Annotated in this window: 50 protein-coding genes, 1 pseudogene and 2 riboswitches (2 of these 53 cut by a window edge); of the genes and pseudogenes, 15 read left to right on the top strand and 36 right to left on the bottom strand. The window is 62.7% G+C overall.

Annotated features, from left to right (window positions below):
* The 3 genes from ACZ2GY_RS16985 to ACZ2GY_RS16995 form a co-directional block, all read right to left on the bottom strand.
* A protein-coding gene (locus ACZ2GY_RS16985; protein WP_471672595.1) for an MATE family efflux transporter crosses the window boundary here: on the bottom strand, nucleotides 1–1280 show its 5' portion. It extends 58 nt beyond the left edge of the window; only the first 1280 of its 1338 coding nucleotides appear in the window; it begins with the start codon at nucleotides 1278–1280; the stop codon falls past the left edge of the window.
* A 365-nt stretch (nucleotides 1281–1645) separates the two neighbouring features.
* Entirely contained in the window at nucleotides 1646–2275 is a 630-nt protein-coding gene (locus ACZ2GY_RS16990; RefSeq protein ID WP_277358991.1) for a TetR/AcrR family transcriptional regulator, read from the bottom strand.
* Between the two features lie 86 nt (nucleotides 2276–2361).
* The gene (locus ACZ2GY_RS16995) at nucleotides 2362–3240 is read right to left on the bottom strand and encodes a DUF4031 domain-containing protein (RefSeq protein ID WP_471672596.1); all 879 of its coding nucleotides are present in this window, start codon (nucleotides 3238–3240) and stop codon (nucleotides 2362–2364) included.
* A gap of 138 nt (nucleotides 3241–3378) precedes the next feature.
* On the opposite strand from ACZ2GY_RS16995, the gene ACZ2GY_RS17000 reads away from it, so the two are divergent.
* From ACZ2GY_RS17000 to ACZ2GY_RS17010, 3 genes are read left to right on the top strand one after another with little or no spacing between them, the layout of a single operon-like run.
* Nucleotides 3379–4488: a WD40/YVTN/BNR-like repeat-containing protein gene (locus tag ACZ2GY_RS17000; RefSeq protein ID WP_471672597.1), complete on the top strand. Its 1110-nt coding sequence runs from the start codon at nucleotides 3379–3381 to the stop codon at nucleotides 4486–4488.
* Entirely contained in the window at nucleotides 4485–4772 is a 288-nt protein-coding gene (locus ACZ2GY_RS17005; protein WP_277358994.1) for a MoaD/ThiS family protein, read from the top strand. The genes ACZ2GY_RS17000 and ACZ2GY_RS17005 overlap by 4 nt, the downstream gene beginning before the upstream one ends.
* 39 nt (nucleotides 4773–4811) lie before the next feature.
* Complete coding sequence (locus tag ACZ2GY_RS17010; RefSeq protein ID WP_346027761.1) at nucleotides 4812–5381, top strand: MOSC domain-containing protein; 570 nt, start codon at nucleotides 4812–4814, stop codon at nucleotides 5379–5381.
* A gap of 12 nt (nucleotides 5382–5393) precedes the next feature.
* Here ACZ2GY_RS17010 and dnaB read toward each other — a convergent pair whose 3' ends face one another.
* On the bottom strand, nucleotides 5394–9053 hold the full coding sequence (dnaB, locus tag ACZ2GY_RS17015; protein ID WP_471672598.1) for a replicative DNA helicase: 3660 nt from the start codon (nucleotides 9051–9053) through the stop codon (nucleotides 5394–5396).
* A gap of 576 nt (nucleotides 9054–9629) precedes the next feature.
* Here dnaB and ACZ2GY_RS17020 point away from each other — a divergent pair.
* Nucleotides 9630–10055, top strand: a complete 426-nt coding sequence (locus tag ACZ2GY_RS17020; protein WP_277358537.1) for a DUF1801 domain-containing protein — start codon at nucleotides 9630–9632, stop codon at nucleotides 10053–10055.
* 66 nt (nucleotides 10056–10121) lie between these two features.
* Here the strand turns inward: ACZ2GY_RS17020 and rplI are convergent, their stop codons facing one another.
* The 14 genes from rplI to ACZ2GY_RS17090 all read right to left on the bottom strand — a co-directional run bounded on the left by rplI (nucleotide 10122) and on the right by ACZ2GY_RS17090 (nucleotide 22294).
* Nucleotides 10122–10571, bottom strand: coding sequence for a 50S ribosomal protein L9 (gene rplI / locus ACZ2GY_RS17025; RefSeq protein WP_056545506.1), 450 nt, complete (start codon nucleotides 10569–10571; stop codon nucleotides 10122–10124).
* A 15-nt stretch (nucleotides 10572–10586) separates the two neighbouring features.
* Nucleotides 10587–10826, bottom strand: coding sequence for a 30S ribosomal protein S18 (gene rpsR / locus ACZ2GY_RS17030; protein ID WP_005273147.1), 240 nt, complete (start codon nucleotides 10824–10826; stop codon nucleotides 10587–10589).
* 99 nt (nucleotides 10827–10925) lie between these two features.
* Nucleotides 10926–11483 carry a single-stranded DNA-binding protein gene (locus ACZ2GY_RS17035; protein WP_277358536.1) on the bottom strand — a complete coding sequence of 186 codons (558 nt, stop codon included), beginning with the start codon at nucleotides 11481–11483 and terminating at the stop codon, nucleotides 10926–10928.
* A gap of 54 nt (nucleotides 11484–11537) precedes the next feature.
* A complete protein-coding gene (gene rpsF, locus ACZ2GY_RS17040) occupies nucleotides 11538–11843 on the bottom strand; it encodes a 30S ribosomal protein S6 (RefSeq protein WP_026543913.1) in 306 nt (101 codons plus the stop codon).
* Nucleotides 11844–12032: 189 nt separating this feature from the next.
* The gene (locus ACZ2GY_RS17045; protein WP_346027763.1) at nucleotides 12033–13313 is read right to left on the bottom strand and encodes a M18 family aminopeptidase; all 1281 of its coding nucleotides are present in this window, start codon (nucleotides 13311–13313) and stop codon (nucleotides 12033–12035) included.
* A 48-nt stretch (nucleotides 13314–13361) separates the two neighbouring features.
* On the bottom strand, nucleotides 13362–13994 hold the full coding sequence (locus tag ACZ2GY_RS17050; protein WP_056546653.1) for a response regulator: 633 nt from the start codon (nucleotides 13992–13994) through the stop codon (nucleotides 13362–13364).
* Nucleotides 13995–14041: 47 nt separating this feature from the next.
* Nucleotides 14042–15298, bottom strand: coding sequence for a sensor histidine kinase (locus ACZ2GY_RS17055; protein ID WP_277358534.1), 1257 nt, complete (start codon nucleotides 15296–15298; stop codon nucleotides 14042–14044).
* 34 nt (nucleotides 15299–15332) lie between these two features.
* Nucleotides 15333–16214, bottom strand: a complete 882-nt coding sequence (locus tag ACZ2GY_RS17060; RefSeq protein WP_471672599.1) for an ABC transporter permease — start codon at nucleotides 16212–16214, stop codon at nucleotides 15333–15335.
* 2 nt (nucleotides 16215–16216) lie between these two features.
* A complete protein-coding gene (locus ACZ2GY_RS17065) occupies nucleotides 16217–17164 on the bottom strand; it encodes an ABC transporter ATP-binding protein (protein ID WP_056545515.1) in 948 nt (315 codons plus the stop codon).
* Between the two features lie 217 nt (nucleotides 17165–17381).
* Nucleotides 17382–18242 carry a hypothetical protein gene (locus ACZ2GY_RS17070; RefSeq protein WP_471672600.1) on the bottom strand — a complete coding sequence of 287 codons (861 nt, stop codon included), beginning with the start codon at nucleotides 18240–18242 and terminating at the stop codon, nucleotides 17382–17384.
* Between the two features lie 211 nt (nucleotides 18243–18453).
* Nucleotides 18454–19440, bottom strand: coding sequence for a YncE family protein (locus ACZ2GY_RS17075; RefSeq protein WP_471672601.1), 987 nt, complete (start codon nucleotides 19438–19440; stop codon nucleotides 18454–18456).
* Nucleotides 19441–19693: 253 nt separating this feature from the next.
* Nucleotides 19694–20527, bottom strand: a complete 834-nt coding sequence (locus tag ACZ2GY_RS17080; RefSeq protein WP_346027768.1) for an ABC transporter permease — start codon at nucleotides 20525–20527, stop codon at nucleotides 19694–19696.
* Nucleotides 20524–21510 (bottom strand): ATP-binding cassette domain-containing protein, encoded by a 987-nt coding sequence (locus ACZ2GY_RS17085; protein ID WP_471672602.1) that lies wholly within the window; start codon nucleotides 21508–21510, stop codon nucleotides 20524–20526. The genes ACZ2GY_RS17080 and ACZ2GY_RS17085 overlap by 4 nt, the downstream gene beginning before the upstream one ends.
* Nucleotides 21511–21700: 190 nt before the next feature.
* Nucleotides 21701–22294 carry an LURP-one-related family protein gene (locus tag ACZ2GY_RS17090; RefSeq protein ID WP_346027769.1) on the bottom strand — a complete coding sequence of 198 codons (594 nt, stop codon included), beginning with the start codon at nucleotides 22292–22294 and terminating at the stop codon, nucleotides 21701–21703.
* A gap of 267 nt (nucleotides 22295–22561) precedes the next feature.
* Here ACZ2GY_RS17090 and ACZ2GY_RS17095 point away from each other — a divergent pair, with 267 nt between their 5' ends.
* Nucleotides 22562–22978, top strand: a complete 417-nt coding sequence (locus ACZ2GY_RS17095; RefSeq protein WP_277358526.1) for a hypothetical protein — start codon at nucleotides 22562–22564, stop codon at nucleotides 22976–22978.
* Between the two features lie 31 nt (nucleotides 22979–23009).
* Here ACZ2GY_RS17095 and ACZ2GY_RS17100 read toward each other — a convergent pair whose 3' ends face one another.
* From ACZ2GY_RS17100 to ACZ2GY_RS17110, 3 genes are all read right to left on the bottom strand, one after another.
* Nucleotides 23010–24188, bottom strand: a complete 1179-nt coding sequence (locus ACZ2GY_RS17100; protein WP_277358539.1) for an MFS transporter — start codon at nucleotides 24186–24188, stop codon at nucleotides 23010–23012.
* A 165-nt stretch (nucleotides 24189–24353) separates the two neighbouring features.
* Entirely contained in the window at nucleotides 24354–26822 is a 2469-nt protein-coding gene (locus tag ACZ2GY_RS17105; protein WP_471672603.1) for a hypothetical protein, read from the bottom strand.
* Nucleotides 26823–26936: 114 nt separating this feature from the next.
* Nucleotides 26937–28619 carry an ABC-F family ATP-binding cassette domain-containing protein gene (locus tag ACZ2GY_RS17110; RefSeq protein WP_277358524.1) on the bottom strand — a complete coding sequence of 561 codons (1683 nt, stop codon included), beginning with the start codon at nucleotides 28617–28619 and terminating at the stop codon, nucleotides 26937–26939.
* Nucleotides 28620–28700: 81 nt separating this feature from the next.
* Between ACZ2GY_RS17110 and ACZ2GY_RS17115 the strand changes: the two genes are divergently transcribed.
* Together ACZ2GY_RS17115 and ACZ2GY_RS17120 are read left to right on the top strand one after the other, a co-directional pair.
* The gene (locus ACZ2GY_RS17115; RefSeq protein WP_471672604.1) at nucleotides 28701–29258 is read left to right on the top strand and encodes a P-loop NTPase family protein; all 558 of its coding nucleotides are present in this window, start codon (nucleotides 28701–28703) and stop codon (nucleotides 29256–29258) included.
* Nucleotides 29259–29277: 19 nt separating this feature from the next.
* Nucleotides 29278–29560, top strand: a pseudogene (locus ACZ2GY_RS17120) (RtcB family protein); the annotation flags it as partial.
* Nucleotides 29561–29581: 21 nt separating this feature from the next.
* On the opposite strand, the gene ACZ2GY_RS17125 reads toward ACZ2GY_RS17120, so the two are convergent.
* The 6 genes from ACZ2GY_RS17125 to ACZ2GY_RS17150 form a co-directional block, all read right to left on the bottom strand.
* Nucleotides 29582–30955, bottom strand: a complete 1374-nt coding sequence (locus tag ACZ2GY_RS17125; RefSeq protein WP_471672605.1) for an L-serine ammonia-lyase — start codon at nucleotides 30953–30955, stop codon at nucleotides 29582–29584.
* Nucleotides 30952–32064 (bottom strand): glycine cleavage system aminomethyltransferase GcvT, encoded by a 1113-nt coding sequence (gcvT, locus tag ACZ2GY_RS17130; RefSeq protein ID WP_277358521.1) that lies wholly within the window; start codon nucleotides 32062–32064, stop codon nucleotides 30952–30954. Before gcvT ends, ACZ2GY_RS17125 begins: the two co-directional genes overlap by 4 nt.
* Nucleotides 32065–32073: 9 nt before the next feature.
* Nucleotides 32074–34902 (bottom strand): aminomethyl-transferring glycine dehydrogenase, encoded by a 2829-nt coding sequence (gcvP, locus tag ACZ2GY_RS17135; protein WP_471672606.1) that lies wholly within the window; start codon nucleotides 34900–34902, stop codon nucleotides 32074–32076.
* A 54-nt stretch (nucleotides 34903–34956) separates the two neighbouring features.
* Nucleotides 34957–35060: riboswitch (glycine riboswitch) on the bottom strand.
* Between the two features lies 1 nt (nucleotide 35061).
* A riboswitch (glycine riboswitch) is annotated at nucleotides 35062–35163 on the bottom strand.
* 84 nt (nucleotides 35164–35247) lie between these two features.
* Nucleotides 35248–36693, bottom strand: coding sequence for a phytoene desaturase family protein (locus ACZ2GY_RS17140; RefSeq protein ID WP_277358519.1), 1446 nt, complete (start codon nucleotides 36691–36693; stop codon nucleotides 35248–35250).
* Nucleotides 36694–36695: 2 nt separating this feature from the next.
* Entirely contained in the window at nucleotides 36696–37793 is a 1098-nt protein-coding gene (locus tag ACZ2GY_RS17145) for a lipid II:glycine glycyltransferase FemX (RefSeq protein ID WP_471672607.1), read from the bottom strand.
* Complete coding sequence (locus tag ACZ2GY_RS17150; protein WP_471672608.1) at nucleotides 37790–39259, bottom strand: hypothetical protein; 1470 nt, start codon at nucleotides 39257–39259, stop codon at nucleotides 37790–37792. The genes ACZ2GY_RS17145 and ACZ2GY_RS17150 overlap by 4 nt, the downstream gene beginning before the upstream one ends.
* Before the next feature lie 213 nt (nucleotides 39260–39472).
* Between ACZ2GY_RS17150 and ACZ2GY_RS17155 the strand changes: the two genes are divergently transcribed.
* Both ACZ2GY_RS17155 and ACZ2GY_RS17160 read left to right on the top strand, forming a co-directional pair.
* Nucleotides 39473–40558, top strand: a complete 1086-nt coding sequence (locus tag ACZ2GY_RS17155; protein WP_056545557.1) for an inositol-3-phosphate synthase — start codon at nucleotides 39473–39475, stop codon at nucleotides 40556–40558.
* Nucleotides 40559–40665: 107 nt separating this feature from the next.
* Nucleotides 40666–41643, top strand: a complete 978-nt coding sequence (locus tag ACZ2GY_RS17160) for a YeiH family protein (protein WP_277358516.1) — start codon at nucleotides 40666–40668, stop codon at nucleotides 41641–41643.
* 20 nt (nucleotides 41644–41663) lie between these two features.
* Here ACZ2GY_RS17160 and ACZ2GY_RS17165 read toward each other — a convergent pair whose 3' ends face one another.
* A complete protein-coding gene (locus tag ACZ2GY_RS17165; protein WP_277358515.1) occupies nucleotides 41664–42284 on the bottom strand; it encodes a MerR family transcriptional regulator in 621 nt (206 codons plus the stop codon).
* A 77-nt stretch (nucleotides 42285–42361) separates the two neighbouring features.
* On the opposite strand from ACZ2GY_RS17165, the gene ACZ2GY_RS17170 reads away from it, so the two are divergent.
* A complete protein-coding gene (locus ACZ2GY_RS17170) occupies nucleotides 42362–42856 on the top strand; it encodes a DUF2306 domain-containing protein (protein WP_277358514.1) in 495 nt (164 codons plus the stop codon).
* A gap of 119 nt (nucleotides 42857–42975) precedes the next feature.
* On the opposite strand, the gene ACZ2GY_RS17175 is transcribed toward ACZ2GY_RS17170, so the two are convergent.
* The 6 genes from ACZ2GY_RS17175 to ACZ2GY_RS17200 all read right to left on the bottom strand — a co-directional run bounded on the left by ACZ2GY_RS17175 (nucleotide 42976) and on the right by ACZ2GY_RS17200 (nucleotide 49685).
* The gene (locus ACZ2GY_RS17175; RefSeq protein WP_471672609.1) at nucleotides 42976–44169 is read right to left on the bottom strand and encodes a glycine C-acetyltransferase; all 1194 of its coding nucleotides are present in this window, start codon (nucleotides 44167–44169) and stop codon (nucleotides 42976–42978) included.
* Between the two features lie 13 nt (nucleotides 44170–44182).
* Entirely contained in the window at nucleotides 44183–45226 is a 1044-nt protein-coding gene (tdh, locus tag ACZ2GY_RS17180) for an L-threonine 3-dehydrogenase (RefSeq protein WP_277358512.1), read from the bottom strand.
* A 34-nt stretch (nucleotides 45227–45260) separates the two neighbouring features.
* Nucleotides 45261–46952, bottom strand: a complete 1692-nt coding sequence (locus ACZ2GY_RS17185; protein ID WP_471672610.1) for a formate--tetrahydrofolate ligase — start codon at nucleotides 46950–46952, stop codon at nucleotides 45261–45263.
* A 107-nt stretch (nucleotides 46953–47059) separates the two neighbouring features.
* Nucleotides 47060–47827, bottom strand: a complete 768-nt coding sequence (locus ACZ2GY_RS17190) for a phosphatase (protein ID WP_471672611.1) — start codon at nucleotides 47825–47827, stop codon at nucleotides 47060–47062.
* Nucleotides 47828–47877: 50 nt separating this feature from the next.
* Nucleotides 47878–49125 carry a D-inositol-3-phosphate glycosyltransferase gene (gene mshA, locus ACZ2GY_RS17195; protein WP_471672612.1) on the bottom strand — a complete coding sequence of 416 codons (1248 nt, stop codon included), beginning with the start codon at nucleotides 49123–49125 and terminating at the stop codon, nucleotides 47878–47880.
* Nucleotides 49126–49373: 248 nt separating this feature from the next.
* On the bottom strand, nucleotides 49374–49685 hold the full coding sequence (locus ACZ2GY_RS17200) for a hypothetical protein (RefSeq protein WP_277358508.1): 312 nt from the start codon (nucleotides 49683–49685) through the stop codon (nucleotides 49374–49376).
* A 470-nt stretch (nucleotides 49686–50155) separates the two neighbouring features.
* On the opposite strand from ACZ2GY_RS17200, the gene ACZ2GY_RS17205 reads away from it, so the two are divergent.
* A complete protein-coding gene (locus ACZ2GY_RS17205) occupies nucleotides 50156–51316 on the top strand; it encodes a DUF418 domain-containing protein (RefSeq protein WP_471672613.1) in 1161 nt (386 codons plus the stop codon).
* Here the strand turns inward: ACZ2GY_RS17205 and ACZ2GY_RS17210 are convergent.
* Nucleotides 51313–51960 carry a histidine phosphatase family protein gene (locus ACZ2GY_RS17210; protein WP_056545578.1) on the bottom strand — a complete coding sequence of 216 codons (648 nt, stop codon included), beginning with the start codon at nucleotides 51958–51960 and terminating at the stop codon, nucleotides 51313–51315. The genes ACZ2GY_RS17205 and ACZ2GY_RS17210 overlap by 4 nt on opposite strands.
* On the bottom strand, nucleotides 51957–53399 hold the full coding sequence (locus tag ACZ2GY_RS17215) for a CCA tRNA nucleotidyltransferase (RefSeq protein ID WP_277358506.1): 1443 nt from the start codon (nucleotides 53397–53399) through the stop codon (nucleotides 51957–51959). Before ACZ2GY_RS17215 ends, ACZ2GY_RS17210 begins: the two co-directional genes overlap by 4 nt.
* A gap of 172 nt (nucleotides 53400–53571) precedes the next feature.
* On the opposite strand from ACZ2GY_RS17215, the gene ACZ2GY_RS17220 reads away from it, so the two are divergent.
* The 4 genes from ACZ2GY_RS17220 to trxB all read left to right on the top strand — a co-directional run.
* On the top strand, nucleotides 53572–54102 hold the full coding sequence (locus ACZ2GY_RS17220; RefSeq protein ID WP_082565888.1) for an NUDIX hydrolase: 531 nt from the start codon (nucleotides 53572–53574) through the stop codon (nucleotides 54100–54102).
* A gap of 91 nt (nucleotides 54103–54193) precedes the next feature.
* Nucleotides 54194–55921, top strand: coding sequence for a murein biosynthesis integral membrane protein MurJ (murJ, locus tag ACZ2GY_RS17225; RefSeq protein WP_277358504.1), 1728 nt, complete (start codon nucleotides 54194–54196; stop codon nucleotides 55919–55921).
* 82 nt (nucleotides 55922–56003) lie between these two features.
* Entirely contained in the window at nucleotides 56004–57509 is a 1506-nt protein-coding gene (locus ACZ2GY_RS17230; RefSeq protein WP_471672614.1) for an ABC transporter substrate-binding protein, read from the top strand.
* A gap of 117 nt (nucleotides 57510–57626) precedes the next feature.
* A protein-coding gene (gene trxB, locus ACZ2GY_RS17235; RefSeq protein WP_277358062.1) for a thioredoxin-disulfide reductase crosses the window boundary here: on the top strand, nucleotides 57627–57671 show its 5' end (the start). Its footprint extends 990 nt past the window's final position; only the first 45 of its 1035 coding nucleotides appear in the window; its start codon is at nucleotides 57627–57629; its stop codon lies beyond the right edge, outside the window.

Consider the following 57671-nt stretch of genomic DNA (forward strand, 5'->3'; position numbering starts at 1 on the left):
GCGCGCGCCAGCATGTACCCGACACCGAACGCTGCCCATAGCCAGGCGATCCCCTCCAGTCCCGTCAGGCCGGCTGCGAACACCAGAACCAGCAGTGGAACGTACAGAACCAGATTTACGACGCCGGCGAGCGCCAGATACCTCGCGTCACCCGCACCGATCAGCACTCCGTCCAGCACAAAGACGTAGCCGCAGACCGGCTGCGCTGCGGCGAGTACCCAGAGGCCTATGGTGAAGGCCGCCCGGACGCCCTCGTCAGAGGTGAAAATCCAGTCAATGAACGGTGCAGCGGCTGCCAGCATCAGTCCGGTGAGCACGCCGAAGACAACTCCCCAACGGATCATGGTGCGGGTGAGGGCATGTGCGAGAGGCCGGTTGCCAGCACCGAGCTCCTTCCCGATGAGCGCCTGTGCCGCAATCGCAAGAGCATCCAGCGCGAAGGCGAGGAGAGTGAAGATGGTCATGATCAGCTGGTGGGCTGCAAGGGACACGGGCCCTTGCGACGTTGCCACCACCACCGTTGCGAGGATCGCCACCCGCAGACTGGCGGTCCGGAGCATCAGCCATGAACCGACGCGTGCCGTTGCCCTCAGGCCCCGCCAGGTAGGACGAAGCGAAACCGAGTGCCTGCCTGAAAAGCGATAGATGATGACGAGATAGACCGCTGCCATGCCCCATTGCGCAATGCTCGTCCCCAGCGCGGAACCTGCAACGGAAAGCCCCGCACCGTATACCAGTAGGTAGTTCAGGACGATATTGGCGCCGAACCCGGCTCCGGCCACTACCAGCGGCGTGCGTGTATCCTGGAGCCCCCTCAACACTCCTGTTGCCGCGAGTACAACAAGCATGGCTGTCAGCCCGGGCATGGAGAACCGCAGGTAATCCACCGCGAACTGGTGAACTTCGCCTTCAGCGCCCATTGCGGCAGCGAGCCCTGGCGCGAGGATCCATCCGAGAACCGATAGGGTCACACCCAGCAACAGTGCCAGCCCGACGCCGTCGCGCCCTGCTGCGAGTGCATCCTGCATGCGGCCGGCGCCGAGGAACCGCGCAACCGCAGGCGTTGTCGAGTAGGCGAGGAAAACCATAAGTCCGACGGCGGTCTGAAGGATTGTTGATGCGAGTCCCACGCCGGCCAGTTGGTTTACGCCCAGATGACCGACGATCGCGGAGTCCGCCAGCAGGAAGAGCGGCTCCGCAATGAGAGCACCCAGCGCAGGTACGGCAAGGCGGAGAATGGAGCGGCCAAGCTGGCGGCGGTCGGGGACAGTGGTGGACACGAATCCCAGCCTAGGCCCTGGGCAGGACAAAACGGATGGGCCATCCTGGCTCCGAATAGCTACGCTGGGTACTGGTTGAATAGCTGTTCAGCCAGATGAGGAGATGTCCGTGAAAGCTGGAGTCAAGCACTTCATCGTTGGTGCTGCACTCCTTCTGTTCAGCACCTTCTTCATACCGCAGGGGATGTCAGGTTTTGCGCGGTCCGCCGCTCGCAGCGAGCCTGTCGATGCCGGTTCCATAGTGCTGCTGATTATCGGCGTTGTCATCGTGGTGGCGGCGATCGCGTTGATCGCCGCCACCACATGCTGCGTTACAGGGAGCGCGCACGCGAGGCCGGGCGGAGGCCAACGGACCTCTCCTAAGGTCATAGCCCTTTCTCAACCATCTCCAGCAGTCGCCGCGCAGCGAAGGTCCGCTGCTCCTCATCCAGTCCCTGCAGCGGTCCGTCAATGACGAGCATGGCGAGCCCATGCACCGACGACCACGCCAGGAACTCAGCTCCCAAACGCCGCTCCGCCGGAAGAACACCCGCCTCGACCAGACCATCCAACGCCGCAGACAACAACTGGAACGGTGTCAGGCCGCTGTCGCCGGCCGAATCAGGGGCAGCGGCATCGCGCAGGTCCGCATGCTCCGCGAACGCAGTACGAAAAAGGCCCGGCTGGGTCTGTGCATAACGAAGATACCCGGCTCCTACGGCGCGGAGCCGAGCCTTGGCCACGTCGCCGACGTCGCCGGTTGATTCAATCCGGGACAGTTCCTGCTCGATGGAACGCGCCAGTTCCGCCTGAGCTGCCATCGACACGGCATGGAGGAGTGCCCGCTTGTCGGCGAAGTGCCGGTAGGCGGCGTTGGGTGTCACGCCCGTGCGGCGCGTGACCTCACGGAGCACGACGGCGGAGGGCCCGCCCTCGCGGGCAAGTTCAGTACCAGCAGCCACCAGGGCGCGCTGCAGGTCACCGTGACGGTATGTGCTGCGCTTCCGATGAGTCACACCATCTCCTCCCCTCGTGAGGCGCCTAAACAAATGTGAACAGTGTCAACAATTGTGCCACGGCGCCGGTAATCGAGCCGGGACGTTCAGCGCAGGGTTGCTGCCTCGGCGGAAAGGTTCATCCGAGCCTTCACCGCCCACAGACGCCGCCCCTCGGCAGTGCGATAAAGGGGATCAAGATTCAACAAGCGGTCGACGACGGCGGCCCTCCCCCGCGCGAATTCCGGGTCCGGTATGTGGGCGTACTCCTCCCGGACGGCGGCGAGGTACCGCCGGTACCCGCCCGGAGCACGGCCCAGCACCGCAAGGTCCGCATCACACAGCAACTCGGCCGGGCGGTCACCCTGCAGCGGTGCGTGCGTAGTGGTCAGCAGCACCAGGCGCCTCACCTCCGCATGAGTCTCTACGACACCTTCGAGCAGGGACCCCGCGAGCGCAGCCGACGCCGCCTCATCCTCCCCAGCTCGGCCGTTATACACAGCGTCGTGAAACCAGGCGGCGAGCCGGGCATTCAGGCGGGTTTCGGCGTCGTCGTTCTCGGTGAAAAGGAGGTCCAGCGCCTCCAGGACATCGAGCAGGTGTTCGGGCGTATGGTAGCGGCGGTGCGGCTCCGACCACCGGCCCAGCAACTCCGCGCTGAGCCGGGACGTGCCGGGCAGGGTCTGCTCCCATCGCGTGAGGAGGGACCGGCGGATGCGGTCCGGCCGGCGTCGTGCAGGTACCCGTAGCCCACTGGCGATCAGGACCCGCACCAGCGTTCCGCCGTCAACCTCGTGGGCACCGAGCTCGGCGAGCCGGCGGTAGCGCCGGGCCGGGACGTCGTAGTGATCTATGTCGAACGCGCGCTCGGGAATGCCGGCACTGGCTGCGAATGCGTGCAGCTCAGCGAGCGAGGTATCCGAGATGAGGTGCGAGAAAAGCGTGCCGTGCGCGGGCCAGAGCGGAGGATCGATATACACGGCCATGGGATAGAAGCATACCCAGCAAAACCCCTGTACAGCCGCTGGGTGCTGTGCCATTGTTTACGGTGTCTACATGCGGTGCCGTCGTGCGTTTGGTGTGTCCACGGCGACCGCGTTTTCACCTTCGCGAATCGAGTACCCATGGAAACCGCCCTCCTTGCCGTCGGAACCAAAAAGGGCCTTTGGCTTGCAACCAGCACCGACCGGCAGAACTGGACGCTCTCACAGCCCCACCACCTCATGTCCGAGATCCCGAGCATCGGAATTGATACCCGCGAGGGGAGGACGCGCATCCTGGTGGGAATGATGGACTGGCACTGGGGACCCACCGTGGTCTATTCGGATGACCTCGGCGCGATCTGGTCCGAACCCGAGCAGGGCGCCATCAAGTTTGCCGAATCAGATGACACCGCGCTTGGCCGGATCTGGCAGCTGCAGCCGGACACAACGGGCCGGCCGGGGGTTGTCTGGGCCGGCTGTGAACCGATCTCCGTGTGGAAATCGACTGACGGCGGGCAGCACTTCGAGCTCAACCGCGGGCTGTGGGACCATCCGCACCGCTCGGAGTGGGGCGCCGGTTTCGGCGGCGCCGCGGCGCACACGGTTATGCCCAGCCCGGTCGACGACACCGTTCACGTGGCCATGAGTACCGGCGGCGTCTATCGCTCCACAGACGGCGGCCAGTCCTGGGAACCGCGGAACAAGGGCATCTCGGCGTACTTCATGCCGGACCCCAACCCGGAATTCGGTCAGTGTGTTCACAAGATCGCTCGGGATTCTGAGAATCCCCAACGGCTCTACGCCCAGAACCACCACGGTGTCTACCGGACCGACGACGGCGCAGAAACCTGGGAATCGATCGCTGACGGACTGCCGGCTGACTTCGGATTCGTGATGCTGTCCCATCCCCGCCGCGGCGGTACCGCCTGGGTTATTCCCCTGAAGGCCGACGGAGAGCGCATCCCCCCGGATGCACGGCTTGCCGTTCACCGCACGGACGACGCCGGTGCCACCTGGACCCGGCTGGACAGAGGCTTGCCCGCCAGCGAATACAACGCCGTACTGCGCGATGCCGCAGGCGTGGATACTGCGGAGCCGGTCGGCGTCTACTTCGGAACGCGGGGCGGTTCTGTCTACGCCAGCGCGGACGAAGGGAATACTTTCACTGAGGTGGCGGCTCACCTGCCGGATGTGCTGTGCGTGCGTGCCGCCGTCGTCGTTGGCGCCGCTGCTGGCGTCGGGTCACCATGAGCCCTGTCACCGTCCTGATTCCGACGCTGCTGCGGCCGCTGGTTGATGACCGGTCCGCCGTCGAGATTCCGCTGGAGGCGCCCGCTCCGGTTTCTGCGGTACTGGACACACTGGCCGACGGGAGACCTGTCCTTGCCCGTCGGATCCGTGATGAGACCGGGGCGCTGCGCCGCTACGTCAATATCTACGTGGACGGTGAAGACGTGCGCCGGGCGGACGGTCTTTCTACACCGGTTGCACCCGGCTCAGAGGTGATGATCATTCAGTCCGTGGCCGGCGGGTAAGCGGCTGCGCTCAGCCACAGTAGGCGTTAGTTTGGATGAATGAGCGTCTACCGGTACGAGGTCGAGATTTTGCATCTGCTCGTGTCCGGCCAGCACGCCTACTTCGGCCGCGCGCGTGATGGCGCAGCGGACGTGCCAACGGTGGACGCCGAGCATGTCGACGTGGTGGCCGGCAAGGGCATCGTCGGGGACCGCTTCTTCGGCAAGGCGGCGCACATGGACGCTGCGGTGACGGTGTTCGCCGTCGAGGCGTTGGAGGCGATCGCGGCAGAACTGGGTGAGGGTGCTTTCGATCCGCTGCTGACGCGGCGCAACGTGGTCTTGAGGGGTGCACATCTGGCGCCCCTGGTTGGGCAGGAGTTCACCCTCGAGTCGGGCCCGGACCGGGTGACGCTGCGCGGCGGCAGGCCCGCGCATCCGTGTGCGTGGATGGACCGGATGCTAGCTCCTGGAGCACATGCGGCCATGCGTGGCCGCGGGGGCGTGCGCTGTCAGCCTGTCGCCAGTGGGGTGCTGCGCCGAGGGCCGGCCGTCCTGGTGAGCCCGGTGGAGCTTGACCCGGCGCAGGCCGGCGTGCCTCATCGGCTGAAGCCCAGCCGTCTCCCGTGATCACCCTTCCCCCTAGAACCCGCCGGTGTCCGCTGCCATGTTGTTGAACCGCGAGTAGTGGCCCTGAAACCCGACAACCAAAGTCTTGGTGGGACCGTTACGGTGCTTGGCGACAATGACGTCGGCTTCTCCGGCTCGCGGCGATTCCTTGTCATAGACGTCGTCGCGGTGGAGCAGGATGACCATATCGGCATCCTGCTCGATCGAGTTATGAACGGCAATGCCGTTGGCAACGAAGTTGTGGTTTCCAAGGACAGTCGCGTCGAATACCTCTTCCTCACCGTCCGGTTCGATACTGACAACGCTGTCCCAGAGGAGATCATTGACTGCCATGACGTCGAGCTCCGCTGAGCCCAACACGGCCGCCACCCTTGCCAATCGCTGCCGCGACGGAGCGGCCTTGAAGAGGGTTGATCCACAATATTGGGTCCCAATGGCTGCCTGGAACTCACGGTGGGTCATATCCTTTTCCGCGAGGATGGACTTCACATCATCCCAAACCTGCAGAGGAACGGTGTCAACATTGGTGTTGGCTGTTTTGTCCCGGATGATCTCAAGCAGATGCTCGCATGAAGCCGCCCGGGCACCATGGACGCCGATCTCCTGAAGGAACCGGCGCTGATCGTCACCGCCCGAGACGTCGAGCGTGTAACCCGGACGGTAGTTGCCCTTGGCGGTCGCCGTTTTTACCCTGGCGCTGATACCGAAGCGAAGAAGGAGCCGCATTACGTCATCGATGAGCCGCCGTGAGGTCGACGCATAGTAGATGCGGCCGCCCGTAGCCGCCCGGTTCACGGTCACAGAACCGTCGGTGGCCCACAGGTGCTTCAGGAACAGGGAAATTTGGGCCTTGGGTAAAGCGAAGACCTCTTCCGGAACGAAGTCCCTCACCTTATTGGCGAGAAGGATGACCTGAGAATCATCCCAATGGGTCCGCTCTGACGGCCCGTTGACATGGCGAGGAACACCCAGTCGGTCCCCGACCTTGAGATGACCGAGCGCACGCCAGCCGTCGTAGGTGAAAAACGGGTGGTTGGAAGTGGCTCGAATAGTTTTCCCGGAGGCCAGCGTTAGACGGAAAACCTCCTTTGTGCCGGTCGAGAAAACATGAGTGAGGTGGCGCTCCACGTACCGGAGGCTGTCATCCAAAGACCAAACAGGCACATCCCGGGCACCGGTCCGGAACAGCTCGCCCATTGTGGTCTCCGCACCGGTATCCGATCGAAGCACCCTTGTGTCAGCAGTGAGGCAGCCCGATTCGCGAAGGTCCGAGACCATCGGCCGCTTGTCGGTTCGCTGTTCAGAGCCACGGTTGAGCTGGGAAAGCGCGACGACGGGGACGTTCAGTTCCTTGGCCAGGAGCTTCAGCGCGCGCGAGAATTCCGAAACTTCCTGCTGCCGGGATTCCACGCGCTTTCCGGATGACATCAGCTGCAGGTAGTCGAGGACAACGAGCTTCAGATCATGCCTCTGCTTGAGACGGCGGCATTTCGCACGAATCTCCATCAGCGACATGTTCGGGCTGTCATCGATGAAAAGCGGGGCGTCGTTCATGCGTCCCATCGTGGTGGCGATCTTGCCCCACTGCTCATCCTTTACGGTGCCCTTACGCAGGTCCTGCAGTCCGATGGTGGCTTCCGCAGACAACAAACGCATGGCGATCTCATTGCGGCCCATCTCGAGCGAGAAGAAGACGGTAGTCATGTTGTGCTTGATGGCGGCAGAACGGGCCCAGTCTAAAGCGAACGTGGAGTTGTGAGTGGGGACGAAGGACCTGCCTGCCAGATACAGATGCTCGTCATTCGTTACCTGTATGCATCGAACAGGTACCGACTCGACGCGTTCCACCGAGGTGATGAACCGCTGAGTCCGCTTCGGCGTGGACCTACAGTCCCGCTCTTTGTGGAGAATCTGCTTGCGAGTGAGCCCAAATACAGTGTCATCAGTGGAAAAAGTGATGACGAAGCACGTCGACGAAGAAGCGCTACGACCTTTGACAGGTCTTTCCCACCAGCCGGTGCGGTAGCCCAAGCTGAGCGCGAGCTCACGGAAATCTTTTGCCAAGCGAGCGTGCGTGACCGCAAACTGCACGCAGCCATTCGCGGTAACGGTACCGTCCGTATCCAGCAGACCGGCCAAGAGAGCGCGCCGCTGCGCCTCGCTCCCTCGAAGGTACTGGGCAGGGATGTGCTTGTTCCCAAGCACTCCAAGGGTGCGCAGCTGGGCTTGTAAAGATCCGTTGCCGTTACGACACGCCATACAACGCAAGCCGCCGGCGCACCGCTCACCGCAATCCATGCAAACGCTAGGAGGAACCGGGGCCGATACAGCACTTGCCCGAGCACCGCACGAGCGCGAGCAGGTCCGGACATGGCGAACCTTGTTTTCAAACGGGCGACTGCAAACGACACAAACACCATGGAAGATGTACTGCTCAGGAAGGCGTACAGAATAGGTGATGTCGGTAATCTGCTTCGTCACGTACCCCTCGCCGCCAATACGGAGGAGCACCTCCTCGTCAGCCGTGGTTATTCGAGCGGTCGCCGATGCGCCGTCACCCAGCCACGCCCCCAAAGTGTAAGGGCCGATCGGGAGCTCAGCATGAGGCAGGGCCAACGGACGGGTATTGCGCACTGAATGGTTGAGTCGCTGATCGCTGGTATTGCACCGGAGCGTATTCGCGATTTCCCGTGTAGTGCGAACAGAGGGGAACACCCGTTGATTGCGTACACCGCTGTGGCCTACGGACGCCGCCTGCGCGGACTTTCGGGAAGCTCGGGTATCGGTCAGCCATTGGTGTTCTTCGTCAGCAACGATGGTCGAACCGTCGTCGAACGTTATCTTGAAACACGGTCGGCCATGCATGACCTCCGTGGCAGCTACGACCGCGGTTGGGCTACCGTCTGCTGCTATCACCTGGTCCCCCACCGACACCTCACCCATGGTTGTCCAGCCGCTGGGCGTGGGCAGCGGGGTGTCCAGTGCAAGCGCTTTACCCATGGCAGGACGAGCCGCAATCACAATCATCTGCCCGCCATGCAGACCCTGGGTAAGTTCGTCGAATTCGTAGAAGCCCGTCGGTACCCCGGTCATCCCCTCGCCACGGTGGCCAGCCGACTCAATCTCGTCGACCGTGCCCTCGATGATGTCCTTCAGGGGCACATAATCTTCAGCGGTGCGGCGTTCGGCTACTGCATAGACCTCGGCCTGGGCGGCGTTGACGAGGTCATCCACCTCTCCGTCATTGGAGTAGCCGAGCTGGACAATCTTGGTACCGGCATCAACCAGGCGACGCAGGACAGCACGCTCGCGAACGATTTCAGCGTAAAAGCCCGCGTTGGCGGCCGTGGGAACAGACTGAATGAGTGTGTGAAGGTAAGCAGGACCGCCGATGCGGGAGATCTCTCCGCGCTTGGTGAGCTCGTCCGATACGGTCACGGCATCAGCGGGCTCTCCACGACCGTAGAGATCGATGATCGCTTCATAGATGCTCTCGTGTGCCGGGCGGTAGAAATCCACGCCGCGTAGCACCTCGACGCAATCGGCAATTGCGTCTTTGGACAGCATCATCCCGCCGAGGACGGACTGCTCAGCAACCAGATCCTGTGGAGGCGTTCGGGAGAACTGCGGTGAACGAGTGTCTTCTGATGAATCCGCATGAGTCAAAGACACGTGTGCGGCCTTCCTTCCCGAAACTTTCCCGATCCCTGCCCAGGGCGTCTGCCGAGGAGTGGTGGATCCGAGCTGAATAACTATAGATACCAGCCGTCACCGACAGTCCTTGCGGTATGGGATACCCCGCAACGCTAGTGCCCAGCTTCCGCTCTGCCAAGTGAGTTATCCACAGGGGGTGTGTATAAACAGGCAATTGTTCGGCGTGTTGTGTGCACAGGCTGGGGATATCTCTGTGGAGTAGAAAGAATATTAATCCACAATGTGGGGCTGACTTGGGTAAATGCTTCATTCCACCTGTGGAGAAGAAGTTTATTCCGCCAACATTCAGCCCGCACTTTCGTGTTGACAGACGAGCAAAAGAGCCCTACGGCGGCGCATTTATGCACTGACTATCCACAACCCGTACGCCACTAGACATCACGTGCGTCACAGCGAATAGAAAGCATGACGGCCCTTTATGCCCCTACACTGATGGACCGGCCATAGACGTACGGACACGGGAATACTCCACCTGCGAGATATATGCACCGGGTACGGTCCGGTGTACGTCTTAACCCTGAGATACTTCCACCCATGGCAGACAACAAGACTGTACCCACCGCCGCGTCCCCACAGGACTTCATCGATTCAGTACCCCATGAACGCCGCAGGCAGGACGCTCAAACGCTCCTGGCCCTCATGAGCCGTATCACCGGGCTGGAAGCGGTGATGTGGGGTCCGTCAATGGTGGGGTTCGGAAGCTACCACTATAAGTACGCTTCCGGCCGCGAGGGGGACGCCCTGGCCGTCGGGTTCTCACCGCGCAGCGCCAACCTCGCGCTCTACGGGCTCACTTACGCACCACAAGCCGCCGAGCTTCTTCCGGAGCTGGGCAAGCATAGAACTGGTGCAGGATGCCTGTACATCAATAAGCTCGACGACGTCGACCAGGACGTTCTCGCTCAGCTCATCGCCCTGGGTCACGAGTTCATGGTCAGTGAGAACTTCACAAGCAGCTGATCCGGCGGCAGGCAGAAGGCCCCCGCTCCCGAAGGAACGAGGGCCTTGCGCGTACTATGCGTAACTCTAGCTGGCGACGACGTCGAGATCGATCACTGCGGCTACGTCCTCGTGGAGACGAACGTTTGCCTGGTAGCTGCCGACCGACTTGATGTGTGCCGGCAATTCGACCTTGCGCTTATCGATGGCGCCAAGGCCAGCGGCCTCAACAGCCTTGGCGACATCCTCGGCCTTGACGGTTCCGAAGAGACGACCGGACTCGCCGGCCTTGACGGTCAGCTTGACCGGCTTTGCCTGCAGAGCAGCAGCCTGACGCTGAGCGTCCTCGAGTGAAGCGTGTTCGCGGGCAGAACGTGCAGCCTTGATGGACTCCACCTGCTTCTCGCCGCCCTTGGTCCACGTGAGGGCGAAGCCGCGGGGCAGAAGGTAGTTACGTGCGTAACCGTTCTTGACCTCGACAACATCGCCTGCGGTTCCCAGACCGGTGACTTCCTGGGTCAGAATAAGCTTTGCCATGGTGTGTTCCTTTCCTTAGCCGCGGCCTGCGCCGGAGTAAGGCAGGAGTGCAACTTCGCGGGCGTTCTTGATTGCCTGGGCGATTTTGCGCTGTTCCTGCACGGTCACGCCGGTAACGCGGCGCGCACGGATCTTTCCGCGGTCGGAAATGAACTTACGCAGCAGTGCTACGTCCTTGTAGTCGATGACGGTGACGTCAGCGGCCTTCAAGGGGTTGGACTTTGGTTTGGGCTTACGAAGTTCAGCCTTAGCCATCGTGGTGCTCCTTATGTCTGGTGGAGCCCGCAGAACGGTTCTGCGGGATGGGAATTTCAAAAGTGGAACGCCGCCGGTGCGGCACCGTTCCTGGAAGGTCTAGAAAGGCGGCTCGGATGATTCCGGGCCGTTGCCCCAACCGGACGAGTTACCGCCGGCCGGTGCACCCCACGGGTCCTGGGACGGCTGCTGGGCCTGCTGGCCGCCGCCGCCGTTCCAACCCTGGTTGGAGTTGCCGCCGCCGAAGCCGCCGCCGCTGTCTCCACCGAAACCGCCGCCACCACCGCCGGAGCGCTGGGTACGGCTTACCTTGGCCGATGCGTAGCGCAGGGATGGACCGATTTCGTCCACCTCCAACTCCATGACGGTGCGCTTCTCGCCTTCCTTGGTGTCATACGTACGTGACTTGAGGCGGCCCTGAGCAACAACACGGGTTCCCTTGGTGAGGGTCTCCGCTACGTTCTCAGCCGCTTCACGCCAGACCGACGCCCGGAGGAACAGCGTTTCGCCGTCCTTCCACTCGCTGGACTGACGGTCGAAGGTCCGCGGCGTCGACGCAATGGTGAAATTAGCCACTGCAGAGCCTGACGGGGTGAAACGAAGTTCCGGGTCGCTGGTGAGATTACCGACGACCGTGATAGTGGTCTCGCCTGCCATGGTGCCTCCTACGGTCACGGGCCCACCGGAGTGGGCCTGGTTTGATAGCCGAAATTACTCGGCGGAAACCTTCTGCTCCTCGGGGCGGATGATCTTGGTGCGCATGATGGTCTCATTCAGACCAAGCTGGCGATCAAGTTCAGCTGCAACAGCCGGGGTAGCGGTGAAGTTGACGACGGCGTAGATACCTTCGGACTTCTTCTTTATTTCATAGGCAAGGCGGCGACGTCCCCAGATGTCTACCTTGTCCACAGTTCCTTCGCCGTTACGGACGACATTCAGAAACTTCTCGAGTGTTGGCTCAACGGTACGTTCCTCGACATCGGGGTCGATGATTACCATCAGTTCATATGCACGCATTTGTGAACCCACCTCCTCTGGGCTAAACGGTCGCGGTCTTTCCGCAACAGGAGGTTCTTTAGCGTTGATCCGCGCGCGGAAACCACTCATTTTCAGCGGTTCCACGTTGGCACGGACTTATCAATACTACCGGACATGAGGCAGCTCTCCGAACCGCCTATGGACAAGTGGCTGGGCCGGCAAACCGTGTCAGGAAACCGTGAAGAACCGCTGCATCACCCGGGTGAGCTGGTATGGATCCTCGACGCCGCAGAGCTCACGGGCCGAGTGCATGGACAGCAGTGGAACGCCGACATCCACCGTCCGGATGCCAAGTCTGGTTGCGGTCAGCGGTCCAATGGTGGATCCGCACGGCATCACGTTGTTCGACACGAACTCCTGGTACGGCGCGCCCGCATCCCTGCACAACCGCGCCCAATAGGCGGCGCCGGGAGCGTCGGTGGTGTAGCGCTGGTTCGCGTTGATCTTCAGCAGTGGCCCGCCATTCAGGACCGGGTGATTTGCCGGATCGTGGCGCTCGGCGTAGTTGGGATGGACTGCATGGCCGGCATCCGATGACACACAGAACGACGACGCGATAGCCCGCCGCCGCTGCTCCTCACCGGCACCCAATCCCGACGAGATCCGATGCAGGATGTCCTCCAGGAACGGCCCGCTCGCGCCGGAGCGTGATCCGCTGCCGACTTCCTCGTGATCAAAGGCGGCCAGCACCGCGATGGGTGCGCCACCGGCGTCGTTCCTTGTTGCCTGAATGAGGGCGGTGATCCCGGCGTGCACGGAAGAGAGGTTATCCAGCCTGCCCGAGGCGAAGAACTCGCCGTCCGCGCCGAAGACCCGGGGCTGCTGAGTGTCCGCAACCACCACGTCGAAGCCGCCGATCTCCGCTGCTTCGAGATCAGCGTCGACCGCAAGAAGCTGCAGGAGGTCCGCCCGTCCCGGATCACCAAGGCCCCAGACCGGGTTCATGTGTTGCTGCTTGTCGAGCTTCAGGCCGTCGTTGACAGCCCTGTCCAGGTGGATGGCCAGCTGAGGGAAGCGCAGGAGCGGGCCTGTGTGCACAAGGTGCTCCGCGCCGTCGTGCGTCACCAGCCGGCCGGCGAGCGCCAGCTCACGGTCGAGCCAGGAATTCAGCAGCGGTCCGCCGTAGATTTCGACGCCGGCCTGTAGCCAACCGTGCCGTCCGATGGTGGGCTTGGGCTTCAGCTTGAAGGACGGGGAGTCCGTATGCGCTCCGAGGATGTGGAAGCCGGTGGTCTCCGTCGCAGTGGACGGGGTGATCCAGGCGATCAGCGCGCCGTCGCGGATGACGTAAAAGCGGCCGGGTCCCCCGTCCCAGGGATCGTCCTCATGCAGCTGGTTGAAGCCGGCCGCCTGAAGTCGGATGCCGCCTTCGTGGGCAGCGTGGAAGCTGGAGGGTGAGGCGGCAACGTAAGCGCCGAGGTCTGCGATATGAGCGTGAGCGGCAGTCATGCCTGCAAGCCTACTGTCCGCCGCGTGCTGCGCCGGAAGCCGGCAAGCTCAGAAATCGAGCCCCTGGCTTGGGGTAACCAGACCGGTTTCGTAGGCATACACCACGGCCTGGACGCGGTCCCGCAGATGAAGTTTGGTGAGAATCCGGCGCACATGGGTTTTCACGGTGGCTTCGGAGAGGAAGAACCGGTGTGCCAGCTCCGCGTTGGAAAGCCCCTCCGCGATGGCGCCAAGAACTTCGAGCTCACGCGGCGTCAGGTCCTGCAAAAGCGGGTCGCGGGGAGGCTTCGGCGCGTCGGGGCGGGAGCGTACGTACTCCTCGAGCAGCCGCTGGGTGACCCTCGGCGCAACCACGGCATCCCCGCTCGCGACCACCCGGACGGCCTGCACCAACTCGTTGGGCGCGACGTCCTTGAGGAGAAAGGCTGAAGCCCCTGCCCGCAGCCCTGCGAACGCGTACTCATCAAGGTCGAAGGTGGTGAGGATGATGATCCGGGCACACGCGCCTGACTGGGTGATGCGCCGGGTGGCCTCGATCCCGTCCATCACCGGCATGCGGACGTCCATCAACACGACGTCCGGCTCCAGCCGTGCTGCCAGGCGTGCAGCCTCAGCGCCGTCGGAGGCCTCACCGACGATGTGCATGTCTTCCTCGCCCTCGAGGATCAGGCGGAAGCCCATCCGCAGCAGCGGTTGGTCATCCACCAGCAGCACCCTTGTCGGCTCGCTCACGCAATCTTCTCCTGTCGGTTCTCAATGGGAACCTGTAGTTCTGCGGCAACAACCCATCCTCCGGACGGCGTTGGCCCACAGTTCACTGTGCCGCCGTAAATGGCGGCCCGCTCACGCATGCCCGTGATTCCCTGCCCGGTTCCCACTGACGGCAGCGGTTCCATGGCGCCGCGGCCGTCGTCGGACACCCGCACCCTGACGGTGCTGCCCAGTCTGGCGATCAGGACGTCGACCGTGGTGGCCCCCTTCGCGTACCGCAACACGTTGGTCAATGACTCCTGGACAATGCGGTGGACGGTCATCTGGAAGGCGGCATCCTCGGGCAGGCCCGGCCCACTCAGCTGCACCCGGATAGGCAGCCCTGCCGCGCGAAATCCCTCAAGGAGACCGGCGAGTGAACCGCCGGCCGGCAGCGGCGCGAGCGGGGCCGCGTCCGGTCCTTCACGGAGAACACCCAGCACCCGCCGCATATCCGCCAGCGCTGTGCGCCCGGTGGCGGAGAGCTCCGCCAGTACCTCCCGCGCTCGATCCTGATCCCGCTTCATGACGACGCCGGCGCCATCGGACAGCGCGATCATCACCGACAGGGAGTGCGCGACGACGTCATGCATCTCACGGGCGATCCGGTTCCTCTCGTTCGCGGAGGCAAGTTCCGCGTTACGTTCAGCCCACTCGCGCAACTCATTCTCATGCAGCCTCTCCCGGCGGACGGTCATGCCGATGCCGACGGCCACGACGTACCACATGACCACGAATCCCACGACAACCCAGATGAGGAAGGGAGCGTCGTCGGGCATCAGGTCCGGGATAAAGGGCAGGGGAACCACCGAGGTGACCAGTGCGGCAGCAAACGCCACAGCTGCAATTTTGATAGGGAAAGCCACCGCAACCGCGTACAGCGCAAACCAGATGCTGATGCCCACCGTTGCGCGCCCGTCGGAGATCAGCAGCGCCACGGGTTCGATCAAACACAACAGCGCCAGGACAACCAGTGGCCGTCGGCGCCGAAAGAAGAGGATGAGGGCGGCGGCGCCGAGAGGCGCTATACCCCACCACCCCAGGGGAAGGTCTGCTGCCAGGACGACGTTGGGCACACTGGCAACAAGGAACAGCACGACGACGGCGACATCCATCACCCGCGGATGTGACCGGAAGTACCGGCGGATGGGGCCGAGCCGCCGGGCGTTAATCTCGGTGAAGGAGACGGCGGCCGTTCGTTCCGCAGTCTCCTTCACCAAGGCTTTTTCACTCATGGAGTGAGCTTATGTGGTGCGCAGGTCTACTCGTCTAGACGTCGCGCTTCTTGGTGACCGCAACCGAGATGACGAGCAGCACGAGAGCCCAGCCGCCGAGTACCAGCGCACCCTGCCACTGGTTGAGGGCGTCTTCAGTGATGGTGATTGCCACCATCTGCTCGCCGGCACTGCTCGGTAGGAACCGCGCGGCGTCAGGGATCCAGTCAGCGATACCTGCCAGCAACGTGGCCACGAGGATCGGAAGAACAAACAGGAGGCCAATGGTCGTTACAACTCCGCCGGCGGTGTTGCGCAGGAGGGTTCCGATGGACATGGCAATGATGGCGACCAGGGCCAGAACCGAACCCGTGTTGATGATGTGCAGCAGCACGCCGTCAGTATCCAGGCCGAAGGCCAGGTCTGATGGGGCGAGAATCGGCTGTGCAACGAGGTAGCCGACGAAAGCTGAACCCGCGCCGAGGATAAATGCGATGACAGCGAAAACGAGCTGCTTCGCCAGCAGCGCCGGAATACGTTTGGGGACCGCGACCATGGTGGACCGGATCATCCCGGTGCCCCACTCGGAGGCAATCAGGACCACGGCCAGGGACCCCATGAGCAGTTGGCCGAAGATCAGTCCGGAGCCCGGGATGGTGGAAACGATCGAGGTTGCGTCCGGCGCTCCCTGCACCTGGGCAGCCACCTCCGGATCGGACTGGAGATCAAACAGGATAGTTGTCTGCCAGGCGAACAGCGCCGCGAGGCCAACCATGACCACCACGGTGATGCTCAGCATGATCACCGTCGAGGGGACGGTTGTCACCTTGATCCACTCGGACTTGAGTACCCGCGCGAAGTTCACGCCGGATCCTTTGGCGGGGCCGCGGTGGGAGCCGGCAGTTTCCGGCGCGGGTGCGGTTGCTGTATGCGACATGGTTACTTGCCTTCCTTGGAATCGGCGCCGGAAGGAGCCTCCGGAAGAGTGTGTGAGTGGTATTCGACCTCATCGGAGGTGAGCTGCATGTATGCGTCCTCCAACGAGGCCTGCAGCGGTGTCAATTCGTAGACGAGGATCTGGTGGTCAAGAGCGACCTCCGCGATCCGGCGCGAGTTCGCCCCGGTGACCTCGAGAAGTTCCGGTTCAAGCTGCTGGGTGGAAACGCCGTCCGCGGCCAGTGCCCGCACCAGCTCGGCTGGTCGGTCGGTGCGGACCCGGGCGCGGGTTTGACCCTGTGCGTCGAGGATTTCGCTGATGGGAGCATCAGCGATGATCCGGCCGCGGCCGATGACAATGAGGTGGTCCGCTGTGAGCGCCATTTCCGACATCAGGTGGGAGGAAAGAAAGACGGTACGGCCTTCGGACGCAAGGCCCTTGGCGAGGTGCCGGACCCACTGCACGCCCTCCGGGTCGAGTCCGTTGACCGGCTCATCGAGGATCACGGTATGCGGATCTCCAAGCAGCGCGCAGGCAATGCCGAGCCGCTGGCCCATACCGAGGGAGAAACTTCCGACACGCTTCTTCGCCACAGGTCCAAGACCGGTCATTTCAATGACCTCCTTGACCCGACTATTGGGGATGCCGTGAGTGGCAGCCATCGCCCGCAGATGGTTGTAGGCGGAGCGCTTGGTGTGGACCGCCTTGGCATCGAGCAGGGCGCCGACTTCACGCAGGGGTGCGGAGTGCTTGGCGTAGTGCTTGCCGTTGACGCGGACGTCGCCGCCTGAGGGATTGTCGAGCCCGACGATCATGCGCATTGTGGTCGACTTGCCGGCGCCGTTGGGACCGAGAAAACCGGTCACGCGGCCGGGCTTAACGTTGAAGGAGATACGGTCTACCGCCGTTTTTGCGCCATAGCGCTTGGACAGTTCTGCTGCCTCAATCATGATGGGCATCCTTGGGGAAGGGAAAGTTTTGGAATACACCCAACCCTACGGAGCTTCACCGCGAAGGGCACCGACCAACCGGATGATCTTGCACGCGGCACCGGTACGTCGAAAGGATGACCCCTATTTGAAGTTTTTGTCGCCTAGTTGCTGCTTCGACACCGTCTAATCGGCAAGTAGGCGACAAAAACTCCCGGCGACGATGGCGCCCCCTTGCCTACCCGGGCCAGCCCTGGGAACGTAGTGCCCCGCGCGCCAGCGAAGTAATCCACTGCTCCCCCTTCCGAATATCCAGTTTGTTGAGCTTCACCTGAGCCCAGTGGGCTTCGCGGGTGCGCTGATCCCGCCGGGCGTCGTACTGCTGCTGTTCGGGCGTAAGGTGATGTCCGCCGTCGTACTCTATGCAGGTCTTGAACTCATGGCAGCCGAGGTCCGCCCAGACGGGAAGGCCAATCTCGGTGTCGATCCGGCAATTGGGGACGAAAACGGGCAGACCGGCACGGCCGAGCATCAGCCGAATCTGGGTCTCGGGGGGCGAATCGACTCCGGGCTCAATCAGGTCGATCGCAAGCCGTGCCGCCCGGATACCGTGAATTTTGCTCGTGTGCTCAACCAGTTTTCGAAGTCCAGCGACAGGAATCATGGGGTGGCGAGGCTCTCCGAAATGGCGGTGGTGCTCGCTGACAATCGAATCACCCGCAGCCACCAGGTCATCAAGGTGCAACAGAGTTCCCAGATCGACGAAGGTGCGGAAGACACTTGTAACTGGCAACCCGTTTATGATCACTGTGTCTTCTGCTCTTAGCGCCAGTCGATGACTGACAACCCCGTTCCGACGGGTAAGAGAGCCGCGTGCAGGGCGTGCGAGATGCAGCACATCCTCGTGTTGACCCGGCACGGCAATGCCGTGAAGCCTCGCGGCACTCACGTGACTGACACAGGAGCCCGGATTGAGCTGTATGAAGGCTTCGGCGCGACTGAGAACGTCAGCGTTCTGACCGACAGCTTCACGGATGCCTCTCGTGGGCGCAGTCAGGTCCTTCGCACGGAGCCGCGAATAGGGGATTTCGTGGGCCATCGACTCCTGCACCGTGAACGGGCGCTGATCCAGTGGAGAAGGTAGGGGATGAGGTTGTTTCATCATCCTTTGATGCCACGCCGCACTCAGGAAAAATCAGCCGTGCCCGGGTATGTGGATATCTTGAGTCATATCCGCGCCCCTTCCCGAGTTTTTGTCGCCTACTTGCTGCTTTCGCCGCCTCTACGCCTCAACAAGGCGACAAAAACTTTCAGGGGGCGACGGGAATCACGGCAAGCGACTGCGGCCTCCCTGGCACCGCAAGCTCCTGCTGCTCGAACGTTTCGAGATCGACAAGGGTGACACCGGGCCAGAAACCGTCCCGAGTGTAGCCCCCGGAGAGCAGCGCATAGGCCTCGCCGGTCGCGGGATCGGTCCACGGCACCACGGTCTCGTGCAACCGGTCCAGCGGCACGATTCGCTCAGCGTTAGTTTCGGTGTCCCGGACCGTGAGGTTCGGAGATCCGGTGGCATTGCCGAATGCCCCCGTTCCGATCACAAGGAGGGTGCCGTCAACCAGAGCCGTTCCGTGCTGATGCGAGTTGGCGGTCATCTCCTCCACGGAGACAGCACCCGAGGCCGGGTTGACGATGGCGAGCGCCAGGCCCTGATAGGGCAGAAGGAGGTTCCCGGCGTCGTCAATTGCGCCATAGTGCGGCTTCTCCCAGGAGGCCAGGCCGCCCTGCGTGCCGAACGGCGCTACCTCGATTCGCCGCACGATGAGGGTTTCGGTATTGACGACGTGGACCGAAAAGGAATCATGGTCGATCGTGTAGACCTCAGAGCCGTCGGCGGAGAGCAGGATGTCAAACGGCCGCAGTCCCACCTCAACGGTACCGATGGTCCGCCCTTCCTGGACATCCACCTTCTCCAGCGCTGAGGTGCCGTCCGCCCGGAGCACCGCCACATAAACCGTGCTTCCGTCCGCGCTCACGGCAATACCCGTACCGCCTGGCCGATACTCCCCATGCGAGATGGAACCGGCCGGATTCGCATACGGGATCAGTGAAGTACGACGCCGGTCCACAAGGTCGACTACCGCCACTCCTTCGGCAGTGGAGACGAAGGCCCGCGTGCCGCTCACCGCAACATCCCACGGTGCCTGCCCGACAGCAATCCGCTGCTCAACGGGACTGCCCGAGTCTGCAGGATTGATGACCAGAAGGTCCGCTCCTGCCGCGTCGGTAACAAGAACCATGGATTGCTGTGGCGACGGTAATGGGCTCGGCTTTGCTGAGGAAGCTTGACCAGAGGTGGGCACGGTCATGCTGGAAGGGGTGGCCGCCGGTTGAGGGGCCGAACTCGTGGCGCTCGGGATAGGCGCCGCTGTGCAGGCTGTCAGAAACAACAGGCACAGAATGGCGACGGCGCTGCGAAACATGCAGCCATTGTCCCGCGAAAGGCGCATCGGCGGCAGCCCCGGTGGGCTGCCGCCGTCGACGGCTGATCTGTTACCGGGAACTGATGGACTTGAACTTCTTCACTGAGAGCGGCACGAAGATGGCAAGCATCACGATGATTCCCAGTATCACGGTGATGATCGGGTTCTGCAGGGTCCATGCGGTGGGCTCAGGGAAGTCGGGGTTTGTGTTCCCGAACAGTTGGCGCGCCGATTCCACAAGGGCTGACACCGGGTTCCACTCAGCGATGTTCTTCAGAACCTCCGGCAGGGTATGGATGGGAACGAAGGCGTTCGAGATGAACGTCAGCGGGAACAGGATCATGAAGGACGCGTTGTTGATGACCTCCGGGCTGCGGACGCTCATCCCGAGAAGGGCCATCACCCAGCTGAAGGAGTAGGAAAACAGCAGCAGGACCGCCACGCCGCCCAGGAAACCCCACACCGAGGTGGTGACCCGCCAACCGACCAGCCAGCCGGTGCCCATCATGATCATCATCGAAATGCTGTTGATCACGAGGTCACCGTTGGTACGGCCGATGAGCACTGCTGCAGGGCTCATCGGCAGCGTACGGAAGCGGTCGATGATGCCGTCCTTCAGGTCCTGTGCCATGGCTGCCCCGGAGAACGTCGAGCCGAAAATCACGGTCTGGGCAAAGATCCCGGCCATCAGGAAGTTCACGTAGTCGGGCACATTCATTGCGCCGGCATAAACCTGGCTGAACAGGAGTACAAACATGATGGGCTGGAGGATGGTGAAGACGAGGATCTCCGGCACGCGCCTGATCTTGATCAGGTTGCGGCGTGTGGCGATCCAGCCGTCCGAGAACAGTTGGGCGAGAGGCGACCCTACGCTCTCGTAGGCGGGCTGGCTGACCGCGGTCATTGGGCTTTCTCCATTTCGGCGTCATTCTTGCTGGTCTCGTCATCGGCCCGGTGGCCGGTGAGCTTGAGGAAGACGTCATCAAGCGTGGGCCGGCGCATACCGGCGTCGTGCAGTTGGATGTTTGCCTGGCCCAGATCGGAAAGCACGTACTGCAGCGCGCGTGGTCCGTCGACGACGGACACCTCCACGGTGCGGTCGCTGACGGTAGGAGTGCCGTCACCGTGACGCGCGAGGATTTCACGGGCCGCGCCGGCGTCTGCTTCATCCACCAGCGTCACGACCACCCGGTGTCCGCCGATCTGCGCCTTCAGTTCATCCGAAGTGCCCTCGGCGATGACCTTACCGCCGTCAATCACGGCAATGTCATCTGACAGGTGGTCCGCCTCCTCAAGATACTGGGTGGTCAAGAGCAGCGTGGTCCCATCATTCACCAGCTGGGAGATGATCTCCCACAGCGCGAGCCTGCTTCGTGGATCCAGTCCGGTAGTCGGCTCGTCAAGGAAAAGGATTTTCGGGTTGATGACCAGCGCTCCGGCGAGGTCAATACGACGGCGCATGCCGCCGGAGAATCCCTTGACCGGCCGGTTCCCGGCTTCCGTGAGCTCGAACTGGTCAATCAACTCCTGTGCCCGCTTGCGTGCGGTCTTCGCGCCGAGATGGTAGAGCCTGCCCACCATCTCCAGATTCTCGAACCCGGTGAGATTTTCATCGACCGCCGCATACTGACCGGATGCTCCGATGATCCGCCGGGCCGCTTTGGGGTTGTTCACGACGTCGATGCCGTCGATATGTGCTGTGCCTTCGTCAGGCTTGATCAGGGTGGTAAGTACCTTGACCGCCGTTGTCTTGCCAGCGCCGTTGGGCCCGAGCAGAGCCTTCACGGTCCCCTGCGGGACCGAAAGGTTGAGGCCCGCCAGTGCATGCACCGGGCCGCTCTTCGATTTGTAGGTCTTGGTCAGGCCTTCAGCCTGGATAATCGTCATGGGTCAACCCTAGGTTTTCGGAATTACGGGAAGAAGGAGATTGCGGACAGCTTCGGTCCGCGACCCGGTGGCGGCAAATTGTGCCGCTGAGCGATGTCATAAGGAGTGTGCGGCTCCTAGGAAAACAGCATGTAGACACCGTATACATTTCTTATCCTGACGGCAACGGTTTTCTTTGTACCAACCGCATTCATCGGGACTGCAGCGAGTCCAGCGCAACCGCCATAGCTGCCGCGAGTCTCCAGTCGAGACGTCCGCCGGGAACATTAACGTCATACCTGTCCCGCAGTGAAGCGCGCCGCTCCGAAGTCAGGACAAGCTGGCCCGTCGGATCGCGGAAATCGAAGTGGAACAGGAAGGGCGCCGGGATGGCGTCCAGGAACGGCACAATCTCCCACACACGGCGAGCGATCGCGACGCCCTGGCTCCGTTCGCTGCCCACTGCCTGAATTCCGGGTGCTTCAAGCTCCCAGGTGGAACGCAGCAGCGAGGATCCGAAGTTCTTGCGAAAGCAGCCCAGCGGGCTTCCCTGCGCATCGAGCACATCATAGGTTGCTCCCAGGTCAAGACGCCGGCGAGCCTTGAAGGAGAATAGCTGCGTCTTCTTCGACTCGTCCGTGAAAAACCTAACCTCTTCCTTGAAGGCAGCCCGCTTCTGTTGCGCAAGAGCCATGAGCGCCCCCGGATTTCCGTCCGGATCGACGGATCGGACCTCGTACCGATTGACCATGAGGGTGACCTTCTGGGTTACTGAAAATCGCTCGATCGGCGGCTGGGAGTTCATCTGATTCTTTCGTCGTTGTCTGTAGTTGCGACCGCTCTGCGGGCAGCCGTTCTGAGCCTAGCTACCTGAGGTCTCTGCCGACGTCGTCCTGAGGGAGTATCTCTGCCCAATGAGCGGCCGTACCGGGGAAATGACGGCCGTGCCGGGAATCCGGAGCCCTTGACGACCTTCATCCGCGGGTCGAGAGTTACTACATGACGTCCCTTCTGGGCGCCGCTCAATTGGCTCGCCGCATACGCGGCGGCCATTCATAGGAAGGCGAAGGCAATGGACGCAATGATGTGGGTCTGGATCATCATCGGGATCCTCGTGGTGCTGCTCATCATCGGACTGATCGTATTCCTTGGACGGAAGCGCAAGCACGCACACGACCAGGAGAAGCGCCGGAAAGACCACGAGCACGCAAACGAGATTCGGGAAGAGGCGCACGCCAAGGACCTGGAAGCCCGTGAGCGTGAGGCACGCGCCGCCCGCGCTGACGCCGATGCCCAGCAGGCCGAGGTGGACGCCGAAAGACTGCGCAAGGAAGCGGAACAGCGGCAGAACGATGCCCAGGGCCTGCGCCGGGAAACCGAAGAACGCGCGCGCCACGCGGATGAGATCGATCCTGACGTACGCAACGACCAGGGGACGCGCAGCGATAGGAAGAACGGCGCCGATCCCGGCCGGCCCGGACGTCACTGACAGCTGGGCCGCTGACCGCGCCGCTCCGTCATCAGGATCGGATGCCGGCGCCCCTCGGTTCGCCCGCGGGGCGCTCGGCCGCGGCAGGCGCCACAAGGAACGACGCCAATACAGCCACTCCGACGGCGAGCAGGGCATTCCGGATTCCCATCTGGTCACCGAGGAATCCGAGCAGCGGAGGCCCAGCGAGGAATGCCGTGTACCCGATCGTGGAAACCACCGACACGCGGGCAGCAGCCAGGCGCGGTTCGTCCGCAGCGGCAGACATTCCCATGGGGAACCCGAGCGCGGCGCCCGTTCCCCACAGAACCGCTCCGACTCCGGCAAGAAGCACAGTGGGTGCAAAGACGAAGAGCACCAGGCCGGCCAGCGACGACGCAAGGCTCACCTGCAGCACCCGCACCCGCCCGAACCGGTCGATAAAGCCGCCGCCAACGAAGCGGAAGAGGGTCATTGAGGCTACGAACACGCCGAACATCAGCGCACCGACGGCTTCAGTGGAACCAAGGCCGTCCACTGTTGCCTTCGCCACCCAGTCGTTTGCAGCACCTTCAGTGAGCGCTGCACCGAGCACTACCAGCCCGATGAGGAGCGTGCGCGGCTCCTTCCAGGCGGCAAATCCGCCGGAAGGGGAGGTCTCGGCGTCGTCATGTTTCCCGGCGTGAGGGTCCTCAGGCAGGAAGTAACGCGGAATCCACAGCGAAATAATGAGTACCAGCACCGCAACCACCGCCAGGTGGGTTGATAGCGCTACGCCTGCGGCCGCGAGACCGGCTCCGGTGAGCGCGCCGATGAAGGCACCACCGCTAAAGGCCGCGTGGAACTTCGGCATGATGGTGCGCATGAGCCGGCGTTCGACGTCGGCGCCTTCCAGGTTCTGCGCAACATCCCAGAGGCCTATACCAAGGCCGAAAATGAAGAGGCCGACGGCGGCAACCACCACGGATTGCGTGACGAGTCCGCCGGCAATGGTGGAGGCGGCGATAGTGGCAGCCACTCCGCCCAGCCTCACGGTGTTCGCTGTCCCGATCCGTGCGGCGATCCCGCCCGACAACGGCAACGACACCATGGACCCGATCGCCGCAACAAGCAGCAGCGCGCCCGTCTGGCCGTCGCTCAGCCCCAGCGTGTCCGACGCAGATGGAATCCGGGCCGCCCAGCTGGCGAATACGAGGCCGTTGAGACCGAAGATAGCGAAGGTAGCCCACATGGCTGAATTGACGTTGCTCTGCACCTCTAAACCGTAGGCGCACGGGCTCGGAAGGGGCTACCCAGGGCAGGCAGTGTGATGGAGATGACAACAGGTTGCCGCCGCTACTGTGGCGGACCGCACTGAAACCCCGGGCAAAAGAAACACGCCCGGCTCGACGTACCGCTAATCCTCGAAGCTGAGGGTGAGCTGGTCTCCATCAATCTGCACGGCCGCGCTGAAGTAGAGGCTCGCGGTGTCTTCTTCCGGCTCCCATTCGGCCGGCTCGTCGTCCTGCCACTGAGTGTTCCGCTCATAGGTGGCAGTCATCTCGCCTTCCGTGGCGTACAGCGCCAGGGACCCATCCCAATTCTCCGACACCTCGAACTCGGGCTCCTGGGTAATTGTCCAGCTGAAATTGCGATAGTCCTCGTCGTCGCCAAACGTGAACGCTCTGTTCGGGCAGTCCTCGGGCGCCGCCTCTGTGGAGTCGGCGCAGGTCTGAAGGAATTCCCTCGCCTGAGCCACCGCATCTTCCGTCACTGCATCCGTCATGGAGCGCTGGAAAAGGGCCCCTTCCCCAACACTGCTTGCCGGATCAGCCGACACTGTAATGGTTTGCTCCTCCCCCAACGTCACATATTTGGTGCCTTCCGGCGGAGTCAGCACATAGTCGCCCGGCAGGACCGGCAATGAGAACGCGCCTGGAGCCTGCTGGCCGAGCTGTTGGGACAGCTCCACGTCCACGCCGTTTACCGTCACCATGTCCACGCCTTCAGGCACTTGGATCGGCAAGGTCCAGGACGTCCCGCGGGTCACCGTCCAGTTGTGGAAGAACAGCGCCGTTCGCTCTGCCTTCTCCAGGGTGAAGATAAGTGGCACCCTTTTGGCATCCTGGGTTACCTCCGCCGTAACGGTCGCCAATTCACCCGAGAACTCGACGTCGCGAATCTCATGGTCGGTTATGCGGTTCTGAGCAGCACCGAAGATGCCGTCATCCAGCAGCAACCGCTCCTCGGACGTCACATTTGGATCATGCAGCGCTACCGCTGCGCTCGCATCCCCCTCCTCGAGCGCCTTGAGGTACTTCTCAACGTGCGCTTGGGGCCCATAGGTTGTGGCGCTCAGAATGTTGAACGCAACAGTGGCAGCCACAATCAGGACGATGACGATTCCCGCGATTGCTGTGCCAATCCGCAGCCTTTTCTTGGCATGGGCGGTTAATGGTTTGGTCTCCCGCCCGCCGGCACCCGGCACCTCCTCCACCTGGCGCCCGGTATCGGTGCCGGCGACTGCGGAGTCGGCGGTTGCTGTGGGACCGGAGAACCAGCGGTGGATAATGGTGGGCAGGAAAGGCACTGCCACCGGGGCCAGGTATCGTCCCGAAACTTCAATTGCGGCTCCCCACAAACCCATGATCAGCGGCGTCCAGAGAGCCAGTGCCAGAGTGCCCGAAAACGACAATGCGCCGCCCCTGACACCGAAGACCACTGAGGTGAACAGAGTGATTAGGAGCCCACCCACCAGAAAGATGGCCGGCAGGATGGCCCATGACATCCAACCCTCCCGTTGGCGGTAGGAGGCTCGCGCAGCTGCCCAGGCGATCGATGCGACGAAAGCGATCGTGATGGCTAACAGGATAAGCAGCAGGGCGGCCCACCATGGGAGATCAAAAACCGTCATGGAATCTGTGCCCTGGCTGGTGGCGTTGCTGACGGAAGACAGATGCCCGATTCCGTAGGCCCAGCCGGCGGCGGTGGGTAGCCAGAGCGGTGCTGAGAACGCCGCTGCTGCTCCGCCTTTCACCGTGGCAAAGATGAACAGTACAAGCCCGCTCACGAGCGTGTAGGCCATGTAATGGAGGCAGAAGATCCTCACGCCCGCCAGTATCTCCGCGCCTGCGCGTCGCCTCGCGGTTGCTTGCAGAAGGCCGTGTGTAGTCGCCGACCCGTGATGATGTCCCAAGCGACTGCCGAGTGTTCCGATGGCAAGGGCCCCGAAGAACAATGGCAAGGAGGCGCTCGTAAGGACAGCAGACATGCCGTTCTCGGAGATCCGGACTGCGAAGAGGAAGCTGAACAACAGGCCAACGAGTGCAAGTGTCAGTCCGCTGACCGCCGAAAGCATCCACGCCTGCGTACTGGTGATACTTGTTTGGCTTCGAGCGCTCCGCCTACCAAGGAACCACAGCGTGAGTACCGCGATTCCCGTCAGAGCGAGCGGGACGCCCCAGCCTACAGCGCCTATTTGCAGCGGCATCCCGAGGACATTAAGACCCAGATCGGCGTGTAGGGCTCCCATCATCGCCATGCCGGCGAGCTGAAATGGGAGTGCGAGCAAAAGAAAAGCGCCGCCAACGTCCGAGGGCGTCTCCACTCCCACGTACTCATCGAGGGAGGCCTGCAGGTCCTGTGCTGAAAGAACCAGGCCCAGAGCAACCAGCAGTAAGACTGCGAATGCTGCGAAAACTGTGACGCCGTACGCGATGACCCCGGCCAAACCCGCGCTCAACCAACGGCTGTGCCCGATGTCCCTGAAACCTCCGCCAACTGGCAACGGGTCAACGGGCCGCTCTGACGATGACGGAGCCGATACGCGCGGAGTGGCTGGCAGCAGCGGCGGAAGGGCAGGCCGATCGACGGATTCTGGATTCATGGTTGTCCCCCAACGAAAGAATGATGAGGACGATCACTAATTTGCCCCCGGAGACAATTTACTATGAGCGGTCAGTGCCCCGGGTAGTGCTGTGGATAAGTGTCAAGCCTTGTCCTAGCGCGACCGCTGCACTCTGCCTTCGTCCCACACAGGAGCTTCCGATTCATACACCTTGCCGTCCTCGCCGAAGACGAGGAAGCGGTCAAAACTCCGCGCGAACCAGCGGTCGTGGGTTACGGCCAGCACGGTTCCCTCGAACGCGTCGATAGCGCGTTCCAGGGCTTCGGCTGAATGGAGATCGAGGTTGTCCGTGGGCTCGTCGAGGAGCAGGAGCGTGGCGCCGGACAGTTCGAGGAGCAGGATCTGCAGCCGTGCCTGCTGCCCGCCGGAAAGCGAGTCATACAGCTGTTCCGACTGCCCTGCCAGCCCGTAGCGGTCCAGTACTCCCGACGCCGCCTCCCGGCCGAGGCCCGATCGGTGATCGTCGCCGCGGTGCAGGATGTCGAGCAGGCTCCGGCCCAGCAGGTCCGGACGCACATGGGTCTGGGCGAAGAACCCAGGGCGAATGCGCGCACCCAACTTCACCACGCCGGTGTGAGGCACGGGTGCGATGCTCACCTCGGACACCGGTTCATGTTCTTTCTCCGGATCGGTGCCGCCGGCGGCGAGGAGGCGAAGGAAGTGGGACTTGCCGGACCCGTTGGAGCCCAGCACTCCGACGCGGTCACCGAACCAGATCTCGGTGCTGAACGGCTTCATCAGCCCGGTCAGCTCCAGTCTCTGCGCGACGACGGCCCGCTTGGCTGTGCGGCCACCCTTGAGCCGCATGTTCACGTTCTGCTCGATCGGGATCGCTTCCGGCGGCCCTGCCTCCAGGAATTTCGCCAGGCGCGTCTGGGCGGCGTGGTAGCGATTAGCCATGTCCGAGCGGAACGCGGCCTTGTTCTTGTACATGTTCACGAGCTCTTTGAGCTTGATGTGCTCCTCATCCCAACGTCGCCGCAGTTCCTCAAAGCGGGCGTTGCGGTCCGTCCGGGCCTGCAGGTAGGTGCTGAAACCTCCACCGTGCACCCAGCTGGAGGCGCCGAGTGCGCCGGGTTCCAGCGTGACGATCCGGGTAGCCGCATTGTCCAGCAGCTCGCGGTCGTGGCTGACAAAGAGGACCGACTTGCTGGACTCGTTGAGCTTCGCTTCGAGCCACCGTTTGCCGGGTACGTCGAGGTAGTTGTCCGGCTCGTCGAGGAGGAGCAGTTCGTCTGGACCGGAGAACAGCGCCTCCAGGACGAGCCGTTTCTGTTCTCCTCCGGATAACGACGACGCCGCGCGGTACTGTGCGCGATCATACGGAACGCCCAACGCAGCCATCGTCACTTCATCCCAGGTGGTTTCGAGCTCATAGCCGCCGGCGTCTCCCCAATCGGCAATCGCCTGGGCATAACGCATCTGGGTGGGTTCGTCGTCGTGCTCCATCATTGCGAGCTCAGCGTCGTCGATCTTTTTCGCGGCCGCTGCAAGCACCGGCGGCGCAGCGGAGACGAGCAGGTCCCGCACCGTGGTGTCATCGCGGACCTGGCCCACGAACTGGCGCATGATGCCCATACTGCCGGAGCGGGTGATGGCCCCCTCATCGGCGGTGATATCGCCGGCAACAATGCGAAGGAGCGTGGTCTTTCCGGTGCCGTTGGGACCGATCAGGGCAGTCTTGTGGCCCTCGCCGACCTTGAAGGTGACGCCGTTGAGCAACTGGCGGCCGTCGGAAAGAAAGTAGTCGATGTTGGAAATGTCGAGGTGCGCCACGCTCCCAGTCTTCCACCCGCATCCAGTGAGCCGAAATAGGGTCTCATCCGTGGGTAGACACTCGAGTGCGAGGATGGGAGCGTGATTCCAATAACTCCCCAGCGGGTGGTGTTCTTCGGCGTGACCGGATCCGGGAAAACAACAGCGGCTGAGCGCTATGCCGCTGCGACCGGGTTGCCGCTGACATCCGTAGACTCGGACATCGGGTGGCTTCCGGGATGGGCGGAGCGGGATCCCGCCGAGCAGCTCCGCATGGTTGAGGAAATCGCCTCGCGGGATGCCTGGGTGCTGGACAGCTTCTACCGGAAGTGGTCAGACCACCTGATTCCGCGCGCTGAAGTCATCGTTGCGCTGGATTATCCGCGCTGGCTCTCGCTGTCCCGGCTGGTCCGCAGGACGCTGCGGCGCATGGTGCTGCGGGAAGAGGTCTGCAACGGGAACACGGAGACCTTCCGCCGCGTCATCGCACACGACTCGATCATTCGGTGGCACTTCACGTCCTTCGCCAGCAAGCGCCGGAGGATTCTTGAATATCAGGACGCCGGGTTGCCAGTGCTTCGCTTTACCAGACCGCGGGATCTGGAGCAATGGCTCAGGTCCTATGAAACCCCGGTAGCGGAGGACGGAGTTGGCTCATAAGACGCAGTAAGGGCTGGCTGTGAGGTGGGCGCAGGACTTCGCGTTGCTGAACCGCGAGGAAATGATGGACCGCGTCATTCATTGCGTTACGCAGTCGGACCGGGACAGCGGTTCAGGAGCTGGAGCGCATCAACTGCCACCACAACTACACGGCTCAGGAAACCCACTATGGCAAGCAGGTGTGGCTGAGCCGGAAGGGCGCAATTGACGCGTCTGCCGGGCGGCCGGGACTCATTCCGGGCTCCATGGGGACCGCGTCCTATGTGGTGGAAGGCTTGGGCTTTGCGCCGTCGCTCAGTTCCTGGGCAGTCCCTGGAACCCAATCAGCATTCCACGACGTTCAAGGCCAGCCCGCCACGGGCGGTTTCCTTGTACTTGTCCATCATGTCCGCACCGGTTTCACGCATCGTCTTGATCGCAGCGTCAAGTGAGACGAAGTGCTGTCCGTCGCCGCGCACGGCCATGCGGGCTGCGGTGATTGCCTTCATCGCTCCCACGGCGTTGCGCTCGATGCACGGTATCTGCACCAGTCCGCCGACGGGATCGCAGGTCAAGCCCAGGTTGTGCTCAATGCCGATTTCAGCGGCGTTTTCGACCTGCTCGGGTGTGCCTCCCAACACCTCGGCCAGCCCCGCAGCGGCCATCGCGCACGCTGAACCAACTTCCCCCTGACAGCCGACCTCGGCACCCGAGATGGAGGCATTCTTCTTGAAGAGGGCACCGACAGCAGTGGCGGCGAGCAGGAAGCGGATAACGCCGTCGTCGTCGGCTCCCGGAACGAAGTCTGTGTAGTACTTCAGGACTGCCGGGATGATGCCGGCCGCGCCGTTGGTGGGAGCGGTCACCACACGACCGCCGGCCGCGTTTTCCTCGTTTACGGCAAGCGCGAACAGGGTGACCCACTCCATGGTGCTGAGGTGGTCATTGGGGTCAGCTTCCTTCTGAAGCAGTTCCAACTGCCGGGCAGCACGACGCCGGACATGCAGCCCACCGGGAAGAATGCCGCTGTTGGTCGACCCCCGCCGGATGGTGTCCTGCATGACGTCCCAGATCTCGAGCAGGCCGTTGCGGATCTCAGTCTCGGACCGGACGGCCAGTTCATTGGCCAGCACAATCCCGGAAAAGGACTTTCCCGTCGATGCTGCAAGGCCGAGCAACTGTTCGCCGGATTCAAACGGGTAGGGAATCGCGACGGTCTGTTCCGCGGACAGGTCGGTGCCGATCTGGTCCTCGTCCAGAACGAAACCCCCGCCCACCGAGTAGTATTCGCGGGCGAATAAGAGTATGCCCTCAGCGTTATATACCGAGAAGCGCATCCCATTGGTGTGGTAGTCCAGCCGCTGCTTGCGGTGCAGAACAAGATCTTTCTCCGGATCAAAAGCTACATCGTGTGAGCCGGCCAGACGAAGGGTCTTTGTTTTCGAGATTTCCTCCACACGAGGTTCAGCGCGTTCCGGATCGGTAAGGTGCGGCTGCTCGCCCTCGAGCCCCAGGATCACGGCCTTGACTGTTCCGTGCCCATGACCGGTTACGCCCAACGAACCGAACAGTTCAGCATCGACGTGCTGGACCTGTTCCAGCAGCCCCTGCTCCACCACCATCCGGGTGAAGAGAAAGGCCGCCGTCATGGGCCCGCCCGTGTGTGAACTGGACGGACCTATCCCGATTTTGAAGAGGTCGAAGGCGCTGATGGTCATGAGCGGCCCGGACGTTTGTAGAACGGCAGCTCAACGACGGTGAAACCCTCCGGACGTCCGCGCAGGTCAACCTGCAGTTCCGTGCCCGGTTCGCTCAACGCTGTGTCAACGTAAGCGAGGGCAACCGGGTACCCGAGGGTCGGGCTCGGAAGGCCGGACGTAACGGTACCTACGGTCTGTCCGTTCGAAACGACGTCGTACCCTGCACGGGCAGACCGGCGTCCGGTACCACGCAAACCGACCAGCTTTCGCTCCGGTGTTTCGGCCTTCAGCGGCTCCAGCACGGAGCGGCCCACGAAGTTCTCGGTCTTCTTCAGGCTGACGACACCGCCCAATCCCGCTTCAAACGGATTTGTCTCCAGGCCGAGCTCATGACCGTACAACGGCATGCCGGCTTCAAGGCGAAGCGAGTCCCGCGAGGCCAGCCCGCAGGGCGCCAGGCCATGGTTGGTTCCTGCCTCGGTCACGGCTTTCCACAGCTGTACGGCCTGCGCGTTCTCGATGAAAAGTTCAAAGCCATCCTCGCCGGTGTAGCCGGTGCGGGCGAGGAGGACCGGCTGACCGGCGAGCTCCACGCGAACGGCGGCGTAGTACTTGAGCGAGGTGATGGCGTCGCGGTCTGCAGCCGGCGCCATGCCGAGCAGGATCGCCTCCGCGTTCGGTCCCTGCACCGCGATGAGAGCGGTCTCCTCCGACTGATCCTGCACAGTGACATCGAAGTCGGCAGCACGCTGCTGCAGCTCGGCAGCAACCGTGTCGGAGTTCGAGGCGTTGGGCACCACAAGGAACTGGTCCTCGGCGAGACGGTACGTGATGAGGTCATCAATCACTCCGCCGCCCTCGGTGCAGATGAGGGAGTACTTGGCCTTCCCCACCGCCATGATCTCCATATTTCCCACGAGGGCATAGTTGAGGAAGCTGGCTGCCTGCGGCCCAGTGACCATCACCTCGCCCATGTGCGAAAGGTCGAAAATGCCGGCGGCCCGGCGAACCGTGTGGTGCTCTTCAAGTTCGCTGCGGTACTTCAGGGGCATCTGCCAACCGCCGAAGTCGGTGAATGCCGCACCGAGTTCCTGGTGCTGGGCATACAGCGCTGTCTGCTTTGTCATGGCGATCCCTTAGTCCTCGAAGTCTTCGATCGGCGGGCACGAGCACACGAGGTTCCTGTCACCGTGGGCGCCGTCGATACGGCGGACCGGCGGGAAGTACTTGTCGTGGCGCAGCGTCCGCAGCGGGAATGCAGCCAGTTCCCGGGAGTAGGCCTGCGACCACTCGTCACTGATGAGCGTCTGTGCGGTATGCGGTGCCTGGCGAAGCGGACTCTCCTCCAGCTGCCATTCGCCTGTTCCGACGCGGTCGATCTCGTGTCGGATGGCGATCATCGCCTCGACGAAACGGTCCAGTTCGCGCAGGTCCTCGGACTCCGTGGGCTCCACCATCAACGTGCCCGCTACCGGGAAGCTCAGCGTCGGGGCGTGGAAGCCGTAATCGATGAGGCGCTTGGCCACGTCTTCGGCTGTCACACCGGTCTTCGCGGTAAGTGCGCGAAGGTCCAGAATGCACTCGTGCGCCACGAGTCCGTTCTCACCCGAGTAGAGCACCGGGAAGTATTCATTGAGGCGGGCGGCGACGTAGTTCGCTGCAAGGAGCGCGGACTTCGTGGCTGCCGTCAGGCCCTCGCTTCCCATCAGCGCCACATAGGCCCAGGAAATCGGCAGTACGCCTGCTGAACCGAAGCGGGAGGCGGAGATAGGGACGCCGGCTGTGTTGCTGTTGTCTACACCAGCTGCGCTATTCGCATCTCCAGGCAGGAAGGGGGCAAGGTGCTCCGCCACTGCTACCGGCCCGACACCGGGACCTCCGCCGCCGTGCGGGATGCAGAACGTCTTGTGCAGGTTCAGGTGGGAAACATCACCACCGAACTCACCCGGCTTTGCTAGCCCGACCAGCGCGTTAAGGTTTGCGCCGTCGATGTAGACCTGACCGCCCGCGCCATGCACCTGGTCGCAGACCCAGCGGACGTCCTCCTCGAAAACGCCATGCGTGGACGGGTAGGTGATCATGATCGCGGACAGGGAATCCTTGTTCGCCTCGATCTCTGCCTGGAGATCATCGTGATCGATGTTGCCGTTTCCGGCTGTCTTGACCACAACCACCTTCATGCCGGCGAGCACAGCAGAGGCGGCGTTGGTGCCGTGTGCTGACGATGGGATGAGGCACACTGTGCGAGCCTCATCACCGCGTGAAAGATGGTACTTGCGGATGGCCAGCAGACCGGCGAGTTCGCCCTGGGAGCCGGCGTTCGGCTGAATCGACACCCTGGCGTAGCCGGTGATTTCAGCGAGACGGCCCTCCAGGTCATCAATCAGCTGGCGCCAGCCCTCGGTCTGGTGCTCGGGGGCGAACGGATGGATGGTTGCGAACTCGGGCCAGGAGATCGGTTCCATCTCAACCGTGGCGTTGAGCTTCATGGTGCAGGATCCCAACGGAATCATGGTGCGGTCCAGTGCCAGGTCGCGGTCCGAGAGACCGCGCAGGTAGCGCAGCATCTGGGTCTCTGAGCGGTGGAGGGAGAACACGGGATGGGTCATATAGGACGACGTCCGTTGCAGGTCAGCAGGGATTGCAGTCTCCGCGTCGGCTGACAGATTTACCCCGAAGATCTCGGCGATGGTTTCAAGGTGAGCGTCCGTGGTGGTCTCGTCACAGGAGATGCCGACGTGATCGGCATCGACCAACCGCAGGTTGATGCCGCGCTCCTCGGCCTTGCGGACAATGCTCTCGGACTGGCCCTCGACCTTCACGAGAAGGGTGTCGAAGAAGGACTCGTGGACCGTCCCTGGAACGGCTGCAGCGAGCCGCGCCGCCTTTCCATGGACACGTTCCGCGATCGCCTTCAGCCCGTCGGGACCGTGGTAAACGGCGTACATGCTGGCAACGATCGCGAGGAGCGCCTGAGCGGTACAGATGTTCGACGTAGCCTTCTCGCGGCGGATGTGCTGCTCACGTGTTTGCAGTGCAAGCCGGTAGGCGGGTGCGCCGTCGGAATCCTTCGACACCCCAACAAGGCGGCCGGGGAGCATGCGCTCCAGGCCCTTTCGAACGGCCATGTACGCAGCGTGCGGTCCGCCGAAGAACAGCGGCACACCGAAACGCTGGGCGGAGCCGACGGCGATATCCGCGCCCTGCTCCCCCGGAGGGGTGATCAGGGTCAGCGCTAGCAGGTCCGCTGCGACCGTCACCAGGGCGCCGCCGTCGTGCGCTTTCGCGACCATGTCCGTGTGGTTGCGGAGCGTGCCGGATGTCCCGGGCTGCTGGAGGACGACGCCGTTGATGTCGCCGTCCGGCAATCCCTTTGAGAGGTCAGCGATCTCGATATCAAAGCCCAGCGCCTCAGCGCGGCCCTGCACGACGGCGATGGTCTGGGGGAGGCATTCCGCGTCCAGGATGGTTCGTCCCTTGTTCTTGCCGGAGCGACGCATCAGGAGGACGGCCTCGGCAACGGCCGATGCTTCATCGAGCAGGGAGGCGTTGGCGATGGGCAGCGCAGTGAGGTCCTGGACCATCGTCTGGAAGTTCAGCAGGGCTTCAAGACGGCCCTGGGAGATTTCCGGCTGGTAGGGCGTGTAGGCGGTGTACCAGGCGGGAGCCTCAAGCACATTGCGGCGGATGACAGGAGGGGTGACCGTGTCGTAGTAGCCCTGACCGATCATCTGCACGGCGGTCTTGTTCTTCGCGGCGATGCTGCGCAGTTCCGCCAGGACCTCCGACTCGCTCAGCGCAGACGGAATGTCCAGGCCCTCGTTGATACGGATGCTCGCCGGCACCGCAACATCGACGAGTTTGTCCAGGCTGGGGTAGCCCAAGACCTTGAGCATCTGCTCGGCGTCGTCCGAGCGGGGACCGATGTGGCGGTCGGAGAAAGTTGATTCCGTCTGGTGCGTCATGAGGAACTCCGTGAATCAGTGTGCGTGCAGGGCGCGCGGACAGGTGGGTGGGTTCCTCCCCGCTCTGTCTTGGACCTGAGAGATTCCGTGAACACAGGGTTCACCTTGCACCGTCGGTGAGCACAACCTATCTTCAGCTGCGCTACTTTCCAGAGTTGCCTTTCCGCTGCGGTGCTGGGCCTGAGAGATTCCTGGGGAGGGTTTGCTCCTACGGCGCCTGCCGGCTGTAGGTCAACGGCAGGACTCTCCCGCTGCGGGTCAAGGGCGTTTTATTACTGCGCTTTTCAGTTATGCGATCGTGATCAAGCTTACTCTTCGCTGAAATCGATCAGCAAAGGAGTGCGCTCACGATGACCTTCCCAACTGCGGCACCGGCAGCCCGAACACGTCCTTGAGTGCAAGTTTTGCCGCGTGATAACCGCCCATCCCGTGCACGCCCGGGCCGGGCGGGGTCGATGCTGAGCACAGATAGAGGCCCTTCCCCGGCATCCGCCAGGGGTGCGGCCCGAATGAGGGACGCGCCAGCAGCTGAGGGATGGTCACCGCGCCACCGCTGAAGTCACCGCCCACGTAATTGGCGTTGTACTGCTCAAGGTCAGCTGCAGTCATGACGTGTGAACGCACGACGACGTCGCGGAAGCCGGGCGCGAAACGTTCGATCTGCCGCACAATGGCCTCCGTCATGTCCCGCGTGGAACCGTTGGGCACGTGGCAGTAAGTCCACAGAACCTGCCGTCCGTGGGGTGCGCGGGAAGAATCGAACAGGGAAGGCTGCGAAACCAGCACGTACGGTTTTTCCGGATGGCGTCCGGCGGCCACGTCGGCTTCCGACGCCGCCACTTCAGCCCGGGTTCCGCCCGCATGAACTGTGCCGGCCGCTCGTACTTCCTCGTTTGCCCACGGCACCGGCCCCGAGAGGATGAAGTCAACCTTGCAGGCGCCGTCCCCGAAGCGGAACCGGTCCAGCATTGAGACGTAGCCCTGCGGGAGGCGATCGCCTGCCAGGCCGCCAACAGCACCGGGTGAGACATCGAGCAGGACTGCCTTTGCTCCGTCGAACTCGCCGACCGATTCAATCCGACGGGCAGTGTGGACGGCGCCGCCATGTGCCCGGATGTCATCCGCCATAGCGTTGACCAGTGCCTGGGATCCGCCAACCGGAATGGGCCATCCCACGGCATGCGCCAACGCTCCGAGGGTGAGCCCGGCACCTGCAGCCGCGAGTGTGGGCAGGGCAGCAACGGCATGTGCGGCAACTCCGGTAAACAATGCCGCCGCCTCTTCCGTCGAGAAGCGCAGGTTCCACAGGCCAGTCCCCTGCTCGAGCGTCCTTGAACCGAGCAGGGCGGCCGCGACTGGATGCCGCGGGACCCGCAGGAACTGGTTGAGCCCGGTATCGACCACCCCATCAATGTGCTGCACGAGCGGGCGCATCAGTCGCCGCCAGGCCTGTCCGTCCTTGTCCAGACCGAGCGCCGTACGCCCAAGATCGCGGTACGCGAGTCCAGCACGGCCATTGTCCAGCGGATTGGCGTACGACAGCTCGGGAACCACGAAGGGAATCCGTTCCCGGAGACCGAACTCCCGGAAGAAGGGTGACGCCAACGCCATCGGATGCACAGCCGAACAAATGTCATGCACGTGTTCCGGCTCAAGCAGCTCCATGGTGCGTGACCCGCCGCCGATAGCTCGTTCGGCCTCAAATATCTCCACGCTCAAGCCTGCACGTGCCATCACGACGCCGGCAGCCAGCCCATTGGGGCCGGCACCGACAATCGCGACGTCCGCCATGGCTAGCTCTTCCCTCCGGACCGGTGGGCGCGAAGCGTGGACACGGACGAGGCTGCTCGCATGAGCAACGCGCGACCTTTGGCCGGCGCCGTTCTGCGGAATGAGAGCAGTCCAGCCACCACCTTGTACTTACCCGGGTTCAGCGGGATGTCATAAGTTGTGGGGAGGTCCACAACGTTCTTGGAGAAGTTCCGCTTGAACGTGGTGACGTTGACCAGTTGTGGGTAGTTCTCACTCACAATCCCGGTAAGCCCGCAAGCGGTATTGCCGTCGGCTTTGAGCTGTTTGAACGCTTCCCACAGCAACAGATAAGGCGCAAACGTCTTCCGCGCATCGTGTGTGCTGCCCGCAAAGTAGTAGACCGAGTAGCCGCGGTATTCGGTAGTGATCAACCAACTCACAGCCCTGCTGTCCACGTAGGCGACCATGAGCCGAAGATGATCCCCCAGAGTTGAGAGCAGCAACTCGTAGTATTCGGGGCCGAAGCTGGAGAAGCCGTCGCGCTCCGCTGTTTCCTGCAGAATCGGGTACAGGTCCGCCCTGAATACCTCGACCCAGCGTGCCCGCTCGATGGTCCGGACCTCCACGCCTGACCGTTCCGCACGACGGATACTGTTCCGGGCATTCGGCCGGAAAGACTTGAAAATTGCATCCTCACCCGGCGTCAGGTCAACGACGATCTCGCGCTCATACCAGCCGTGCTCGATCGGTCCGGCTGCAGGAGGCAGCGGGTGCTTCACCTGCATGCGGACATAGAGGGGGTCTGTGCCCGGATCATCAGTGAACTGGTGCCGAACCGTGTGCATAAGACGGAGTTCAGCTTCCGCGGTACGGTCCGCGAACCATACGGGCCCGTTGATCGCGACCAGCGATTCTCGGAACCTGCGCCGCACCCGGAGGAAGCTCACCATCGCAGCCGGTGCGCCGTCGTCGTCGTCGTAGTAGGCCCACAATCCGTACGGTTCCCGGCCCAGACTGCGCTCGAAGTCCGCCCACTGCGGAGTCTGTTCGAGCGGAATGACGACATCGGGGCTTGCCGACGCCAACAGCTCGAATGCCTCTGGCGTTAGGCGCTCACTGCGGAAGACGGATTCTGTCACTGGGGGTCTTTCGGTGCGGTGATGGTGAGGTTTGGAGAGGACTCGCTCAACAGTACCGGAGCAGGCGCATGCCGGTCTGGAGCGCCATCGAAGGGGCCGCCTGCCGGATCGTCAATACCAATGCGCCGTGCGGGATCATATGTCGGTTCAAGTATATGTTGCGCAACCCGATACAACAGGTAACCGGTGGCCAGTAGCCGCGCCAAGATCGCGGCGACATAGTAGGGGGAGTCGATATTGTTCTCCACCACGCCTGACGACGCTTCACGGGCTACGTACATCCAGTACGCCCACCAGTGAAGTAGTTCAACAAGCTGCCAGGTACAAAGTATTCGCCAATCGACATACGAGAGCGCAACGAAGGGCAGCAACCACAGAGTGAGTGCGGGAGGGTAGTCGGGCAGGACCAGGACGAGTGCTCCGAGCAGCAGAAGAATCACTTGCGGAAGGCGTGGGCGTCGCGGTGCCCGCAGCACCAGCAGGCATATCAGGGCAACCAGCACCGCGAAAATGGTAAAAGCCAGGGTTGCTGTTGCTACCGGAGAGAGCACCGGCAGGCCGAGCCGCTGCGCAAGCAGGTCATAGCCCGCCCACAGCGAAGAGGAAATGCCGAGGCGAGCCGGATCGTATTCCCACGGCAGTGCCAGAATGCGTTCGGGCCCGAACGGCAGAACGGTGAGTACCCAGACGGCGATCAGCGAACCGCCGCTCAGCAGGGCACCCCTGAACCGGCCGGTCCGGATGGCCAACAGTATGACGGCAGCGAGGACCAGGAGCACGTGAACGCTGAACCCGGCGCCGAACCCGAGCAGGACGCCGGAGATCACATAGCGCTCCTGGGCAAACGCCCACACAGCCAGGACACTCAATAGGACGGACAGCAGCACCCAGCTTGAGGTTGCCGTCAGGATCGCGATCGGCGCCACCGCCACAAGCGCCGCATCCCAGGGTCGGCGACTCGCCAGTCGCATCACGGTAACAACAGTTCCAATCCACGCGGCAGCGATCAGTACAGCGTTCACGTCGAAATACTGCATCAGGGATTGCGTTTGGACTATGCCGTCCGCGGACGTCGGCACCAGTAGCGCGACCAGTCCCGCAAACACTCCAACGAGCAGCGGCCCATCAAAGGTGGACCCCTCCGCGAATGGGGACAAACCGCTTCCGAGACCCTGGAACTGGAAGGCCTCGGTCCAGTCTGAGTAGCAGCCCCGGTAGAACTGCGCGGGACGTGTCCATCCGTCGGTTCGGCACGGAGCCTTGATCAGCACCGCCAGGACAGCGGCGGCTGTGGTCATCAGGATCAGGACCCGCCCGACGGTGAAGACGGCCGGCCGCACCCTGCCCGGTGCAGCGTGCCTCCCAAGTGGCCCGCCGGCGACTTCCGCGGCATGCCTGAGCAAGGGGTCCCCGCGCGTAGGCACGGAGATGCTTGCGGGGCGGCGCTGACCCTGCTCTTGCTCCATGTCTCGAAAGCCTAGCCAACGGGCAGGACAATGGCGCCCTCTTCGTAGAAACCCACCTGTAATTCCGCACTCCGGAGGGCTTGAGGGAATGAGCAGGCAACAACGGGCGTTCGCAATAACAAGTAGACTGGGTAAGCTGTGGATTTCGCCGGAGGCAAAGGCAAACAAAGACCTCGGTCCGGGCGGTTATAAGTGCGCGTAAAGAGGAGAACAGTGGGAACTAACCCCATTCGGGTAGCAATCGTCGGTGTTGGCAACTGTGCAGCATCCCTGGTGCAGGGCGTGCAGTACTACAAGGATGCAGACGCTACGGCGACCATCCCCGGACTGATGCATGTGGAGTTCGGCAAGTACCACGTCAATGACGTGCAGTTTGTCACCGCGTTCGACGTCGATGGCAAGAAGGTCGGCCTGGACCTCGCCGACGCCATCGGCGCCAGCGAGAACAACACCATCAAGATCGCGGACGTGCCGCCCACCGGAGTGAAGGTCCAGCGCGGGCACACCCTCGATGGTCTGGGCAAGTATTACCGCGAGACCATCGTCGAATCCGATGCGGAGCCGATTGACGTCGTCGCTGAGCTCAAGGCATCACAGGTTGACGTAATGGTCTGCTACCTGCCAGTCGGCTCCGAAGCAGCAGCGAAGTTCTATGCGCAGTGCGCAATCGATGCGGGCGTCGCTTTTGTCAACGCACTTCCCGTTTTCATCGCAGGCACCAAGGAGTGGGCTGATAAGTTCACTGCAGCGGGTGTGCCGATTGTGGGTGACGACATCAAGAGCCAGATCGGCGCAACGATCACCCACCGCGTGATGGCCAAGCTGTTCGAAGACCGCGGAGTCACGCTGGACCGCACGTACCAGCTCAACGTCGGCGGCAACATGGACTTCAAGAACATGCTCGAGCGGGACCGCCTTGAGTCAAAAAAGATTTCCAAGACCCAGGCTGTCACCTCAAACGTAGAGGCCGAACTGCACGCCGACGACGTCCACATCGGACCGTCGGATTACGTCGCCTGGCTCGATGACCGCAAATGGGCGTTTGTGCGTCTCGAGGGCCGCAACTTCGGCGATGCACCGGTTTCCCTTGAGTACAAGCTCGAGGTGTGGGATTCCCCGAACTCTGCCGGTGTGATCATCGACGCCATCCGCGCCGCGAAGATTGCCGCAGACCGCGGCGTCGGCGGACCGATTCTCTCGGCGTCAAGCTATTTCATGAAGTCGCCGCCGGAGCAGTACAACGACGACATCGCCCGCGACAAAGTTGAAGCTTTCATTCGCGGCGAGGTCGAGCGCTAGAGCAGTTCCCCTCTGATGAAACGCCCCCGGTCCTACCGGGGGCGTTTTGTTGTGGGGAAGTGGCCTGTCCGACCGCTGGCGATCGCATCGCATGAGAGATTGTTGACATGAGCAATAGCCTTCCCGGTCTGGCGGTGTGTCTCGCCGGCGCTGCAATTTCCTGGCTGCTGAGCGGTCTACTTCCGGGAACCAGCCCGCTCTTGATCGCCATCCTCCTTGGAGCGGCCTGGGGGAACCTGTTGCCGGTGCCATCCCTGTTCTTCGAGGGGATCGGTGTTTCATCCAAAACCCTGTTGCGGGCGGGCATCGTACTGCTCGGACTTCAACTCTCACTCTCAGCAGTACTTGGGCTGGGCCCCGGTGTGCTCCTCCTTGTTTTTCTGTCAGTGGGTGTGACCTTCGCTGCCACACTGTGGATCGGAAAGCTCCTGGGCATCAGCTTTGCCCAGCGACTTCTCATCGCTTCAGGGTTCTCTATCTGCGGTGCGGCAGCGGTTGCAGCCACGGAGACCGCGGCCGGCGCCAAGAAGACGGAAGTCGCCACCGCCATCGGACTGGTGGTGCTCTTTGGGACCCTGATGATCCCCACGGTCCCCTTCCTGGGCGGGCTGCTGGGAATGCCGGAGAGGACCCTCGGCGTGTGGATCGGGGCATCGACCCATGAAGTGGCACAGGTTGTTGCCGCGGGCGGATCAGTGGGCAGCTCTGCTCTTGCTGTTGCCGTCACGGTGAAACTCGCCCGTGTCCTCACCCTGGCGCCGATCACCGCCGGAATAGCCCTGCGCATGCGCCGTGCCGAACCGGCTACAGGCGGCAAGATTCCTCCCGTGGTCCCGCTCTTTATTGTGGGGTTTGTCGGAGCGATGCTGTTGCGCACCTCGGATGTCCTCCCGCAAGGGGTCCTGGAACTGGCACAGATCCTGCAGACGCTGCTGCTGTCAGCGGCGATGTTCGCCCTGGGTCTGGGAGTCCACCTGAAAAGCCTGCTGCGCGTGGGCAAGCGCCCGGTGCTGCTCGGTTTGATTTCAACCCTGGTGATCCTCGCGGTATCCCTCGTCTGCTCGGTGGCCCTGCCACTGTCCTGAAGAAACGTGGCCTGCAGGCCTCACGCGGAACGTGTTCCACCCAGTCGGCGGATGCTGTGCGACGCCTGCGCCATCCCCACCAGGCCAAGGAGCAGTCGGCTGTATGCGCGGACACCCACTGCCACCGCGAGCACTGCCTGATCCCGGGACTGTGTGTCGAGGACTGTGCCCAGATCCTGCTGTGCCACCTGATCGGCCGCTCGTGCATATCCAAGTACGACGTCGGCGCTCACCGAAAGTCCCATTGTCTCCATTTCCCGGAGGATGATGTTGAGCAGCGCGCGCGCCTCAGAGGGTGCATCCGGCCAGCTCTGGGCTGCCAACAGCCCGTTCATAAGCGGGTGGTCCTGCACCGCTTCCGCAGGGGCACCCATCACCATCGCCTGGGTTTTGCCCAACAGCTCAAGGCGGGATACACCGGTATCCTCAATGAGTCCGATCAAGCCACGGATCTGATCGACACGAAGCCCGACGACTGACCGGAGACCCGAGATCAGCTCGAGGCGTTCAACGTGCCGGATGCTGTACTCGGCACGAGTGGGATGGATCTCGACCCCGCGCTGGAGCAGTCCTTCGCGAAGATAGAACTTGATGCTGGCGGCGCTTATGCCCGTTGACGCGCTCAGTTCCTTCAGCTGCACGAGGGTCCTCACTGGATAGTGGAAAGACGTCAACTATCCAGATATACATCGCAAGATAGTGGGTCTATCTTATAACCATGGACTGGAGCCCGCTCATAGCCGCCCACGTGGTCGCCGCGCTGTACGTCCTGGTGCTCGGGCCACTCAATATTTTCCGACGGCGACGCGACCGCACCCACAGGATCATTGGCTATACCTGGGTGAGCGCCATGTACTTCGTCTGCGTGAGCAGTTTCGGGATTGTGACCGACGGACATTTCAGCTGGCTTCACGGTCTCTCCGCCTTCACCATTATCACGGTGACGCTCGGCCTCGTCTCGGCGATCCGCCGCAACATCGTTGCTCACCGGGCCAACATGATCGGTAGCTACATCGGCATTGCAATCGCTTTTGTGTTCGCAGCCACGGCACCGGGGCGGGCAATACCGCTGCTGTTGGCTGATGACCCGGGCACCGCCGTCGTTGTTGCTGCGCTGGTGCTGCTCACAGTGGGCGGGCTTTACCTGGCGGTCCGGCCGAGAACGGTAGCGGCACCTGTCAAGGTGGTCCACACCGGCAAGGCGCCGGTTTAGTACCGTTGGGCGTGACCGGGGGCGGTTGGGGCGGCAGGATCGCCTCCGCGCGGCATCCGCCTACGTACTCTTCAGCAGGAAGCAATCACCCTCGCCTACTTGAGCGCGGCACGCAGGAACTACGCCGTGGCGTCCCGTGCTGCAACGAAGGCGGTGACGCACGCTTCCACGTCTTCGGCGCTGTGGGCTGCGGAGAGTTGCACACGGATGCGCGCGGCTCCCTTGGGGACAACCGGGTAGCTGAACGCGATCACGTAGACCCCGTGTTCGAGCATGCTGTCCGCCACTCTCGCCGCCAGCGCCGCATCACCGAACATAACCGGGATGATGGCATGCTCGCCGGCGAGCAGCTCAAATCCTTCCTCGCTCATCCGAGACCGGAACAGGGCCGCGTTCTCACCCAACCGTGCACGAAGCTCCGCACTGTTCTGGACCAGGTCCAGGGCCGTCAGGGTTGCCGCGACAATCGAGGGGGCCAGCGAGTTGGAGAAAAGATACGGCCGCGCCCGCTGCCGCAACAACTCGACGATCTCCGCCCGCCCGGACACGTACCCACCCGAGGCACCACCCAACGCCTTACCGAACGTCCCGGTATACAGATCCACCCGGTCAGACACGCCAGCATGCTCCGGTGTTCCCGCCCCCGTTGGCCCCATGAAACCCACAGCATGCGAATCATCGACCATCACCATGGCGTCATACCGCTCCGCCAAGTCACAGATCTCCTGCAACGGAGCAAGATACCCATCCATCGAGAAAACCCCATCAGTCACCACCAACCGACGGCGCGCACCAGAAGCCTCCTGCAGCTTCGCCTCAAGATCCGCCATATCCCGGTTCGCGTACCGGTACCGCGGCGCCTTACTGAGCCGGATCCCGTCAATGATCGAGGCGTGGTTCAACGCATCCGAGATGACAGCATCCTCAGCGTTCAACAGGGATTCGAACACCCCGCCGTTGGCATCGAAACACGACGAGAACAAGATGGTGTCCTCAGTCCCCAAAAACGCCGACACGCGCTTCTCGAGCTCAAGATGCAGATCCTGCGTCCCGCAGATGAAACGCACCGACGCCATCCCGAACCCGCGATCATCCAACGCACCCTTCGCAGCCTCGATAATCGCCGGATGATCCGCCAAACCAAGGTAGTTGTTGGCGCAGAAGTTCAACACCTGCGCCCCCTCCGCGCTGCCCAACGCCGCGCGGATCCTATTGGACTGCGGCGAAGAAATGGTCCGCTCATGCTTATACAAACCCGCATCCCGGATTTCCTGCAGCTCCGACTGCAGCTGATCCCGCACTGAAACAAACATTCGCAAACTCCCTCTAGATCGCCGACCAGTCAAGCACTACTTTGCCGCTGCGCCCATCACGGGCAATGCTGAAACCTTCCTGCCAGTCAGACGCCGGCAAAACGTCAGTGACCACACTCGCCACCGCATCACGCAACCGGTCATTGGACTGCAGCATCGCACTCATCGCGTACCACGTCTCGAACATCTCCCGCCCATACACACCCTTCAACGTGAGCATGTGCGTGACCACCTTCCCCCAGTCGATCGTGATGTCCTGGGACGGCAAGCCCAGCATTGCGATCCGCCCGCCGTGGTTCATGTTCTCGATCATCTCCGGCAACGCCGTGGGGTGCCCGGACATCTCCAGACCAATATCAAAACCCTCCACCATATGCAGCTCACGCTGCGCCTCGATGATCCGCATCCGGCTCACATCCACCGCCAAATCCACGCCGATGGACCGGGCAAGATCCAACCGCGGCTCCGACACGTCCGTGATTGCAATGTTGCGTGCACCGGCATGACGGGCAACAGCGATCGCCATCAAACCAATCGGACCAGCCCCCGTGATCAACACATCCTCACCCACCAACGGGAAACTCAACGCCGTATGAACCGCGTTACCGAACGGATCGAACACCGCACCCAACTCCGGTGTCACAGCATCGTGGTGAACCCACACATTGGTCTCCGGAATCACCACGAACTCAGCAAACGCACCATCACGCTGCACGCCCACACTGACCGTCCGGATACACATCTGCCGGCGCCCAGCACGGCAATTACGGCAAATACCACACACAATATGTCCCTCACCGGACACCCGGTCCCCCACCCGGACCTCACACACACCCTCACCGAGTTCCACAACCTCACCGTAGAACTCGTGCCCGGGAATCAGCGGCGCCTCGATAATCCCGGCCGCCCACGAATCCCACGACTCAATATGCAGATCCGTCCCGCAAATACCCGTGGTCAACACCCGGATCTTCACCTCACCCACGCCAGGCACCGGCTCCGGCCGATCCACGAACTCAAAACCAGCCCGAGCACCCGATTTATAAAGCGCCTTCACCCACAGTCCTTTCGTTTGTATCGCTGGACAATACTCAGAACAGTCCCACCGCGCCGCCGTCGTCATCCACGTTCATGCGCAGGGCACCTGGCTCCTTCGGCAGACCGGGCATGGTCATCACCGCTCCGGTGAGGGCGACAATGAAGCCCGCTCCGGTCTTCGGGATCAGGTCCCGTACATGGAGGGTGAAACCCTCGGGAGCGCCGAGCCGGGTGGCGTCGTCGGAAAACGAGTACTGCGTCTTGGCCATGCACACCGGAAGCTGATCCCACCCGTTTGCCTGGATCTCCTTGAGCCGGCGCAGGGCAGCAGCGGAGAATTCGACGTCGCATGCCCCATAAATCTCCTGCGCAATCGTGCGGATCTTCTCCTCCACAGGGAGTTCCAGTGGATACAGGTGCCGGAAGGAGCGAGGTGCTTCAAGCGCGGCCAGGACTTTCCCGGCGAGATCGTCACCGCCCGGGCCGCCGCCGCCCTCACCCCAGATATCCGCCACGGCCGCGCTGATACCCTCGGCAGCACACCACGACAACAGCCACTCGAGTTCCTCATCCGTATCAGTAACAAACTTGTTGACGGCCACCACGGGTGTGATGCCGAACTTCCGCACGTTCGCTACGTGGCGCCGAAGGTTCACGACTCCGCGCTTCACCGCGTCGACATCCGGCTCCCGCAGATTGTCCTTCGCCACACCACCGTGCATCTTCAAGGCACGGATGGTCGCAACCACTACGACGGCGTCAGGCGCCACATCCGCGGCCCGCGCCTTGATGTCCATGAACTTCTCGGCACCCAGATCTGCGCCGAACCCGGCCTCGGTTACCACGATGTCGGAAAGGCGCTGCGCTGTCTGGGTGGCGATGACCGAGTTGCAGCCGTGTGCGATATTGGCGAACGGTCCGCCGTGCACCAGCGCCGGCGTGCCGGCAATCGTCTGCACGAGATTCGGTTTCACGGCGTCCCTCAGCAGCAGTGTCAGCGCTCCCTCGACGCCGAGATCCGCAACGGTTACCGGCTTCCTGTCATAGGTATATCCGATGGTCATGCGCGCCAGCCGGTTCCGGAGATCGGCGAGATCAGTGGCGAGGCAGAAAGCGGCCATGACTTCGGACGCCACCGTGATGTCGAAACCGTCCTGGCGCGGAACTCCCTGCGTGGGCCCGCCCAGTCCGATCACCACGTCCCGCAAGCTGCGGTCATTGACGTCGAGCACGCGCTTGAAGGTGATCCTTCGCGGATCGATGTTGAGCGGGTTGCCCTGGTAGATGGAGTTATCCACCAGGGCCATGAGCGTGTTGTTTGCACTGGTGATCGCGTGGAAATCACCGGTGAAGTGAAGGTTGATGTCCTCCATCGGCAGCACCTGCGAATACCCGCCGCCGGTGGCTCCGCCCTTCATGCCCATGACCGGGCCAAGCGAGGGCTCGCGCAGCGCAACCATCACGCTCTGGCCGGCCCGCGCCAGCGAATCCGCAAGCCCTACCGTCAAGGTGGACTTTCCTTCACCCGCGGGAGTTGGACTCATGGCGCTGACCAGAACCACTTTCCCCGGCGCCTTCCCGGGGACGCGAGGCAACTGCGCGACGTCGATCTTTGCCTTGTACCGCCCGTGCAGTTCCAGCGCTTCAGCAGGAATACCCGCCGCTGCTGCGATGTCCTCGATGGGACGGATACGGGCCGCTCGTGCAATGTCGAGATCGGACACAGGGGCGTGGATAGACGTCATCGTCTGAAATCCCTCCGGGGTGCTGGCTGGACTATGGGCGGCTCGGGTGTGAGCTGCATCCAATCTACCAGCGCGCCCACGCGCGAGCGCGCCGCCGAAGAGGGGCTTTAGCCGAGTCCTGCGCGCTCCAGAACGTAGCTGGTCATCGGCTCATACAGACCGGGGCACAGATTGTCATCCAGCGGCACCGCGACCTCCAACTGCCCCTCAGCCTCGGAGACAAACAAGCCGGGGTCATTGCAGTCGGCGAAGCCGAGAGTCGGAATGCCAACTGATGCGGCATGCCCTGCCCAACCATGATCGGCCACGACCAGCTCGGGCGCGGGTGCGCCCTGGGATGCGAGAAGCTCAAGGCTGAGCCGCATCGGCTCCGGATAGTGGGTGTGGACGAGGCCGCCGTACTGATGCCAGGCCAGGACACCGAACAACTGCCGGATGTCACCGTCACGGAAGGGCTGGCCCTCGGGGACCTTGACGACGGTTGCGCCGCCCCGTTCAGCTGCAGCGGCGAGCGCAGCGTGAACGGGCAGCAACCCTGCGGGGTGGCCGGTCGCGAACAGAATCCGGCTGCCCGAGCGGACGGCCACGCCAAACCGGTCCGCGAACCGGTCGAGTGCTGCGACGCACTTGTGCGCGTCGATGGTGTCCTGACCCTCGAGATGATCCCGGTCGGCGCTGGTGCCGACGCGCTCGTGCATCACGTCAAACACCTCATCAAGGCTCCAGGTGCGGGTAAGCCGCACACCAAACTCGAGGTGCTCGTTTCCATCGAGGAACAGCTGCATGTGCCGCAGGTTGTCCTGCCGCGGTGTGGCAACCTTCCCGGTAATACCTACTGAGTCGAGATAGCTGGCGAGTTCGGCGGCTGCATTCACCCGTCCATCCTAGGCACACTGTCCTGGGGAACTGGCTGATGTGCTGGGGCCTACAGTGCGGGCGCACCCTCGTATTGTTCGACGGCCGTCCGGTAGCTCTGCGCCGTGAACAGTGCGGTCCGCTGCCAACCGAAGGCCAACGCGTGCACCGCAGCATTGGTGCCGAGCGTGCGGCGCATTGCGCCGTCGTCGTGCAGGACCTCCAGCGCCGCTGACCATAGTGCGGCACCATGCCCGTCAACCAGAACGCCGGTTCGCCCGGCACTGATCGCCTGCGGCAGTCCGCCGACATTCGCTGCCAGAACCGGTGTGCCGCAGGCCTGCGCTTCAAGCGCCACCAGACCGAAAGATTCGCTGTAGGAAGGCATCGCAACGACGTCGGCCGCGCGGAACCAGTGCGCAAGCTGCTCCGGCAAAACGGGCGGATAGAGCCGGACCACGTCCTGTAGTCCAAGCCGATTGATCAGGGGCCGCAGCTCCAGGGCTTCAGGTCCGCTGCCGGAGCCGATGATGCTGACCTGGAGTGGGATGTCGGGGCGCCGCGCCAGCAAGTCAGCGGCAGCCTCAACCAGCAGGTGGGGACCCTTCAGCTTCTGGATCCGCCCGGCGAAGACCACGTGGAACGTCTCGGCAGAGAACGAAAGCCCGGAACGCGAGGCGGGCCGGTCAAGCGCATTGAAGATGTCGAGATCCACACCGGGGGCGACAATGTCGACCTTCTCGGCGGCCGCCCCGTAAAGGGATTCCAATTCCGCGGCCTCGGTACTTGTGTTGGCGATGAGGCGATCGGCGTCGCTGACGATGGTCTGCTCGCCGGAAATCCGCGATTCAGGTTCCCTTACTCCTCCGGCATGCAGCCGGAGGTTCTTCACCCTCGCCATGGTGTGCATCGAGTGGACCAACGGCAGGTTGAGGGATTTCGCGACGGTCAAGCCCACAATGCCGGAGACCCAGTAGTGGGAGTGGATGACATCGAAGTGTCCGTCTGCCAGCAGATCGGTGGCGTCGGCGATGGCGTCGGCCAGGTCATCGGAGAGTTGGGGAAGTACTTCTTTCGGAACCCGGCGCGTGGGTCCGGCAATAAGGTGGCGGACCAGGACACCCGGGCCCAGCTCCTCAATGTGAGGTTGCCCGTCCGCTGCTGCGCGAGTGAAAATTTCGACGTCGATACCGACCTTGGCGAGCTCCAGCGCCACTGAGCGTACATAGACATTCATACCGCCGGCGTCGCCGCCGCCGGGCTGATCGAAGGGCGACGTGTGAAGCGACAGCATCGCCACGCGCTTCACGGGGGTCACGAGCCCTCCCTTCGCCGTCCAGGTTGTATTCTTCTGCCAGCACTTGACCTCTGGCCACTAGTGACCATATAACGCGGACAACAGTCACGACATTCCGCGGGAGCGCCTCGTGGAGCCGGAGTGGTCCGTTAAAGGCGGAAGCCCGCGCTGGGAAGCGCGGGCTTCTCTGGTGGTGGCACCGATGACTTGCATCAGTTTCTCCTTCGCGGATCGACAGGGCGCGGCTACACGCCGCATGGACGCACCTGTTACTTGATGAACAGGTGATGCTGCGGCAGGGCAAAAGACTGGGCGTTTTCCCAGGCGTTATCGACCGACGATTCCTGTATTCGCTTCCAGAAGGAAACACTTTCCCGAAGTTTCTTAATCATGAAGTACACCTCCTCTCGCTGCGTGAAGTCAGGCATCACCGCTGATAAATCGACGGGTTGCGTGTCGGGTTCACGAACCGGGTCGAGGCGGGTGAGACTGCCGGACATGATGAATTCCCCGTGTGAACGCTGCTGTGCATCGACCTGGGCCGTGGTGCGTTCGGTGGAAACAGGGGCTGAAACAGGCATGGATATCTCCCGAGATTGTGGTGCGGGAAGAGAAGAGGGCTGCGATGAGCCCGGAATTCGTGAGAAAGGCACGAAAAAGCGAGGCGGGTTCCGCCTCACGCACACAAAGGAAAAAGGAAAACTTCTCCGCAGAAGAAATTAGGAGAGAAGTGCCGTTTTCAGCAGGAAGTTAATGCGCAGCGATGGCGGAGGCTGGGCGGGTTCGCGCGGCCATCATGCCGCCGAGAAGATTAATCACCGAATCCCACCTCCACTTCTAACTTGCGCTTACCTGAACAGTGCAAAAACAAAGGAAGATTGAGTTCTCCCAATGGCACTTCTCAAAGCTACCTCAAACGAAGCGCCTTCGCCTAGCTCTTTTGCAAGAAATTCCGAATATTTTGCCGGACGGGGAGTAGCCGGGACAGCAGCAGCGCATTAGCCCGCCAGGCAGCGTTAGGCTGACCAAGGATTCGAGGAGAGGTAGGCGGATGGGATCTGCACGGCTCCGCGAGGTCGATGCGCTGCGCAGCTTTGCGCTCGGCGGCATCCTCATGGTCAATATCTGGTACTTCGCCGACGCGTTCACCCTTGCCGGCGAAATCAGCCCGAATCACCGGTCGGCAGCCGACCTCGCAGTGCGGTTCACGGTTGCAGCTCTCTTCGAAGCGAAGTTCTACCTACTCTTCTCCTTCCTGTTCGGCTACAGCTTTGATCTGCAGTGGCGGGCGGCCATTGCGGCAACCGCATCCCCGGTACAACGCATCCAGCGCCGCCTTGCTGCGTTGTTTGTCCTCGGCTTGCTGCACGGTCTCGTCCTGTTTTTTGGGGACATCCTCCTGACGTATGCGCTGATGGGCCTGATTCTGCTCGCGACGCACTCACTGCGCACGTCCACGGCCGTCATCACGGGCAGTGCGCTGATTGGAGGGATCGGTTCGCTCATCCTGGCTGTGGGCCTTTTCATTGCCGGCGCCGGAGCGGGTGCTCCTTCCGCCGCTATTGCAGTCAATTCAGGCGCGCTCACCCAGAGCCCAAGCTCGGTCTTCGCAGCCAACGCGGACAACTTCCTGGAGAACGTTGCCGGTGTGGTCTTCGTTCAGGGTCCGCTCTCGCTCGGAATGTTCTACCTCGGGCTCGCGGCCGCCCGGGCCCGCCTTTTGGAACGGCCGCTCTCCACCCGCATCCTGACGACGACGGCGGCAACCTGCCTTCCCGTCGGCCTCGCCGCCGGTGTTTTCCAGGCCTACCTGACCACCTATAGGAGCGGCGACCGGTTCAGTGTGCTGGCCTTCGGCATCTCAACGCTCACCGCGCCTCTGCAGACAGCCGGCTACGTGAGTCTCCTCCTGCTGCTCTTCCGCACGGCGGCCGGAGCACGCCTCTGCGGACTGCTTGCACCCGCGGGACGCATGGCGCTCACCAACTACCTCCTGCAGTCGGTGATCATGGCGCTCGTTTTCACCGCCTACGGGCTGCGGCTCTCCGACGGACTGCCGGCCAGCGCGGTGGCGGGAATCGCCGTCGTCATCTTTGCAGCCCAACTTATCCTCAGCCGCCTTCTCCTCGCACGCATACGAATTGGCCCGGCAGAGTGGCTACTGCGGAGCATCACGTATGGCCGACGGAGTACGCGGGCACCGGGAAGTTAGACGTTCCAGCGCAGGATGGCGGGAGTGCGCTTGTCCCAGCCGAGCGCACACACCGCGGCCGTACCAAGGATGAAGCGCCGCCCCTCCACGGGTTCGAACTCCAGCCAGCGCGCCGTAAGCACCCGGAGGAAGTGGCCGTGAGCAACCAGGAGGGCGTTACGCACCGGTTGCGCCTGCGGATCCTGGTCCGCCGGTGTGCCGCAACCGGCCTGAACCCTCGAGATGATCCGGTCAGCGCGTGCTGCCACCTGGGCAATGGTTTCTCCGTTTGGGACGCCGTCCTTCCAGATGAGGTAATCCGGATTCTCCTTGCGGACAAGCGCGCTGTTACGGCCTTCATTGTCGCCGTAGTCCCACTCATGGGCATACGGGAGCACCTCGGCGCCACCAAAACCGGCCAGCTCAGCCGTGCGTCGCGCACGCTGAAGCGGAGACGTGAAGACCAGGTCAAACTCGACGCCGGCCAACCGGCTCGCAGCGTCCCGTGCCTGCTGCTCGCCGGCCGAAGTCAGCGCAAGGTCAGTGAGGCCGGTGTAGTTGCCGTCGCGGGACCACTCCGTCTCACCGTGGCGCAATAGCCAAAGGTTAGGCAGCGGTGTGCCCGCCGCGGTCAGATCAGCGGCAGCTGCTCCGGACTGGCTCATGATTCATCTCCTGCTTCGGGCTGGCCGGCCCACCAGACGCGCAACTTGGACTCGGCAGCCTCACGGGTATGCGGACCATGTTCCATGCGTTCCTCCAAAAGAAAGCGATAGGCCCGCCCCACAACCGGCCCCGGCCGAATGCCCAGCAGCTTCATGATGTCTTCTCCGTCCAGATCCGGCCGTATCGATGCGAGCTCTTCCTGCTCGGCGAGCGCAGCGATGCGGTTCTCGAGGTCGTCGTAAGCAAAAGCGAGGCGCTCTGCCTTCCGGCGGTTGCGCGTTGTCACGTCCGACCGCGTCAGCCGGTGCAGCCGTTCAAGCTGCAGCCCGGCGTCGCTCACGTAACGGCGCACGGCGGAATCCGTCCAGCCCGCCTCGCCGTAGCCGTAGAAGCGCATGTGCAGCTCCACGAGGCGCGCCACCGCCTTGATCGTGTCATTGTCGAAACGGAGCGTCTTCATCCGCTTGGCTGTCAGCTTTGCTCCGACAACATCGTGGTGGCGGAAACTCACCGCGCCGGTTGGTTCGAAGCGCCGGGTGGCCGGCTTCCCGACGTCGTGCATCAGGGCAGCGAACCGCAGGGCAAAGTCCGGAGCCGGCACCGCGCCGTCGTCATCGGTTTCCAGTGCGCACGCCTGCTCCAGCACGGTCAGTGAGTGCTGGTAGACGTCCTTGTGCCGGTGGTGCTCATCCATCTCAAGGCGCAGCGCAGGCACCTCAGGCAGCACGTGGTCGGCCAACCCGGTGGAAACCATGAGGTCGACGCCCCGCCGGGGGTGGGCACCGTTGATGAGCTTGATCAGCTCATCCCGGACGCGCTCTGCGGAAATGATGGTGATGCGCTCGGCCATCGCGGTCATCGCATCCCGCACCTCCGGCGCAACCTCCACTCCCAGCTGGGAAGCGAACCGCGCCGCGCGCATCATTCGGAGCGGATCATCGGAGAATGACGACGACGGCGCCCCCGGAGTGCGCAGCAGGCCCGCGTGCAGGTCCTTTACTCCACCGTACGGGTCCACGAGTTCCAGTGAGGGCAGACGCAAGGCCATGGCGTTGATCGTAAAGTCCCGGCGGAGGAGGTCATCCTCCAGATTCGTGCCGAAGGCAACCACGGGCTTGCGGGAGGACGGCTCATACGCCTCGGCGCGGTAGGTCGTGACTTCGATGGTGAAGGACGCCTTGCGCAGCCCGATCGTTCCGAACTCCCGGCCAATCTCCCAAAAGGCGTCGGACCACCGCCGGATGACCGCGATTATCTGATCCGGATCAGCGTCCGTGGTGAAATCGAGGTCCGGCGAGGACCTACCGAGGAAAAGGTCGCGGACCGGCCCGCCCACCAGTGAAAGCTCGTGGCCGGCATCAGCGAACAGCCGTCCTAGCTCAGTAACCACCGCCGGAAGGGGGGCGGTCAACGGGGAATCTTCCAACAGGTGCACCATAGTCCTTTAAGCGTGCCAGAGATCAGCCCAAACACCATTACGGGAACGGGGGCACGCGCTAAAGGGTCGCCGGTGGAACCATCGGCACGGCAACACGCCGACCGTCCTGCATGCTGGCGGGGAGCCGCCCGCGCGGTCATCATCCCCCAGCAAAGGTAGTTAGAGTGGGATCATGGACCGTCCCGTTCCGAGCGCACCAAAGCGCACCCCATTGACAGCGTCAATGGGCCGAACAGGCGCGCCTTTAATTCATCAGTCCCTCCCCACGGTGGAGGAAGTGTCGGCCGGCGGAATCGTCGTCGACACCTCTACGGACCTGCTCAACGTAGCAATCATCGCGAGGCTGAACCGCGGTGGACGGCTTGAGTGGTGTTTGCCCAAGGGACATCCGGAGAACCAGGAAAACAACGAACAGGCAGCAGTAAGGGAGATCGAGGAGGAAACCGGCATCTGCGGCCGCGTCCTCGCAGCGCTCGGCAGTATTGACTACTGGTTCACTGTCAGCGGTCACCGCGTCCACAAGACGGTCCACCACTTTCTCCTTATCTCTACGGGCGGGCATCTGACCATCGAGAATGATCCCGATCACGAGGCCGTCGACGTCGCATGGGTTCCGCTCGCAGACCTCGGCCGCAAGCTCTCCTTCCCTAACGAGCGGCGTATCGCCGACCTCGCCCGAGAGGTCCTGCCGCAGTACCTCTGAGCCGGTGCCCGTCATACCGTGGCGATTACGGGCTTGCTGCGTGGACCGCGGTTACCGGGATCGGCCGCCAATGGTGAGACGATAAGTCACGATGTCTGATACCAACACCGCCTCAATACCGGTCCAGGATGCGGGCGTGGTGCCCAGTCGCCGTCCCACTCCCGCGGGCAACGTTCCGCCCACTGATACAACAGCACGCTCCAGCGCAATCATGGCCGCGGGTACCCTCGTTTCGCGTATCCTCGGCCTCGTCCGTGTCGCTCTTCTCGCCACGGCGATCGGCACGGCCGGCGCGGTGTCCGACCTGTTTCCTGCTGCCAACAACCTGCCGACCTACATCTTCCTGATGGTTGCCGGCGGTGTGTTCAACGCAGTGCTCGTGCCGCAAATCATCCGAGCGAGCCAGCAGGAGGACCGCGGTTCGGACTTCGTGAGCCGCCTGATGACGCTCTCGGTCATCGTCCTGTTCATTCTTACGGTGCTGATTACGCTCGCTGCGCCGTTCCTGGCGGACCTGCTCACCAATGTGTCCGGTGACGCGCTGGCCCTCACTACGGTCTTTGCCTATTGGTGCCTGCCACAGATCTTCTTCTACGGGCTTTACTCGATCATTGGCCAGGTGCTTAACGCCAACGGCTCCTTCGGCCCGTACATGTGGGCTCCAGTGGTCAATAACATCGTCTCGATCGGTTTCCTCATTGCCTTCATCGTGATGCTGGGCGCCGAACGGACCACTGGCCATACCCCCGATACGTGGACTCCCACCCATACGTTGCTGCTGGCCGGCGGCACCACCCTCGGCATCGTCATCCAGGCGGTGGTCCTCATCGTCCCGCTGCGCCGATTGCACCTCGGCCTTCGTCCCAGGTTCGGGTGGCGCGGCGTCGGGCTCGGCAAGACAGGACGGCTGGCTTCCATCACGATCGTGACCATGCTGATCGGCAACGGTCTCTACATGATCAACCAGTGGGTGGCCACGATCGCCACAGAAGCTCGAACCGACCTGCCCGACGACGTCTACATTGCCGGTCTGACCAACCTGGACATCGGGTCGCTGGTCTATGTTCTGCCGCACTCCGTGATTGCGCTATCGCTGGCAACCGTCATGTTCAATCGTCTAGCGGCCGCGCACTCGCAGGGTGATGTGGAAACCACCAAAGAAACACTGTCCCTGGGCATGCGGACCATCGGCGTGGCCACCGTTTTCGGTGCAGCAGCGCTACTGGCCCTGGCCGCGCCGCTTGGCATGGTCTTCTCCGGTGGTATCCGTGCCGGCGGCGCACTCAACGCACTGATCATCACGCTGCTGGCGGTCGGCGCGCCCTTCCTCAGCGCCAATTTCTTCCTCAACCGGGTTTTCTACGCGGCGGAAGACGCCATCACCCCGCTGAAAATCCAGCTCATCCTCTCGGTCACCGGGGTTGCACTGGCCCTCACCGCCAGCCTGTTCGAGCCGGCTCTCATCGTTCCCATGCTGGCTCTCAGCTTCACCCTCGGTAATATTGTGGCCGTCGTCGTCAGTCATGTGTTTCTGGTCCGGAAAATCGGCGGATACGGAGCTGGGCATATTTACGACGTGCACGTCCGGCTGACCGTTGCGGGCCTCATCGCCGCGGCTTTCGGCGCCGGGCTGTTGTGGTTTTTCGGTGCCTACCAGCCGGACGGGTTCGTCTGGCAGTCGGTGGGAAGCGCCGTCGTCGTTTTGCTGGTTGCCGGACCGCTGATGGCAGGGGTCTACATCGGCATGCTGAAAGTCCTGCGGATCACCGAACTGAGCGACTTCCTCGCTCCGCTCCTATCCCGCTTCGCACGCCGGTAAGCGGTGGCCCCGCGCGTGCGCACTATCTGCCCGGAAGTGGCCGGTAGCATTGGTACAAAGTATCCACATCCGGGAGGAACACGTGCCAGAAGCAGTAGACGTCGGCTCAGTACTGGGCGGCCGGTACAAGGTCACCGCTTACGTCCTCGCCTCTGCTGAGAAGGACCTGGTGCTCGATGGCGTGGACCAGGTGCTCAATCGGCCGGTCAGCATCCTGGTGGCATCGCCTTCCAACGCCGGTCAGGTTGCCACGAGCGCCCGCGAAGTCGCCACGGGTGAGCGGTCCGGTAATATCCAGGTTCTTGATCTCGGAATCACCGACGCCGGCACCTACCTTGTCACCAACCGCGCACCGGCGGCTGACCTCCTGGACCTTGTGATCCAGCAGGATGCCCCCTATATCGAACCGTTCTTCACAGACACCCTCGGTTCGGAAATCTTCGGTGTTGCCCGTTCCACGGAGCCGGAAACCCACGAGGACGACGACGACTATCACCACGAGCCGGAACGGCGGCCGGCACGCCTCCCGAAGGCGCGGATGCCCCGTTTCGGCCGCGGGTCTGCGGCCGGCGCCGCCGGCGGAGCTGCTGCGGGTGCTGCCGCCGCGTCCGGACAGGCAGATCCAGGCACTGCACCGCAGGACATCTCGGCATCCCGCCCCGTCGGAGGCAATGCGAGTGTTCCACCGCCACCGAGCGCCCCTCCCCGGGCTATCCCGGCTGACGAGCGGAACGAGCGGGCGAAAGTCACGGCCTGGTCCGAAGACGATTACGACCGCCCGGAAGACCGATCATCATCCCAGCGGCCGGCGTCGCGTTTCCCCGCCGCTGCTGCGGGCGGAGCTACCGCTGCCGGTAGCCAGTATGACGACGACGGCCCGTACGAGGATTACGACGAGGATGAAGATCGCGAGAACAATCCCCGCTTCACGCGCTTGCTCGTGGGTATTGTCCTCGCTCTTGTAATTGTCGGTGCGGTCGTCCTCGCTGTCACCCAATTGCGGCCCATCTTCGACCCGCCTGTCGCCAACGAGAGCGCAACGACGGAGAGTGCCGTCGAACCCACGGACAGCGCGGCTCCCTCTCCGTCCGCCTCAGGCTCTGCAACACCGACACCGGAGCTGGTACCCCCGGTCGCCACAAGCGTCACTCGCCTGGTGCCGGATAATCCCGAGCTCAACTCCCAGACCGACGGTGACCTCGGGGCAATCATCGACGATAACCCTGCAAGCTTCTGGGGCAGCCTCGTCTACGCAAACGAAACCTTCGGCGGGCTCGCTCAGAACCTTGCGCTCGTGGTGGAACTGGAAGAGCCATCCAGCATCTCGGAAATTCAGATTGAACAACTGAACAGCTCAGGCGGCAGCTTCAGTGTATTGCTGAATGATGAGCCGACACTTGAGGGCGCTACCCAGGTGGCGCAGTCGGGCTTCACCGGACCGTCGGTGACGTTCAATGTGCCGCAGGTCGATGGTGCTCCTGCCACAGCGCAGTATGTGATCGTAAATTTCACTCAGCTCCCCAGGCTTTCCAACGTTCAGGCACAGTACCCATGGGGAATGCGTATCGCCGAGATCAACATCTCCTAGCGACTACCCCTCTGCCCGGGACACGGAATAACGGCAGTTGACCTGTCGTTATTGCAAATGATCGCGACTGGACTGAAGGTTCGATCGCTCTCACCGATAGAAAGGTTCATCAAACCCGTGAGCACTGAGACAGACAACGGCAGCAATTCGCCAAGCGATATC

This window comes from Arthrobacter sp. KKT183 (assembly GCF_055657625.1).

Bases quoted from the DNA above. Each gene is read 5' to 3' on its own strand.
- ACZ2GY_RS17045 (WP_346027763.1), bottom strand. From the start codon at position 13,313: ATGACTGCCGCTCACGCTCATATCGCAGACCTCGGCGCTTACGTTGCC.
- ACZ2GY_RS17160 (WP_277358516.1), top strand. From the start codon at position 40,666: ATGAGCAATAGCCTTCCCGGTCTGGCGGTGTGTCTCGCCGGCGCTGCA.
- ACZ2GY_RS17220 (WP_082565888.1), top strand. From the start codon at position 53,572: ATGGACCGTCCCGTTCCGAGCGCACCAAAGCGCACCCCATTGACAGCG.
- ACZ2GY_RS17005 (WP_277358994.1), top strand. From the start codon at position 4,485: ATGAGCCCTGTCACCGTCCTGATTCCGACGCTGCTGCGGCCGCTGGTT.
- ACZ2GY_RS17050 (WP_056546653.1), bottom strand. From the start codon at position 13,994: ATGGGCTTCCGCCTGATCCTCGAGGGCGAGGAAGACATGCACATCGTC.
- ACZ2GY_RS17205 (WP_471672613.1), top strand. From the start codon at position 50,156: ATGGGATCTGCACGGCTCCGCGAGGTCGATGCGCTGCGCAGCTTTGCG.
- ACZ2GY_RS17055 (WP_277358534.1), bottom strand. From the start codon at position 15,298: ATGAGTGAAAAAGCCTTGGTGAAGGAGACTGCGGAACGAACGGCCGCC.
- ACZ2GY_RS17140 (WP_277358519.1), bottom strand. From the start codon at position 36,693: ATGGCGGACGTCGCGATTGTCGGTGCCGGCCCCAATGGGCTGGCTGCC.
- ACZ2GY_RS17210 (WP_056545578.1), bottom strand. From the start codon at position 51,960: ATGAGCCAGTCCGGAGCAGCTGCCGCTGATCTGACCGCGGCGGGCACA.
- murJ (WP_277358504.1), top strand. From the start codon at position 54,194: ATGTCTGATACCAACACCGCCTCAATACCGGTCCAGGATGCGGGCGTG.
- ACZ2GY_RS17100 (WP_277358539.1), bottom strand. From the start codon at position 24,188: ATGTGGGCTACCTTCGCTATCTTCGGTCTCAACGGCCTCGTATTCGCC.
- ACZ2GY_RS17075 (WP_471672601.1), bottom strand. From the start codon at position 19,440: ATGGTTCTTGTTACCGACGCGGCAGGAGCGGACCTTCTGGTCATCAAT.
- ACZ2GY_RS17090 (WP_346027769.1), bottom strand. From the start codon at position 22,294: ATGAACTCCCAGCCGCCGATCGAGCGATTTTCAGTAACCCAGAAGGTC.
- ACZ2GY_RS17125 (WP_471672605.1), bottom strand. From the start codon at position 30,955: ATGACCATCAGCGCCTTCGACCTCTTCAAAATCGGGATAGGTCCGTCC.
- ACZ2GY_RS17185 (WP_471672610.1), bottom strand. From the start codon at position 46,952: ATGACGTCTATCCACGCCCCTGTGTCCGATCTCGACATTGCACGAGCG.
- ACZ2GY_RS17150 (WP_471672608.1), bottom strand. From the start codon at position 39,259: ATGGAGCAAGAGCAGGGTCAGCGCCGCCCCGCAAGCATCTCCGTGCCT.
- ACZ2GY_RS17035 (WP_277358536.1), bottom strand. From the start codon at position 11,483: ATGGCAGGCGAGACCACTATCACGGTCGTCGGTAATCTCACCAGCGAC.
- rpsF (WP_026543913.1), bottom strand. From the start codon at position 11,843: ATGCGTGCATATGAACTGATGGTAATCATCGACCCCGATGTCGAGGAA.
- ACZ2GY_RS17095 (WP_277358526.1), top strand. From the start codon at position 22,562: ATGGACGCAATGATGTGGGTCTGGATCATCATCGGGATCCTCGTGGTG.
- ACZ2GY_RS17060 (WP_471672599.1), bottom strand. From the start codon at position 16,214: ATGTCGCATACAGCAACCGCACCCGCGCCGGAAACTGCCGGCTCCCAC.
- ACZ2GY_RS16995 (WP_471672596.1), bottom strand. From the start codon at position 3,240: ATGGCCGTGTATATCGATCCTCCGCTCTGGCCCGCGCACGGCACGCTT.
- gcvP (WP_471672606.1), bottom strand. From the start codon at position 34,902: ATGACGCACCAGACGGAATCAACTTTCTCCGACCGCCACATCGGTCCC.
- ACZ2GY_RS17200 (WP_277358508.1), bottom strand. From the start codon at position 49,685: ATGCCTGTTTCAGCCCCTGTTTCCACCGAACGCACCACGGCCCAGGTC.
- ACZ2GY_RS17010 (WP_346027761.1), top strand. From the start codon at position 4,812: ATGAGCGTCTACCGGTACGAGGTCGAGATTTTGCATCTGCTCGTGTCC.
- ACZ2GY_RS17000 (WP_471672597.1), top strand. From the start codon at position 3,379: ATGGAAACCGCCCTCCTTGCCGTCGGAACCAAAAAGGGCCTTTGGCTT.
- ACZ2GY_RS17080 (WP_346027768.1), bottom strand. From the start codon at position 20,527: ATGACCGCGGTCAGCCAGCCCGCCTACGAGAGCGTAGGGTCGCCTCTC.
- rplI (WP_056545506.1), bottom strand. From the start codon at position 10,571: ATGGCAAAGCTTATTCTGACCCAGGAAGTCACCGGTCTGGGAACCGCA.
- ACZ2GY_RS17065 (WP_056545515.1), bottom strand. From the start codon at position 17,164: ATGATTGAGGCAGCAGAACTGTCCAAGCGCTATGGCGCAAAAACGGCG.
- ACZ2GY_RS17020 (WP_277358537.1), top strand. From the start codon at position 9,630: ATGGCAGACAACAAGACTGTACCCACCGCCGCGTCCCCACAGGACTTC.
- ACZ2GY_RS17170 (WP_277358514.1), top strand. From the start codon at position 42,362: ATGGACTGGAGCCCGCTCATAGCCGCCCACGTGGTCGCCGCGCTGTAC.
- ACZ2GY_RS17175 (WP_471672609.1), bottom strand. From the start codon at position 44,169: ATGTTTGTTTCAGTGCGGGATCAGCTGCAGTCGGAGCTGCAGGAAATC.
- gcvT (WP_277358521.1), bottom strand. From the start codon at position 32,064: ATGACAAAGCAGACAGCGCTGTATGCCCAGCACCAGGAACTCGGTGCG.
- ACZ2GY_RS17215 (WP_277358506.1), bottom strand. From the start codon at position 53,399: ATGGTGCACCTGTTGGAAGATTCCCCGTTGACCGCCCCCCTTCCGGCG.
- ACZ2GY_RS17105 (WP_471672603.1), bottom strand. From the start codon at position 26,822: ATGAATCCAGAATCCGTCGATCGGCCTGCCCTTCCGCCGCTGCTGCCA.
- ACZ2GY_RS17070 (WP_471672600.1), bottom strand. From the start codon at position 18,242: ATGGCCCACGAAATCCCCTATTCGCGGCTCCGTGCGAAGGACCTGACT.
- rpsR (WP_005273147.1), bottom strand. From the start codon at position 10,826: ATGGCTAAGGCTGAACTTCGTAAGCCCAAACCAAAGTCCAACCCCTTG.
- ACZ2GY_RS17085 (WP_471672602.1), bottom strand. From the start codon at position 21,510: ATGACGATTATCCAGGCTGAAGGCCTGACCAAGACCTACAAATCGAAG.